The sequence below is a fragment of the Rhizobium deserti genome (genome assembly GCF_004358025.1).
Taxonomy (GTDB): domain Bacteria; phylum Pseudomonadota; class Alphaproteobacteria; order Rhizobiales; family Rhizobiaceae; genus Neorhizobium; species Neorhizobium deserti.
On record NZ_SMTL01000003.1, the window covers coordinates 228156 to 283024 of the forward strand.

General features: G+C 61.2%; 58 protein-coding genes and 1 pseudogene (2 of these 59 cut by a window edge). 22 read left to right on the plus strand and 37 right to left on the minus strand.

What is annotated here, in order from left to right; genetic code table 11:
- From E2F50_RS13130 to E2F50_RS13175, 10 genes are all read right to left on the minus strand, one after another.
- A protein-coding gene (locus tag E2F50_RS13130) for a phage tail tube protein (RefSeq protein ID WP_133316621.1) crosses the window boundary here: on the minus strand, positions 1–252 show its beginning. It extends 438 nt beyond the left edge of the window; only the first 252 of its 690 coding nucleotides appear in the window; the start codon lies at positions 250–252; its stop codon lies beyond the left edge, outside the window.
- A 12-nt stretch (positions 253–264) separates the two neighbouring features.
- Positions 265–660 (minus strand): tail completion protein gp17, encoded by a 396-nt coding sequence (gp17, locus tag E2F50_RS13135; RefSeq protein ID WP_133316622.1) that lies wholly within the window; start codon positions 658–660, stop codon positions 265–267.
- A gap of 3 nt (positions 661–663) precedes the next feature.
- Positions 664–1119 carry an HK97-gp10 family putative phage morphogenesis protein gene (locus E2F50_RS13140; RefSeq protein ID WP_133316623.1) on the minus strand — a complete coding sequence of 152 codons (456 nt, stop codon included), beginning with the start codon at positions 1117–1119 and terminating at the stop codon, positions 664–666.
- Positions 1106–1453 carry a phage head closure protein gene (locus E2F50_RS13145; protein WP_133316624.1) on the minus strand — a complete coding sequence of 116 codons (348 nt, stop codon included), beginning with the start codon at positions 1451–1453 and terminating at the stop codon, positions 1106–1108. The genes E2F50_RS13140 and E2F50_RS13145 overlap by 14 nt, the downstream gene beginning before the upstream one ends.
- A 3-nt stretch (positions 1454–1456) precedes the next feature.
- On the minus strand, positions 1457–1753 hold the full coding sequence (locus E2F50_RS13150; protein ID WP_133316625.1) for a head-tail connector protein: 297 nt from the start codon (positions 1751–1753) through the stop codon (positions 1457–1459).
- Positions 1754–1763: 10 nt separating this feature from the next.
- Positions 1764–2156 carry a hypothetical protein gene (locus tag E2F50_RS13155; protein ID WP_245515409.1) on the minus strand — a complete coding sequence of 131 codons (393 nt, stop codon included), beginning with the start codon at positions 2154–2156 and terminating at the stop codon, positions 1764–1766.
- Between the two features lie 67 nt (positions 2157–2223).
- On the minus strand, positions 2224–3471 hold the full coding sequence (locus E2F50_RS13160; RefSeq protein WP_133316626.1) for a phage major capsid protein: 1248 nt from the start codon (positions 3469–3471) through the stop codon (positions 2224–2226).
- Positions 3472–3483: 12 nt separating this feature from the next.
- Positions 3484–4431 carry a head maturation protease, ClpP-related gene (locus E2F50_RS13165; RefSeq protein WP_133316627.1) on the minus strand — a complete coding sequence of 316 codons (948 nt, stop codon included), beginning with the start codon at positions 4429–4431 and terminating at the stop codon, positions 3484–3486.
- Between the two features lie 54 nt (positions 4432–4485).
- Positions 4486–5610: a phage portal protein gene (locus E2F50_RS13170; protein ID WP_245515410.1), complete on the minus strand. Its 1125-nt coding sequence runs from the start codon at positions 5608–5610 to the stop codon at positions 4486–4488.
- Positions 5611–5746: 136 nt separating this feature from the next.
- Complete coding sequence (locus tag E2F50_RS13175) at positions 5747–6262, minus strand: hypothetical protein (RefSeq protein ID WP_202615454.1); 516 nt, start codon at positions 6260–6262, stop codon at positions 5747–5749.
- A gap of 111 nt (positions 6263–6373) precedes the next feature.
- Here E2F50_RS13175 and E2F50_RS13180 point away from each other — a divergent pair, with 111 nt between their 5' ends.
- From E2F50_RS13180 to E2F50_RS13195, 4 genes and pseudogenes are all read left to right on the plus strand, one after another.
- The gene (locus E2F50_RS13180) at positions 6374–6592 is read left to right on the plus strand and encodes a hypothetical protein (RefSeq protein WP_133316629.1); all 219 of its coding nucleotides are present in this window, start codon (positions 6374–6376) and stop codon (positions 6590–6592) included.
- A 10-nt stretch (positions 6593–6602) separates the two neighbouring features.
- Positions 6603–7532 carry a hypothetical protein gene (locus E2F50_RS13185; protein WP_202615455.1) on the plus strand — a complete coding sequence of 310 codons (930 nt, stop codon included), beginning with the start codon at positions 6603–6605 and terminating at the stop codon, positions 7530–7532.
- 166 nt (positions 7533–7698) lie between these two features.
- A complete protein-coding gene (locus E2F50_RS13190) occupies positions 7699–8853 on the plus strand; it encodes a tyrosine-type recombinase/integrase (RefSeq protein WP_133316630.1) in 1155 nt (384 codons plus the stop codon).
- A 28-nt stretch (positions 8854–8881) separates the two neighbouring features.
- Positions 8882–9046, plus strand: a pseudogene (locus tag E2F50_RS13195) (DUF5131 family protein); the annotation flags it as partial.
- 228 nt (positions 9047–9274) lie between these two features.
- On the opposite strand, the gene E2F50_RS13200 reads toward E2F50_RS13195, so the two are convergent.
- From E2F50_RS13200 to mscL, 9 genes are all read right to left on the minus strand, one after another.
- Positions 9275–9913 (minus strand): hypothetical protein, encoded by a 639-nt coding sequence (locus E2F50_RS13200; RefSeq protein WP_133316632.1) that lies wholly within the window; start codon positions 9911–9913, stop codon positions 9275–9277.
- On the minus strand, positions 9913–10479 hold the full coding sequence (locus E2F50_RS13205) for a hypothetical protein (RefSeq protein WP_133316633.1): 567 nt from the start codon (positions 10477–10479) through the stop codon (positions 9913–9915). Before E2F50_RS13205 ends, E2F50_RS13200 begins: the two co-directional genes overlap by 1 nt.
- Before the next feature lie 350 nt (positions 10480–10829).
- A complete protein-coding gene (locus tag E2F50_RS13210; protein ID WP_133316634.1) occupies positions 10830–11303 on the minus strand; it encodes a hypothetical protein in 474 nt (157 codons plus the stop codon).
- Positions 11300–11782: a helix-turn-helix domain-containing protein gene (locus tag E2F50_RS13215; RefSeq protein WP_133316635.1), complete on the minus strand. Its 483-nt coding sequence runs from the start codon at positions 11780–11782 to the stop codon at positions 11300–11302. The genes E2F50_RS13210 and E2F50_RS13215 overlap by 4 nt, the downstream gene beginning before the upstream one ends.
- 13 nt (positions 11783–11795) lie before the next feature.
- A complete protein-coding gene (locus E2F50_RS13220; RefSeq protein ID WP_133316636.1) occupies positions 11796–12167 on the minus strand; it encodes a hypothetical protein in 372 nt (123 codons plus the stop codon).
- Between the two features lie 346 nt (positions 12168–12513).
- Complete coding sequence (locus tag E2F50_RS13225; RefSeq protein WP_133316637.1) at positions 12514–13353, minus strand: polysaccharide deacetylase family protein; 840 nt, start codon at positions 13351–13353, stop codon at positions 12514–12516.
- 112 nt (positions 13354–13465) lie between these two features.
- Entirely contained in the window at positions 13466–14500 is a 1035-nt protein-coding gene (galE, locus tag E2F50_RS13230; RefSeq protein ID WP_133316638.1) for a UDP-glucose 4-epimerase GalE, read from the minus strand.
- Between the two features lie 149 nt (positions 14501–14649).
- On the minus strand, positions 14650–15819 hold the full coding sequence (locus tag E2F50_RS13235) for a pyridoxal phosphate-dependent aminotransferase (RefSeq protein ID WP_133316639.1): 1170 nt from the start codon (positions 15817–15819) through the stop codon (positions 14650–14652).
- 119 nt (positions 15820–15938) lie between these two features.
- Positions 15939–16370, minus strand: a complete 432-nt coding sequence (mscL, locus tag E2F50_RS13240; RefSeq protein ID WP_133316640.1) for a large conductance mechanosensitive channel protein MscL — start codon at positions 16368–16370, stop codon at positions 15939–15941.
- Between the two features lie 184 nt (positions 16371–16554).
- On the opposite strand from mscL, the gene E2F50_RS13245 reads away from it, so the two are divergent.
- Entirely contained in the window at positions 16555–20070 is a 3516-nt protein-coding gene (locus E2F50_RS13245; protein ID WP_133316641.1) for a hybrid sensor histidine kinase/response regulator, read from the plus strand.
- A gap of 194 nt (positions 20071–20264) precedes the next feature.
- Positions 20265–21503, plus strand: coding sequence for an OpgC family protein (locus E2F50_RS13250; protein ID WP_133316642.1), 1239 nt, complete (start codon positions 20265–20267; stop codon positions 21501–21503).
- A gap of 68 nt (positions 21504–21571) precedes the next feature.
- On the opposite strand, the gene E2F50_RS13255 is transcribed toward E2F50_RS13250, so the two are convergent.
- From E2F50_RS13255 to E2F50_RS13295, 9 genes are all read right to left on the minus strand, one after another.
- A complete protein-coding gene (locus tag E2F50_RS13255) occupies positions 21572–22210 on the minus strand; it encodes a flavin reductase family protein (protein ID WP_133316643.1) in 639 nt (212 codons plus the stop codon).
- A 142-nt stretch (positions 22211–22352) separates the two neighbouring features.
- The gene (locus E2F50_RS13260) at positions 22353–22952 is read right to left on the minus strand and encodes an SOS response-associated peptidase (RefSeq protein WP_133316644.1); all 600 of its coding nucleotides are present in this window, start codon (positions 22950–22952) and stop codon (positions 22353–22355) included.
- A 250-nt stretch (positions 22953–23202) separates the two neighbouring features.
- Positions 23203–23496: a GIY-YIG nuclease family protein gene (locus tag E2F50_RS13265; protein WP_133316645.1), complete on the minus strand. Its 294-nt coding sequence runs from the start codon at positions 23494–23496 to the stop codon at positions 23203–23205.
- Between the two features lie 303 nt (positions 23497–23799).
- Entirely contained in the window at positions 23800–26016 is a 2217-nt protein-coding gene (locus E2F50_RS13270; RefSeq protein ID WP_133316646.1) for an FAD-dependent oxidoreductase, read from the minus strand.
- A 19-nt stretch (positions 26017–26035) separates the two neighbouring features.
- Positions 26036–27244, minus strand: coding sequence for an acetyl-CoA C-acetyltransferase (locus E2F50_RS13275; protein ID WP_133316647.1), 1209 nt, complete (start codon positions 27242–27244; stop codon positions 26036–26038).
- Between the two features lie 64 nt (positions 27245–27308).
- Positions 27309–27638: a type II toxin-antitoxin system PemK/MazF family toxin gene (locus tag E2F50_RS13280; protein WP_133316648.1), complete on the minus strand. Its 330-nt coding sequence runs from the start codon at positions 27636–27638 to the stop codon at positions 27309–27311.
- A complete protein-coding gene (locus E2F50_RS13285) occupies positions 27638–27898 on the minus strand; it encodes an AbrB/MazE/SpoVT family DNA-binding domain-containing protein (protein WP_133316649.1) in 261 nt (86 codons plus the stop codon). Before E2F50_RS13285 ends, E2F50_RS13280 begins: the two co-directional genes overlap by 1 nt.
- A gap of 53 nt (positions 27899–27951) precedes the next feature.
- Positions 27952–29745: an acyl-CoA dehydrogenase C-terminal domain-containing protein gene (locus E2F50_RS13290; protein ID WP_133316650.1), complete on the minus strand. Its 1794-nt coding sequence runs from the start codon at positions 29743–29745 to the stop codon at positions 27952–27954.
- 169 nt (positions 29746–29914) lie between these two features.
- Positions 29915–30115, minus strand: coding sequence for a hypothetical protein (locus E2F50_RS13295; protein WP_133316651.1), 201 nt, complete (start codon positions 30113–30115; stop codon positions 29915–29917).
- Here E2F50_RS13295 and E2F50_RS13300 point away from each other — a divergent pair.
- From E2F50_RS13300 to E2F50_RS13315, 4 genes are all read left to right on the plus strand, one after another.
- Positions 30103–34017: a peptidoglycan-binding protein gene (locus E2F50_RS13300; protein WP_133316652.1), complete on the plus strand. Its 3915-nt coding sequence runs from the start codon at positions 30103–30105 to the stop codon at positions 34015–34017. The two genes, E2F50_RS13295 and E2F50_RS13300, sit on opposite strands and share 13 nt — an antisense overlap.
- A gap of 241 nt (positions 34018–34258) precedes the next feature.
- On the plus strand, positions 34259–35185 hold the full coding sequence (locus E2F50_RS13305) for a sulfite exporter TauE/SafE family protein (RefSeq protein ID WP_133316653.1): 927 nt from the start codon (positions 34259–34261) through the stop codon (positions 35183–35185).
- Entirely contained in the window at positions 35185–35997 is an 813-nt protein-coding gene (locus E2F50_RS13310) for a TIGR02186 family protein (protein WP_133316654.1), read from the plus strand. Before E2F50_RS13305 ends, E2F50_RS13310 begins: the two co-directional genes overlap by 1 nt.
- Before the next feature lie 121 nt (positions 35998–36118).
- Complete coding sequence (locus E2F50_RS13315) at positions 36119–37909, plus strand: chloride channel protein (RefSeq protein ID WP_133316655.1); 1791 nt, start codon at positions 36119–36121, stop codon at positions 37907–37909.
- Positions 37910–37973: 64 nt separating this feature from the next.
- On the opposite strand, the gene E2F50_RS13320 is transcribed toward E2F50_RS13315, so the two are convergent.
- Positions 37974–38762 (minus strand): DUF4394 domain-containing protein, encoded by a 789-nt coding sequence (locus tag E2F50_RS13320; RefSeq protein ID WP_133316656.1) that lies wholly within the window; start codon positions 38760–38762, stop codon positions 37974–37976.
- A gap of 206 nt (positions 38763–38968) precedes the next feature.
- On the opposite strand from E2F50_RS13320, the gene E2F50_RS13325 reads away from it, so the two are divergent.
- The 3 genes from E2F50_RS13325 (at position 38969) to E2F50_RS13335 (ending at position 41340) form a co-directional block, all read left to right on the plus strand.
- Positions 38969–39595: a sigma-70 family RNA polymerase sigma factor gene (locus tag E2F50_RS13325; RefSeq protein ID WP_133316657.1), complete on the plus strand. Its 627-nt coding sequence runs from the start codon at positions 38969–38971 to the stop codon at positions 39593–39595.
- Complete coding sequence (locus E2F50_RS13330; protein WP_133316658.1) at positions 39592–40302, plus strand: anti-sigma factor; 711 nt, start codon at positions 39592–39594, stop codon at positions 40300–40302. The genes E2F50_RS13325 and E2F50_RS13330 overlap by 4 nt, the downstream gene beginning before the upstream one ends.
- A gap of 81 nt (positions 40303–40383) precedes the next feature.
- Positions 40384–41340 (plus strand): alpha/beta hydrolase family protein, encoded by a 957-nt coding sequence (locus tag E2F50_RS13335; protein ID WP_133316659.1) that lies wholly within the window; start codon positions 40384–40386, stop codon positions 41338–41340.
- On the opposite strand, the gene pdeM is transcribed toward E2F50_RS13335, so the two are convergent.
- Both pdeM and E2F50_RS13345 read right to left on the minus strand, forming a co-directional pair.
- Positions 41319–42077: a ligase-associated DNA damage response endonuclease PdeM gene (pdeM, locus tag E2F50_RS13340; RefSeq protein WP_133316660.1), complete on the minus strand. Its 759-nt coding sequence runs from the start codon at positions 42075–42077 to the stop codon at positions 41319–41321. The genes E2F50_RS13335 and pdeM overlap by 22 nt on opposite strands.
- A complete protein-coding gene (locus E2F50_RS13345; RefSeq protein ID WP_133316661.1) occupies positions 42077–44599 on the minus strand; it encodes a ligase-associated DNA damage response DEXH box helicase in 2523 nt (840 codons plus the stop codon). The genes pdeM and E2F50_RS13345 overlap by 1 nt, the downstream gene beginning before the upstream one ends.
- Before the next feature lie 90 nt (positions 44600–44689).
- Here E2F50_RS13345 and E2F50_RS13350 point away from each other — a divergent pair, with 90 nt between their 5' ends.
- Together E2F50_RS13350 and E2F50_RS13355 are read left to right on the plus strand one after the other, a co-directional pair.
- Positions 44690–45190: an RrF2 family transcriptional regulator gene (locus E2F50_RS13350; protein ID WP_133316662.1), complete on the plus strand. Its 501-nt coding sequence runs from the start codon at positions 44690–44692 to the stop codon at positions 45188–45190.
- A 26-nt stretch (positions 45191–45216) separates the two neighbouring features.
- Entirely contained in the window at positions 45217–45678 is a 462-nt protein-coding gene (locus tag E2F50_RS13355) for a carboxymuconolactone decarboxylase family protein (RefSeq protein WP_133316663.1), read from the plus strand.
- 8 nt (positions 45679–45686) lie between these two features.
- On the opposite strand, the gene E2F50_RS13360 is transcribed toward E2F50_RS13355, so the two are convergent.
- The 3 genes from E2F50_RS13360 to E2F50_RS13370 all read right to left on the minus strand — a co-directional run bounded on the left by E2F50_RS13360 (position 45687) and on the right by E2F50_RS13370 (position 48024).
- Entirely contained in the window at positions 45687–46331 is a 645-nt protein-coding gene (locus tag E2F50_RS13360) for a YitT family protein (RefSeq protein ID WP_133316664.1), read from the minus strand.
- On the minus strand, positions 46331–46987 hold the full coding sequence (locus E2F50_RS13365; protein ID WP_133316665.1) for a YitT family protein: 657 nt from the start codon (positions 46985–46987) through the stop codon (positions 46331–46333). The genes E2F50_RS13360 and E2F50_RS13365 overlap by 1 nt, the downstream gene beginning before the upstream one ends.
- A 95-nt stretch (positions 46988–47082) precedes the next feature.
- Entirely contained in the window at positions 47083–48024 is a 942-nt protein-coding gene (locus E2F50_RS13370) for a class I SAM-dependent DNA methyltransferase (protein ID WP_133316666.1), read from the minus strand.
- 133 nt (positions 48025–48157) lie between these two features.
- Between E2F50_RS13370 and E2F50_RS13375 the strand changes: the two genes are divergently transcribed.
- Genes E2F50_RS13375 through E2F50_RS13385 form a run of 3 tightly spaced genes read left to right on the plus strand, consistent with a single transcriptional unit; the run spans position 48158 to position 50278 of the window.
- Positions 48158–48424: a DUF6460 domain-containing protein gene (locus E2F50_RS13375; protein WP_133316667.1), complete on the plus strand. Its 267-nt coding sequence runs from the start codon at positions 48158–48160 to the stop codon at positions 48422–48424.
- A gap of 1 nt (position 48425) precedes the next feature.
- Entirely contained in the window at positions 48426–48920 is a 495-nt protein-coding gene (locus E2F50_RS13380; protein WP_133316668.1) for a CAP domain-containing protein, read from the plus strand.
- A 5-nt stretch (positions 48921–48925) separates the two neighbouring features.
- Complete coding sequence (locus E2F50_RS13385) at positions 48926–50278, plus strand: MATE family efflux transporter (protein WP_133316669.1); 1353 nt, start codon at positions 48926–48928, stop codon at positions 50276–50278.
- Here E2F50_RS13385 and E2F50_RS13390 read toward each other — a convergent pair.
- Both E2F50_RS13390 and E2F50_RS13395 read right to left on the minus strand, forming a co-directional pair.
- Complete coding sequence (locus E2F50_RS13390) at positions 50254–51345, minus strand: quinone-dependent dihydroorotate dehydrogenase (RefSeq protein ID WP_133316670.1); 1092 nt, start codon at positions 51343–51345, stop codon at positions 50254–50256. The genes E2F50_RS13385 and E2F50_RS13390 overlap by 25 nt on opposite strands.
- Complete coding sequence (locus E2F50_RS13395) at positions 51342–51689, minus strand: DUF952 domain-containing protein (RefSeq protein WP_133316671.1); 348 nt, start codon at positions 51687–51689, stop codon at positions 51342–51344. The genes E2F50_RS13390 and E2F50_RS13395 overlap by 4 nt, the downstream gene beginning before the upstream one ends.
- Before the next feature lie 84 nt (positions 51690–51773).
- Between E2F50_RS13395 and E2F50_RS13400 the strand changes: the two genes are divergently transcribed.
- From E2F50_RS13400 to E2F50_RS13410, 3 genes are all read left to right on the plus strand, one after another.
- Positions 51774–52175: a hypothetical protein gene (locus tag E2F50_RS13400; RefSeq protein WP_133316672.1), complete on the plus strand. Its 402-nt coding sequence runs from the start codon at positions 51774–51776 to the stop codon at positions 52173–52175.
- A gap of 92 nt (positions 52176–52267) precedes the next feature.
- Positions 52268–52915 carry a response regulator gene (locus E2F50_RS13405; protein ID WP_133316673.1) on the plus strand — a complete coding sequence of 216 codons (648 nt, stop codon included), beginning with the start codon at positions 52268–52270 and terminating at the stop codon, positions 52913–52915.
- A 174-nt stretch (positions 52916–53089) separates the two neighbouring features.
- Complete coding sequence (locus tag E2F50_RS13410; RefSeq protein WP_133317103.1) at positions 53090–53755, plus strand: S24 family peptidase; 666 nt, start codon at positions 53090–53092, stop codon at positions 53753–53755.
- Between the two features lie 60 nt (positions 53756–53815).
- Here the strand turns inward: E2F50_RS13410 and E2F50_RS13415 are convergent, their stop codons facing one another.
- Positions 53816–54571 (minus strand): transporter substrate-binding domain-containing protein, encoded by a 756-nt coding sequence (locus tag E2F50_RS13415; protein WP_245515429.1) that lies wholly within the window; start codon positions 54569–54571, stop codon positions 53816–53818.
- Positions 54572–54804: 233 nt separating this feature from the next.
- Between E2F50_RS13415 and E2F50_RS13420 the strand changes: the two genes are divergently transcribed.
- On the plus strand, positions 54805–54869 hold the 5' end (the start) of the coding sequence (locus tag E2F50_RS13420) for a glycosyltransferase family 2 protein (RefSeq protein ID WP_245515411.1). 1828 nt of this gene lie beyond the right edge of the window; the window shows 65 of its 1893 coding nt (coding positions 1–65); it begins with the start codon at positions 54805–54807; its stop codon lies off the right edge, out of view.

The window sequence follows — 54869 nt, forward strand, 5'->3', positions numbered from 1 at the left end:
CAGAGCCTTGTCGGAAGCCGAGCCCGGAACGTAGTTTTGCTCAAACGACATCTCGCCGGGATCGGTCAGGCCGCTAATGAATTCGCGCGTCCGGTTCGGGCTCTGCATATGGGTGACGTCGACCGAATCCGTCGTGTCGGACGGCGGCGTGACGTCATAGATTTCACTGACATAGGTGAATAGGGTCGGCGTCTCGGCCGGCGCCATTTCGAATGTAATGCCGTAGCCAAGGCTGGCCTGGGTGTCGCTCATGGTTTCAGGTCCCTAGTTGGAATACCAGACGAAGATATCGGTGGAGCGCCGGTAAAGCTGATTGCCGGCGGCGCCGTCCGGCTGGAAGTCGCGGCGGTCTTCAATGAAGCCGCCCTTGAACATGATGCCGGACCGTTCGCCCCGAGCGCCTTCGATGACGGAGGTAATCGCATCGGCAATGTTTCGGGCCAGCAAGGCAGACTTGGCGTAGCCGTCGACCTGCAGGCGCACACGCTCCAGTCCGCTTCGGCCGGAATTGGTAATGTCGGGCTGGCTGCTGACAACCTGTAGAATTCCGTAGGCTGTGGACGATGCCCCTTGCGGAAGGCGCCCCCAATGGATGCGATCGCTGATCAGATGACGCACGCGGGCGTCTGCCAACAGCAGCGCAGTGATGGCTTCTTCCATGGATCACTTGCCCTTTGCGAGCTTCGCTGCCTTGCGGGCAAGTCTTGCCGCGGCCTTGGAGATCTCCACCCAAAGGCCATCCTTGATGCGCTCAAGCGTCGGCTGCTTTTCCGCGTCCCAAGCTGGCCGCAGGTGCGGCTCTGCGGCCTGGTGCTGATTGCCAAATTCGGTTTGCACAGCGGCGGGATCGTTCGGCCCAACGAAGACTTCGACCGGACTTTCCTTTTTGTTCATGCGCTTTTGGCGTTTCGTCAGCTTTGTGCCGACGCCATAGGATTTCTTGAGGTTGCCTTCACGCTCCGGAGCGTTCGCCCGACCTGCCTCGGCTATGGGTTGCGCAGCTTTCATCAGAGTGCGGCGACCGACTGATTTCGCTGTCGCACGGGGCAATTTCTTCAGTGCTTGATCAAGATCTTTCAGACCGTCAACCCGGACACTGAAACCCTTAGTTCTGGCCATCGTCCGGATCTCTTATGGCAGTGATCTCGATAAACCGATCGCGGCCATCGTCGAGATCCTTGATCCCGAAGATTTCCCAGGTTGCCCCGTCGTATGAAATGCGATCGGTGACTGCGACTGCTCTCGTGACGCTATCCTTGCGGACAACGAAGCGGCTCATCAGCACGCCGGCAACTTGATTAGAGGCGTACTTCTCGCCGTCGCTGACATCCCGCTTTCGCGCCCAGCGGCTAGCGATTTCCTGCCAAGTGTAAACCAGCTGGTTCATCCCGTCGGTCCCGCTCTGCACTTGGCGATGAAGTGCGATCCGCCGGTCTAGATCCCCTGCTTGCATCGCTTAGACCCTCAGCCACCGGTATGGATCTAGAAGCAGCATGCTCGACCTGGGCAAGCCGTCAGAGCCGCTACGGTTCTCATACAGGGCCGAGACGTACATCATGGCCGCAACCTTGAAGACGCTCTCCTTGCCGACCGGCACAAGGGCGATGTGGCAGTACTGCAAGACAGCGCTTTCGGCAGCATCCATGTAAGCCTGGATGGTGGCGTCGTCGTCGCTGGTATCGACACGCAGATGCTCTTTCACCTCTTCCAAGGTGTAAAGCGGGCCGGTAGTCAGGACGACGACGTTTCCCATTTTAGTTGCCTTACTTGCTTGCGGGATCGGTGATGACTTCGACGCCCTGAGCGCGGAGCATCTTGGCGACAGCCTCTCCGTCGCTCAGAGTGGGATCGTTGAAGTCGATCCGGTTTTGGGCAACCGTCGTTCCTTTACGAGGATCGGCATCAACAGCCGGATGAGAGAGGTCGACATCGGGCACGATCTGCGCGGGCGCGCCGGACGGGTCGATCTCGGTTGCCGGCGCGATATCAGCTGGCTTGCCTGCTTCATCGGCAGTCGCCACCGAGGTAGTGTTGCCAGAAGTATCGGCCCTCGGACGGTCGCCGCTGTTCGTCACGGTTACCGTCTCGGTGGGATGGGTTGCTCCCGCCGCCTGTTTGGCAGCAACGGGCGCGGTTGTTTCCTTCTTCGTAGCCATGATGGCCTCCTTAGAATTGAGATAAAGCGGTCGGCGAGACGGGCGGAAGAACCGCCCGTCGTATGGATCAGACGCTGATCTTCAGAGCGCGCATGGGTTCCGGGTTGTAGACGCCGCCGCCAACCCGCTTTGTCGTGTAGAAGTGCACGAACGGCTTGTTGGTGTAGGGGTCGCGCAGGACGCGAATGCCGACGCGGTCGACGACGAGGTAGGTCGCTTCCATGTCACCATAGAGAGCGGCGATATTGCCGGCCGCCACGACCGGCATATCGGGAACCTGCACGATTGGCGCTTCAAACAAGGTCGACGGCTGACCGACAGCTGGGCTTGGCTGCCAGATGTAGTTGCCATTCGAGTCCTTGATCTTGCGATACGAGGCGACCGAAAGCCGGTTCATGAAGAACTTCGCATTCTGCGAAAGCTCCTCCGGCAGGCTCGCGATCAGGTCGATCATGGCATCGAGCGTCACACCTGCAGCCGCGCCTGAGTTCTGTACCTGGATAGCGCCCCAAGGATGCTTGGCGGCATTGGCAGCACCCGTGACATAGGTCAGGATGCCATTCGGCTTGTTGACGCCGTCGCCACCGACGAAAGCAATGCCCTCCTGCCGAGAGAACTCGGTATCAACCTCATCCGAAAGCCAGACTTCGAGATCAATGGCCGCATCGTCGAGCATCTGCTGGGAGATGGCCGGGTTAGCGTAGATCTCGCCAGGAATGAAGTCGAGCTGGCCGAACTGCGGCGTGCTGGTTGCCGGACGCGAAGCCGTTTCACCAACCCAACCGGAGCCGACAGCACGATCCGTAAACAGCTTTTTGAAGCCGGCTCCGGTAATCGACTGGACTCGAGCATTGGCTCTGATCGCCGAAATCCGCTTCAGGCGGCCGGTGATTGTCCGGTCCCATTCGACCGGCGCAAGGTAACCGCCGTCTTCGGCAGTGCCCTTAGTCATGGCAGCCGAAACGTCGCCCTTGCGCATATGCGCTTTGAACGCAGCAGTGTATTCGGGGTCGCCAGGGATGTCGCCGATGATGTTGCCGGTACCGGCCGCGGCGACCTTTGCGTTCAGGTCGTCCACCGCCTTTTGGAAGTTGCCTTCCATCGTCGATAGCGCGGCATTGATGCGATCGACCTTTTCAGCGACGATCACATCGGCCTTACCTTTGAGGTTCTGCTCATTGGCAGTCTTGAATTCCTCGAAGGCTGATTTGATTTCGGCAAGCATGGCTGCCGGGTTGGATACGTCGGCGCGGGGCATCGTCAGGATGGCGCGCGGACGCGCGAGCGCGAAAGCGCCCGGTGCAATGTGCTTCATGATTTTGTCCTCTCAGGAACGAAGCGTGGAAAGGAGGCCGGACAATCCCGACCAATCAGCGCCAGCGCCGGGCGTGGCTTCAAAGGCAGCGCCAGGCGTACCCTTGATCTTGTTGAGGCGGGCGCGCGCATCGTTGCGCGTCATGCCTGCCGAGACGAGGGAAAGCTCCATCGCCCGAATTTCGTTGAGGTCGAGATCCTGCGCTTTCGCGTTCTCGTCGACCGTCATTGTATCAGCCGGCAGGAGAGCGTCGGCAAAGCCTCGATCAACGGCGATGGAGCCAGACATGAACGTCTCGGCATCCATCCATTTTGCAATCTGCTTGGGATCCTGGCCAGATCTCGCCGCATAGACCTCGACCATGGCCTGGTCAAAGGGCTCCAGCCATTCGGCCGTCTCCTTCATGTCGTGACGGTTCCCCATCGCCATGACCCAGCAGTTGTGGATCATCAGGAAAGACGCGGCTCCGACTTGGATCTGGTCTCCGGCCATGGCGATGATCGAAGCGGCCGAAGCGGCCATGCCCATGACCTTGACCGTGATCGGCTGCGGATGTTCCCGCAATACGTTGTAAACCGCGATGCCCTCGAACATGTCGCCACCAGGGCTGTTGATCTGGACCTCGACAGGCTTCGGGCCGATGGCCCGCAGCTGCGATGCAACGCGCTTCGCCGTGATGCCACCGCCCGACCAGTAATCCTCGCCAACGACATCGAACATCGTGATGACGTTGTCGCCAGGTTCTAGCGCTCGAACACCCGCAGCATCGGCCGACCAGCGATCGAACACTGAGGGCTTGGTGAAGGCAGCAACATCCCGGTTCGCAGGAAGCGGCAATGCGCCTGGGCGCGTCTTTGCCTGCGGCTTGATGAGGGCGCCACGCGGCGGCTTACGGATTGAGGATGCGGCCAGCTGGACAGCAGCCGGCTTTACCGGCTTGGGAAGCGGCTTGTTGCTCATGATCATTATCCTGTTTCGGTGCGGCTTCGGTTTCAGCTGAGCGCTGAAAGCGGGTCAATCTTGGAGGGGCGGCCCGCCGTTATGCTGCATCATCGGATTCGGCGGCATTTCGCGCTCAGGAAGGTCCATGGTGTCGCGTGCCTCGTCGTAGTGAATCCAAGGCTGGTGCCCGCCAGAACCAAGCGCCTTCGACAAATAGTCGGCCTGGTCTTTTAGGGAGCCGCGCAAGAGCGCGCCCGGATTAAACTTGGCCTCGTAGATATCGACCTCGTCATCGTCGAGGAGACATCGCTCCACGGCCTGCTGCCACGCTTCAAACCATGGGTTCAGGGCATAGGCGACGAAGAACTGGCCAAGAGCCTCGATGCCGGACCCCCAGCTGGTCTCATCCACCATCAGCAGCGGCCGAGGCACACCTGAAACGCGAGCGATTTCCTCAATTTGAAGTTTGCGCAGCTCCGTCATCTGCGAGTCTTTTGCATTCGAACCGTAGGGCTTCCACTCCATCCCCTCTTCGAGAATGAGATTCTTACCCGCGTTCTCCGCGCCCTCTTTCTCAGCCAAACTCGCCTTAAGCCGCTCAAACGCCGGATCTGACAAGGTCCCCTTATGCGATAGCGCACCGCCAACGAGCGTGCCGTTCTTGAACATGCGGCCGGCAGCAAGCTCGGCACTCAGTGCAAGGCCGATGGCCTCCTTTGCCTGTTCGATCAGCGAAAAGCCGTTCAGGCCGTCAATAGATGCACCCCGGAGGTGGAAGATGTCTTCCGCCCGATATCGAACCTTTGGCCCATTGCTCGGCTCATAGAGGTATTCCATGCGCCAGCTGGCGTTGAGGCTGACCGACATTTTCCGCGCATCGAGCGGCACCAAGCCAGACACCGTCCGCTTGCCCGTCCGGATGCTCGTCGAGCGCAGGATCAGCGCGAAGCTGTTCTTGTGCACTAGCGCACGCATCTGCATTGAGGCGCGGAAATCGAACGCGCTCTGAAAGCTATTCGGGCGACGGTGTAGCACCCGGTAAAGCGGATGATCCTTGGCCTTCTCCTTTGTCTCCTGCACGATGAGATGCAGGGGCAGCATGCCGATCGAGTTGGAGATCAGGCTGCAGGCTCGAAACATCGATGGGTTGCGGAGCGCCGTTTCCGGGTTCACGGTGAACCCGGTCGCCGTCATCATGCCGTCCCGAAGGAATTCGATCAGTCGCGGATCATCGAGCGAAACATAGCCTGCGCCGGACGCCATGACTTCTGCGCGGCCGGCTGATGAGGTGGCCGGCGCCTTGCCGCGAAACAAATCCATGATGCCCATCGGGTCAGATCATCCTTATTCCGCGGGTCTCGTAGACGGAGCGGCCGGAGGCTTCCGGGTTGAGAAACATCAGCATGGCGGCGTTGAAGAGCGCCATGAGCGGGTCGATTTTCGAAGCGCCCGCCGCTTGTTTGGTGACCAGATAGTTTGAGCCTCGAAGCTCGGTTTTCGCGTTTCCCGCAGCCCACGCCATAATCGGCTGACCGCAGTGGACCATTGTCCGATCTTTGAGCTTGCGCGGCAGCGTCGTGATTGCCGACTGCAACTTCCACCCCTGGCCGACGGCAAGAGTGAGATCGCCTTCAAGGCCGCGCTCTGCCAAGACATCAAGCAATGTTGCTATACCGTAAGAGTCGAGACCGATCCCGGCGCGCTCTGGCAGAAGCCCCGAAGCATGAATGCGTTCGCAGATGTCTGCGATTTCCTTCACGTCGTCGTCTACTTCCTTGCAGACGACCAGGTCGCCTTCCTCTTCAAACTGGCGAAGACGTGGAGCGATTTCCTGACGGCGCTGGAACACGTCCTCGTGCGCCCACGCTCGGTCCCGAGCGTGAAAGCTACGTCGGCGAAGATGGCGAGCCGCTGAAGGATGGTGAGCCTATCCCGCAACCTTTTGCCTGGAGGCCTGACAATGGTTGATCAGCTCCGAGCCAATGGTATCGGCCGTGACCCCGAAAACGACCGTGTCGTCTTTCTGTCGCTCAACCGCGCTCCCGGCGATGACGAGGTGCGGGCGATCCACGGCGCCATCCAGCGCCCGCCCGCTACCTGCCCATTCTGCAAAAGGCCGACTTACGTTCTGCCTTGCTCGCATTGCGGTGAGCCAGATGTTCCCGACGATCAATTTTGAGGACGCGAGCATGACAAATTCTGTCACCCACGACGAAGCAGTCATCGAAAACATGCGCGCGAGCGTGATCCGTAAGGCGATCGGGCCAACGATCCTACTTGGCTCCGGAACCTACTTCGATTTCGAAGATCCAGAGAGCAGCGAGATCACGATCGAGGATATCGCCTACGGTCTCGCCTTCGAAGGTCGCTGCGCCGGCCAATGCTACAGCCGCCTCCTGCAGCGCCGCGTCTTCTATTCGGTGGCACAGCATTGCGTTCTGATGAGCCTGATGGTGCCTCCGGAGCTTCAGTTGCAGGCTCTGATGCACGAGGCAGGGGAAGCCGTTTGTGGCGACATGACAGCTCCGCTCAAATCCTTGAACCCTTCGTTCAAGGCGATCGAGAAACGGTGCGAGGCGGCAATTCTCCAAAGGTTCGGCATAACCATGACCGACCTCGTCGCGCTGAAGCATCACGATATCCGGATGCTGGCAACAGAACGGCGCGATCTGCTGCTGTGGCGCGGTGAGAAATGGTCTCTGACCGACATCGAGCCTTATGATTTCCACATCACGCCATGGACGCCAGAGCAGGCAGCGGAGGCGTTCCTTGCCCGGTATGCTGAACTGACCAGCACCCCCGCCGTCGAACCGACAGCCGCGAACTCAGCGTCGAGTGCTGAAGGCGAAAAGCATCACGCCAGGGAAAGCGATAAGTACCGTCCATGCCCATCCGTAGACGAGAGCCAGAACTCCGGGATCGGAACCGTCGGGACGAGGCATGTTGTAACTGACGTACTGAAGCGCGGCGGCGGCGAAGAAAACCAAGCCAATCATGCGGAACAGCCACTTTCTCATTGTTCTCACATCGCTACCTCGACAGCGCATATCATGCCGCTGGCAGCGCCGGAAAGCAATAAGGCCGCGCCACCACCGCAAACGAGGGAGCTGGGGGTATGAGCGGACCGATCGGCAACATCCATACGCTCGACGAAGCCGCCGCTCATCTGAGGATCAATAAGCGCACCGTCGCAAAGATTGCGAAATCGCACGGCCTGTGCACTCTCTCAGGCCGGAACTACTTGTTCAGTGATGAAGACCTGCGCGCCATCTGGGAAATTCAGCGATGCCCCTCAAGCTCACCCAACGGAAAGGCTCCGACAACTGGTACGTCAGGGGCACTGTCCGCGGACAAAGCATTTTCGAATCTACTGGCACATGCGACCGGAAAATCGCGGATCAAATCCGCGTCCAGACCGAAGGCAGGCTCCTCGCTGAAAGCGTCCACGGAAAGAAAGCGCTCATCACATTCGAAGAGGCAGCTGACGCCTATATTGCTGCAGGCGGATCCTCTCGGTTCCTGATCAAGGTTTCTCCGAAAGGCAAGATTTCTGGAATTGCCGCGCACTTCCGTGGCAAGTTTCTGAAGGATTTGGGGCAGGAAGATCTGGACCGGGCGGCGCGGATCCTCTTCCCGACAGCATCGGCCGAGACAAAGAACCGCCAGTGCTACACACCCTTCATCGCGGTGTGGAACAACGCCGTGGTCAACCAATGGGCGGATCCTCGTCAATGGCGCCGGCCACGCAAGCCCAAGGGCACTAACGTTGCAACACTGAAACAGGAGCGAGCAGGTAGCAAACCTGTGAGCTATGAGCGAGCTGCTACGTTTGTCGCGGCGATGACACCCGCCACCGCCCAAATCATGACCGCGCTATTCTATACTGGGATGCGGCCCATTGAGCTCTTCACTTTGGAAGCTGAGGAAGTGAACATCGATGCGAGGTGGATCACGCTCGACAAATCCAAGACAGGCGAGCCCCGAGGTGTCCCAGTGCATGATCTGCTGGTCCCGCTGCTGACGGCTCTAGTTGCACGTGGAGGCATAATCTTCCGGTCGCACAAAGGCGAACCATATCCACCGACAGAGGAATTTGGCGGCCAGATCGCAAGCTCTATCAGTGGCGCCCGTCGCCGACTGGCAAAATGTGGCGTGATCATCAGGGATATATCGCCTTATACCGCGCGTCACACCGTCTCAACGCAACTGGTTGTCAATGGGATTCACCCTCATATAAAAGACCAGATCCTAGGACACGCCGCGGACGATATGAGCCGACACTATACGCATGTTCCACAGAAGCCGCTGATCGAGGCGATCAATACACTTCCAGTACCGCCGAGTTGGCGGGCCTTCGACTGGTGGGAGGATCCCATCTACTGGTCTCGCCGCCTCCTTACTAAACAGCAACGCCAGCCACGTGAACGCCTCAAGGCGTAGTGGCATCCGCGAACTGGAAGGACAGGCCATGGCAGACACATCCTTCGAGTGGACCGACGCAACTTGGAACACTGTCGCCAGCTGCACCATCATGAGCGCCGGCTGCACTAACTGCTATGCTATACGAGTGGCGGCTCGCCTAGATCCCATCTGCATGGAGATATACCTGGGACTCACGCGGAAACGTGACGGGCTGGGGATGATATAGCGGCAATAAGCCGTAATTTGGCACCTGGACCTGTTGAGGGTACATCGGCTCTATCAGTAGCGATTTTAGTTGCGACCTGAGCATCGAGTTGATCGTATAGAACCCATGCGCAGAAAAGTATAACCGGCTCTATATGCCATTCTGCTCTTGATCTGCACCCCGATGTGATTAGACGTAATTCTTAAAGAGCCGGCAACATGGAGACTGCGCCGGTCATTTAAAACGTCCTATTTTAGGGGGGACAGGCTGCTCCGTTGCTTGTCGAAGCTCTACAAAAGTTTTTCCGTCCACAATTATCACGGCGGTCCCGTCCTTCAGGATCGCTTTTTTGATTTTCCCCTTAAATCCTCTAGTATGGTGCCTGAACTTAAACATAAGCTGCCGGACGCGAGCTGACCTTGCCTCGTCTTCTGCAACCGCCTTGTCAAGACGCGCCTTATAACCTACCGCTACATTCTCGGCACCTGAACCATATCTACTCAAAACCAATGGGACTTGCTCGTTTGCCCCTTTGGCGCCCTGCCCCTCTCTTCTAGTCGACGACAATTGGTGTAACGCTTTTAATTTGTAGGCGATATCAGCGGAATCCAAGAATATGCTCAAAGCTCCAGGCGCGACATGGCCGCTTAGCTCTCTTGCTAGAGCTTCTGCCGGTATGTCCTCCCATACCGCAGCATGTGCCAGTAGCAACCCGGTGGTGTAGATGAGATCGCTGTCTGCGCCGCCATCTAACTTAACACTTTCTAGAAACCTCCGAACTGCTTGGAGGAAAGTCTTCCTATTCGCCTCATTCGTTAAGCTTGCTTTCAAAGCAGGCATATCATCGGGCTCAAGGTTCCACATAGGGATCATTAGGATGCTTTCAGTGGCCAGAAGCTGGGAACTAAATGGATTTGATACTGAGCGAAAAGTTCTGCTGCAGCTAAGAGATGCGCTTCGACTTGATGATCCCTCATCCCATACCTACCTGATCGATTGGAGATCCTCCAAGTAGATGTCGGTGCGTGGAACTTGATTTCTCCGCCGATCCTGGCGCGCTTGTCTGTGGTAGACATCAGGAGCGACGGATGACCCAGCTTATAGTGACCCTTAGGCAATTCCGTCCCGCGGCCCATCGTGTAGATGAAGTCGCTATCTTCATTGATCACTTCTTCAACAGCAAACCACACATGGCCAACAAAATCGATTAGCCATAGGATCGGATGCACCCTATGAATGGCGCCAGGAATGAGGAGGCCATTTGTAGCGGTAGCTAAGTACTGCTTAATTTCGCCCGCAGTCTCGTTGCTCAACATCTGTAAGCTGGCAGGACGACAATGATACTCCTGCGCGAGAATGGGGCGTCCAGCCTCTAAGCAGGGACCATACTTCAGATCCAATTCATCACTTCCGGGAGAGACTGCTGCATCCGTCGTCATCACACCACAATTGCATAAATAACTGCCGCTTTCAATAGATCTAACCGCACCACTGCTGCCTTGGTCCCGCTGTGGACGATTGAGCCGCCACTACACGCATCTTCCCCAGTATCCCATTCTCAGGCGATCTATACACTTCCGGTGTAGGGCCAGCATGACGCCTTCGATTGGCGGTAAGATCCTTTTTTGTTGGTCCAGGCGCCTGTTCACGAAGCTGCAGCGTCAGCCACAAAACGGCTCGAGGCGTAGCTACGTTCAATCTCGAGGGTTCTTCCTGCGGCAGAAGGATCAGTCGAGTTAGAGGAACAGTCGCCGGCTTAATGCCGGCGCCATGCAGAGCGGCCAACCGTTTACTTGAGGACAGGCATGATGGGCAATTCCGCCTTGGCCTCCCACGAGATTTGGGAAACCAGCGAGCGGAAGTAAGGGTACGTGGCGAATTTACCGACCCGCTGAATATAACGCTCCTTGGCTTCGTCAGAAACTTCCGGAACGTTGCCATAAACGACCAAGTACCTGGCTTCTATCTTTAGGAGCCGCTTTTTGGCGACCTTCACCTCGGTTACCCAATCGAACTGACCGCCCAGAGTACCGACCTCAGCTTCGTGGAAGAGGTCGCTCATGAAGCCCTCAAACCCCCTCACGAGCCTCTTTTTCCCTTCAGCCTCATCTCTCAGCGCCGAAAAGTATTGTGGCTTCACGTTGAACTTAAAATCAACGAGGCGTATATCGATCAACTCAGCGTCACGCACCAAGCCGTTATACTCGACGACGTCATCCGCCACTTCAGGTGCAGTGTCCTTGACTTCTTCGTCCTGGGTCATGCCGCCACGCGCGGCTGCCGAGGCGCAGGCTTACCGCCATTGTCGTTCTGCATCATTACTGGTCGCCGATCCCTGCAGCTGGAATTGATCGCGCGCATTAGCATTGCAGTAGTCGTTTCACGATCGGCACTACGTGCGACTGCCGACACAGAATCCATTGCCGGACGGGTCCATGCGCTTTCGTCCAGCTTCACCGCCATGCCAGCTTGAGCGTAGTGGGGCTGAACAGACTGCGACGAAAAGTGGCACTGAAGGCCAAGCCCAAGAAAAATCTTTGCAATCGTATCAATGGTCAGGTTTGCATCGTCGCTCAATGCCTGCGACACCCAAGCCTGGCTCACACCCAGCTTGCGAGCAAGGTCCGCCTGGGACATGCCAGCATTGGCAAGCGCACGGAGGATTTCATATTGTGTATCGGCTTTCAGTTCCTCAGTTGCGAAGACCAGCGCCTCTTCGGCATTGGAAGGACCAAATTTCATTCATGACCTCCAGTCAAATATAATCTGCCATTTTACGAGCGGCAGCCTCTAGCTTGTCGCGGTCGGCTTCGTTTTGTTTTTTCGCGATATCAACCTCGGTGACTACAAAGCGGTTCCCGATGACGCATCCATACGCGCGCAACTGCCACGCTTTGAAGGCGTAAACAGAAAGCTGGGTCCCACGTTTGTCACCCGTGGAAAACTTTCCTTCAAATTTGAGTTGTTCATTTGTGAGAAATTCAAACCCGTCATCGCAAAACTTTTGCATCCACTTTTGACAACGTGCGAGTTGCTGCCGGTCAGCTTTCTTGAGATGCCGTTCAACCTGCCCCGTCATCATGACGTCGAACTTTCTGCCGGAGCAAACTTTTATTAGATCGGTCATTCAATCCAGCCGGAGCCTTAAGTTATAACTTAATCCTTGACAATGGGTGAATCAAGGAACTTCGTCGATTGCATGCGGGAGTACGGCGGAAGAATCGTAATTTGGATCGGCATATAACTAAGGACGAAATTGCATTATTGCAAATCCATCTCGTGCATAATCAGAGCAGAGACGAAATGTTTATTTGGAAACGTCAGGTCTATCTGAAGCTTACATTCTCCTACCTTCATCCTTGGTAAGGGAGAGGCCGAGAGTTCAAATCTCTCTAGCAGCACCATTTCCTCATCATTTTGCTTGAAACCGAGTGCCGGTTTTCTTCGGCTGCCGCGATGACTTTGCAATCGCCCTACAGCGCCGGAGATCGCTCGTTGGTCGTATCGTCGTCCCCGGCTGCATTCGCATCGGCGAGCTTCACGAACTCGACGCCTCTCGCCTTCAAAGCCAGAATGGCACGGGCAATGCCCTCGCCGGCTGCGTGGCTCGGCTGGTTGATGTGGGAAATCACCACATCGCCGTCCTTGGCCGAAGCTATGCGTCTTTCCGTCGCCTGTGCTCCCAGCAGGGAGCCGTCGTCGCCATTCAACGAATAGCCGGCGATCCTGTAGCCCATAGCGCGGATTTCATGGATGGCCGACAGGTCGTACCTCGCCGTGGCGCCGCGGAACCACCGGGGCGCCGGCAGGCCCGCAGCCAGCATGGCCTCGGCTCCCCGCGCCACTTCCCGGCCGACAGCTTCCGGCGATCCCGCCGCAGCAATGCCATAGATTGCCACCGGCAGATCCACAGCGGGAACATGGTTTTCGCCGTGATTTTCCACCTCGAACAGATCCGGATTTTGCAGGAAGATTGCCACCGCCTGCGGATTGCTGCGCAGCCACCGCGCAGTGACGAAGATGGTCGCCGGCACGCTTTCGTGCACCAGGGTCGTCAGGATGCGCTCGTCGGCCTTGCCCATGCAGGCATCGAAGGTCAGCGCGATCCGCGGCGCCTTGGCATTGCCGGAGCGGGAAACATGCAAATGCGGCTCGACCAGCTTCTGCGGCTGTGACGGCCGCTTGGGCGACGGCGCGGAGCCCGCATCGGCGACAGGCGCCGCGGGCGTGCCATGGATGTCAGCGGCGGCCTCGGCGGCAACCGCAAACGGCGATAAGGTCAACAGGCCGAAAACGGCAAGGGCGCAGCGCATGAAATACTCGTCGAGTGCAAAGACACGCCTGCTTTAGCGTCAGAGGCTGCACGGCGCCATGCGTCCACCAACACTGCCGCCTTGCAATAACATGTTGGCTAGAGCGCTGCAGCTAGAAGCGGACCGAAGCCAAACGGGTCTGAAGCGATTTCAAGTCTTCCGCCTTGCGCGCCGCCAGCCCCTTTTCCCAGCGGATCGCCGTATCGACAATCAGGTCGAGATCGTCGTGGCGGGGCGTCCATTCGAGCAGACGCCTGGCCAGCGTGGAATTCGCGACGACGCTTGCGGCGTCACCCGGCCTGCGCGGTCCATAGCGAATATCGAATTTGCGGCCGCCGATCCTTTTCACCGCTTCCAGCACTTCGAGCACGGAATAGCCCTGTCCATAGCCGCAATTGGCGATCAGCGGCTCGCCGCCACGCCGCAGGTAGCTCAAGGCCCGCAAATGCGCGTCGACCAGATCGCTCACGTGGATATAGTCGCGGATGCCCGTGCCGTCGGCGGTGGGGTAGTCGGTGCCGTAGACATCGACGCCGCGGCGCTTGCCCAGCGCTGCTTCGCAGGCGATCTTGAGCAGATGCGTGGCGCCTTCCGTGGAAAGTCCGGTCCGACCAAGCGGATCGGCACCGGCGACGTTGAAATACCGCAGGGCCACGAAGCGGAAGTCATAGGCCGCGGCCGCATCCCGCAGCATCAGCTCCGACATCAGCTTCGATTGGCCATAAGGATTTTTGGGGCAAAGCGGCGCCGTTTCCAGGACCGGAGTTTCGTCCTTCTGCTCGCCATAGACGGCGGCGGTGGACGAAAAAACGAAATGGCGGATGCCGGCGTCGACGGCGGCCGCCGCCAGAAAGCGTGTATTGCCGGTGTTGTTTTCATAATAGTCGAGCGGTCGGGCCACGGACTGGGGCACGACGATGGAGCCTGCAAAATGCAGGATGGCGTCGATACGGTTTTCGGCAAAGACTTGTTTCAGGGCAATCGGGTCGCCGACATCGCCGAGATAGAATTTTGCTTCCGTCGGCACCGCCCAGCGAAACCCCGTCGACAGACGATCGAGGACCACGACATCCTCGCCGGCATCGAGCAGAGCCCATGCCATGTGGCTACCAATATAACCTGCACCCCCGGTGACGAGAACCGCCATATCGATACTTCCCTGCGCTTGTTGTTGTGCGCAGGGAAACACAGGCGATCTTCATCATTGCTTACCTTGGAAAGCGACGACGAAGTATATCGGCAAATACAGCTAAGGGCGCGCTGACAAGATCAGTCAAATTTTAGCCAACCGGCACCTCATAGGCGGGTGATATAGCCGGCCAGCCGCTCTGCGGCCTCCTCCATCTGCTTCGGATCGCGCAGGAAGCAGGCCCGCAGGAAGAGCTCGCCGCCCGGACCAAAGGCAGAGCCGGGAGCCAGGGCGACGCCGATCTTGTCGACGATATCCAGCGCCGCGCGCCGGCTGTCGGTCACGCCATCCACCTTCAGGAAGGCGTAGAGCGCGCCATCCGGCTTCAGCGTCTGCACACGGTTGGTGGCGATCAATGCGTCGCATAGTATGTCACGCGATTTGCGGGCACGGTCGATATTTGCTTCTACGAACTCATCCCCATCGTTTAGGGCGGTCACGGCGCCGCGCTGCATGAATTGGGCGACACCGGAATTGGAATACTGGATCAGGTTCTCGATCACCTGGCCGATTTCCGGCGGAGCGACAAGCCAGCCGACGCGCCAGCCGGTCATTGACCAGTTCTTCGAGAAGGAATTTGCGAAGATGACGCGGTCGCCTTCCTCCATGACATCCAGGAAGGAGGGAGCACGAATGCCTTCCCCGTAATAGTAGCGGGCATAGATCTCGTCGGCGACGATCCAGATGCCGTGCTTGCGCGTCAGCGCCAATATGCTCCTGAGGTCGTCAAGCGTGGCTGTCCAGCCGGTCGGGTTGGACGGCGTATTGATGAACAGCGCCTTGGTCTTCGGCGTGATGACCGCTTCCAGCTTGCCGATGTCGAGCGCCCAGCGGCCGCCGGTGAATTCGAGCGGCAGGCCAATGGCGTGAGCGCCCGATATCTCGATTGCCGAAACGATGTTGGGCCAGGTGGGCGACAGGTAGACCATTTCGTCGCCCGGAGACGTGACCGCCTGCACCGCAAGCATGATGGCGTGCATGCCGGAGCCGGTTACATAGAAATGCTCCTGGGAGAGCGACACCGAGAAGTGGCGGGCGTAATAATCCGAAAGAGCCTGCCTTAGTTCGGGAATGCCGCGCTGCCAGGTATAGAAGGTTTCCCCACCCAGCAATGCCTCCGTTGCGGCCCGGTTAACAAAATCCGGGCTCGGCAGGTCCCCCTCGCCGGCCCAAAGGGGAATGAGCCCTTTGCGACCGCGAGCATAGTTGATCACTTCAACAATTCCGCTTTCAGGAGCGGAAATGGCGCGGGGGCTGAGGCTGGCGAGGATCGACATGGAAATTTCCTGTTGTGCTGCCCCTGTTTAGCCCAAAAACAGCGGAAGATCCCATGACATTCCGTGAGACGCACATCGATTTCCTTGATCGATGAGCTTCTTGTGCCTTGCTCGCACCGCTATCTCGTCTTGAGGATGTCGCGGATTTCGCTCAGCAACTGGATGTCGGCCGGGGGCGGAGCTGGCTTTGCTTCCGGCGGCTTCTTTTCCTCCATGCTGCGGAGCTTGTTGACGCCCTTGACCATCAGGAAAATGATGAAGGCGAGGATCACGAAATTGATGAAGACGGTGATGAAACTCCCATATGCGAAGACCGCACCCTGCTCGCGAGCCTGCGCAAGGGTCGGAGCGGTCACAGCGCTCGACAGGGGAATGAAATAGTCCGAGAAATCGAAACCGCCGCCGGTGATGGCCCCGACGACCGGCATGACGATATCCTTTACCAGCGAATTGACGATTCCGGTAAAGGCGCCGCCGATGATGATCCCGACTGCAAGGTCGATGACGTTTCCTTTGGCGATGAAGGAGCGGAACTCACCGATAACGGACATGAAAAGCCTTCCACATGATTGGATCCGGATTGGAACAATATTAGCGCAGCTTGCTCATCTGGAAAGGCCGGATCGATAGCTGAAGTCGTAAGGATATTGAACCTTTTGCTGATAGCGCCAGCGATTTCCAAGCCGCCGCTTTTCCCCTAGTGTCGCCGTGCCGCATTGTTTGCGGGGAGGAGCAATGCTTCCAGGCTGGATCATTTTCGTTTCTGCCTTCGGGTATGTCCTGTTGCTGTTTGTAGTGGCAAGTTATGGCGACAGGCGAAGCCGGATCTTCGGCGTGCCGAAGGCCGGACGTCCGATCGTCTATGCCCTGAGCCTTGCCGTATACTGCACCTCATGGACCTATTTCGGCGGCGTGGGTTTGGCCTCACAGCGAGGGCTGGAATTTACCGGCATCTATATCGGACCCATCCTGGCCTTCACCCTCGGCATGCCGGTGATCCGCCGCATCGTCGATCTTGCCAAGGCGGAAAAGATCACTTCGGCGGCCGATCTCGTGGCGGCGCGCTATGGCAAGAATTCTACCGTCGCCATGATTGTCGCACTGATCGCGCTGGTCGGTGCCATTCCTTATATCGCGCTTCAGCTGAAGGCGGTGTCTAGTTCCGTCGCCGCCATGGTCAACCCCTCCGACTACGGGATCGGCAGCGGCAATCTCTACTTCGTAGACCTGGCGCTGATCGTGACCCTGCTGATGGCCTGTTTTGCTGTGATGTTCGGCACGCGCCATACGGATGCCACCGAACATCAGGACGGGCTCATTCTTGCCGTGGCGATGGAATCGGTCGTCAAGCTCATCGCCTTCGCCACAGTCGGCCTGTCGGTTCTCTTCATCTTCTTCGACGGGCCGGCCGATCTCGTTACGAAGGCTTCTGAAAGCCCGCTGGTGACGTCGGCGCTGTCCTACGAAACGCCGCTCAGCCGCTGGCTCACGCTGATCCTGCTTTCCGCCTTTGCCATCGTCATGCTGCCGCGCCAGTTCCACGTCACCGTCGTGGAGAATCGCACGGCGCGCGAAAGAAAGGTCGCGGGCCTCCTCCTGCCGCTTTACCTCATCGCCATCAACATATTCGTCCTTCCCGTCGCCATTGCCGGTTTGATTACCTTCGGCGGCACAGGCGATGCGGATCTTTATGTCCTGACGCTGCCGCTTGTCGGGCAACAGCCGGTGGTGACGCTGATTACCTTCATTGGCGGGTTTTCGGCCGCCACGGCCATGGTCATCGTCGAATCCGTCGCCCTGTCGATCATGGTCTCCAACGACATCATCATCCCGATCTTCCTGCGCCAGAAGCTGATGACGACCCGGTTCGGGCAGCGGAGTGACTTCACCCACAGCCTGTTGAACATCCGCCGGATGTCGATCTTCGCCGTGCTGCTGCTCGGCTACGGCTATTACCGCATGGCCGACAGCCAGTCCGGCCTGGCTTCCATCGGGCTCTTGGCATTCGCCGCCATAGCGCAGGTTGCCCCAGCGCTTTTCGGCGGCCTGGTTTGGCGGCGCGCCAATGCGCGCGGCGCCATCCTCGGCATGTCCTTCGGCTTCCTGGTCTGGGCGTACCTGCTTTTCCTTCCAAGCCTCGGCGGTCCTGACAATTCCTATGTTGCGGCAGCCGTGCTCAATTTCGTCTTTCCCGGCACGACAATATTTGCCGGGCCCGAAACGGACCCGCTCGTCAACGCGACGATCTTCAGCCTCACCCTCAATACGCTCGCCTTCGTGCTTGGCTCGCTGTCACGCAATCCGCGGCCTCTGGAAAGGCTGCAGGCGGGCATTTTCGTCAAGCGGCAGCTGCGGTCGCAATTTGCCACCCGCGGCTGGAAAACCCGCGTCAGCGTCGGCGACCTGAAGACCGCGATCGCCCGCTACCTCGGGGAGGAGCGGATGCAGCGCTCCTTTTCCAATTACGAGAAGACCGCCGGACGGCGGTTCAGCGACGAACAGCCTGCCGATATGGCCATGGTGCATTTTGCCGAGCAGCTTCTGGGAAGCGCCATCGGCTCATCCTCCGCCCGCCTGGTGTTGTCGCTCATTCTTCAGAAGGCCGAAGATGCCAGCGCCGATACGGCCTGGCTCCTCGATCAGGCCAGCGAGGCGCTGCAATATAATCAGGACATGCTGCAAACGGCGCTGTCGCAGATGGATCAGGGCATTGCCGTCTTCGACAACTCCGAACGGCTGACAATCTGGAACCGCCGCTTCCGCCATTTGCTCGATCTGCCCGAACATGTAGGACAGGTCGGCTTTCCGCTTGCGGACATGCTCGCCATCCTCGCCGAACGCGGTGATATTGCAGTGGGCGGACAGGCGGCCGTGATCCAGCAGTTCAAGACGCTCGATGCCCCCTTCTCGCTTGTGCTGCAACAAGGCAGCCGGATCATCGAAGTCCGCTCTAATGCCATGCCGGACCAGGGCATCGTCGCCACATTCACCGATATCTCGGATCGGGTAGCGGCGGACAAGGCGCTGAAACAGGCCAATGAAACGCTGGAGCAGCGCGTCGGTGAGCGCACCGGGGAGTTGATGCGCGTCAACCATGCGCTGGCCGAAGCCCGCGCAGCGGCCGATGAGGCCAATCTCAGCAAGACCCGATTCTTTGCAGCCGCCGGCCATGACATCCTGCAGCCGCTCAACGCCGCCCGCCTGTATTCTTCCGCGCTCGTTGAACGTATGGGGAATGCGGATCCGAATGCCGGTCTCGTGCGCAATGTCGATTCGGCGCTGGAATCGGTGGAAGCCATTCTCGGTGCGGTTCTCGATATTTCCCGTCTCGATACCGGCGCCATGCAGCCGCGTATCGCTTCCGTGGCGCTGGACGATCTGCTGAAGCGCATCGAAACCGATTACGCGCCGATGGCACGCGAGAAGAACCTCAAATTCGTGGTGATGCCGACCTCCCTGCGCGTTCATTCGGACGTCAACCTGCTGCGCCGGCTGATCCAGAACCTGGTGTCCAATGCCATCAAATATACGATCAGCGGCAAGGTCCTGGTCGGCGCCAGGCGGCGCGGCAGCCGGGTGGTGATCGAAGTCTTCGATTCCGGCATCGGCATTCCGTCCTCCAAGTTCCGCACCGTCTTCAAGGAATTTGCAAGGCTCGACGAGGGCGCAAGGACGGCGGCCGGCCTCGGCCTCGGCCTTTCCATCGTCGACCGGATTTCGAAGGTTCTCGAGCATCCGGTCGAGCTCCAGTCGCTGCCGGGGCGCGGCACGATATTCCGTGTCGACATGCCGCGAGACCGCACCGTCCAGAAGCCGCTCGGACGGGCCGACGGCCCGCAAAGGCGCCGGCGTTCGCAGCCGCTCAGCGGGCTGCGCGTGCTGTGCATCGACAACGAGCCGCAGATCCTCGAAGGCATGGCGCTGCTTCTGACCGGCTGGGGCTGTACGGTCGGGCAAGCGGGCTCGCTGACCGCGCTTGAACAGATGATCGCCAATCGCGAGCCGCCGCCCGATATCATCATCGGCGACTACCATCTCGGCGACGGCACCGGCATCGACGCCATACTCGAACTGCGGGCGGCCTATGGAGTTGAAATCCCCGCCCTCCTCGTGACTGCCGACCGAAGCCCCGAAGTGCGGGCGGAGGCGGAGCGGCACGATATCGGCGTCCAGCACAAGCCGCTGCGCCCCGCCGCCCTGCGGGCGCATCTCACACAGGTTGCAGGCGTCAAGCGCATCGCTGCCGAATAGTTGCCGCAGATCTCCTACCTCAAGCGTTGCCTGCGCGTCATCACGGACAGTTTACGCCGGAAGTGGGCTTCGGCGTATTAGCCGGGAACCCTCCGGCTTTTTGCTGCGTTAAGCGCCTGAATCCTGGCCCGCAGAGGCCTTACAGGGACCGAGCGGCGGCAGCTTCCGGGACCGGCAGACGGAGAGAGCAGCCGATGAAACGCTTTGAAATCATTGACGGAATGCGGGGCTATTTCCTCGTGTTCATGGTCCTGAACCACCTCATCTTCGCCGGTGGCTATCTGCTCGTCAAAATCAACCACAACCAGCTGGCCTTTGTCGAGGACGCCCAGGGCTTCGTGTTTCTGTCCGGCCTGATGATCGGCATGGTCTATGCCCGCAAGATGATGAAGAGCGGCTATGCCGCCGGCCGCTCGGCGATCTACAGCCGGGCGTTCGAACTTTATCGTTATGCCATGGGCATCGTTCTGGTTGTGCTGGCCGCCCAGATGCTGCTGCCGGGCGCCTATTCCATCTGGTTCAACTGGCTCGGCTACACGACCTTCGACGACCCGCTGCGTTTGGCCGCCATAGCCACCTTCCTTTACCAGCCGACCTTCATGGACATCCTGCCGCAGTATATCGTCTACATGCTGTTTGCGCCCATGCTGGTGAAGCTCGTTCTCGACGACAAATGGCATTACGTGCTGGCCGGCTCGCTAGTTCTGTGGATGGCGGGACAGCTCGGCCTGCAGCAGATCGTCACGACGCCGCTCCACGAGATGATCATGGGCCCCGACAACCAGGGTATCCGCGTCTCGTTCAACCTGCTCGGCTGGCAGATCGTCTTCTATTCCGGCCTGGTTCTCGGCGCCCTGACCTCGTCCGGCAAGATCAACTGGAGCCGCATCCTGTCACCCGACAATACCTTCATCCCGAAAATGGCGCTGTTGATGGTTGCCTTCTTCCTGCCCCTGCGGCTGATCACCGCCCACGAACTGATGCCGCCGCACATGATCGGTAAGTTCGCGTCAATGGAAATCCGTGCCGATTTCGGTCCGGTCTATCTCCTGAACTTCGCAGCCGTCGCCATGCTGATCACCTGGCTGATCGTTGCAGGCCCCAAGCACAAGGCGCTCTGGGTCCAGAAGATTTCGACAGCCATCACTTGGGTCTTCTCGCTGCGCTACCTGCAACTGCTCGGCCGCCACTCGCTTTACGTCTATGTCTGGCATGTCGGCATCGTTTACTTCGTTTATTATTTCGACGGCCGCTCGCCGGAACTCAACGAGCTGACCAAGACAGCCATTGCCCTCGTCGCCGTCGGTCTTCTGTCGGTCCCCGCTCTCTGGCGCGAACGCGACAAGCTGTTCGGCAATGCGCCTGCGAATGCACAGGCGGCCAAGGCGCCGCAGCCGAAGCCTGCCGGCCCTCAGCAGATGGTGGTGCGCTGATCCCAATCACCTGGCCATGCAATCGAGAATCAAAGGCGGTGGATTTTCACCGCCTTTTCTTTTCCCTCTTACAATTTCGGCGTCACCATTTCGAAGCGGTCGCGAATGGTCGAGCAGAAATCGCCACCGAGCCGGGCAATCGCATCGATGCGCGCCGGATCGACATGCAGCCGGTCATCCACCACGCCTGGCTGATAATGCGCATAAACGATCTCCCCCATGATGATCTGCCGCGACCGGCCAAGCTCCAGCGTCACATGGCGGCGGCATTCGAAGGCGGCAGGCGCCTCGGCAATATAGGGTGAGGTCACCTTGACGCCGGGCAACGCGGTGAGGCCCGCCTGCTGCAATTCGTCGACGCCTTGCGGATATTTGGCGGCACAGACATGCATGGCCTCGGCAATCGCAAAGGACACGATGTTGACGGTGAACACTTCTGTCATGCGGATATTGTGGCCGGTATGCTTGAAGGACATGTCGGGATTGTTTTCCACTCCGAGCGCCAGGATGGGCGGATCGGCGGAAAGGCAGTTGAAGAAGGAAAAGGGCGCGGCATTGATGCGGCCCTCCTCGTCAACCGTGGTCACCAGCGCGATCGGCCGCGGAATGATCGTGCCGATCATCAGCTTATAACGCTCCCGCTCCGTCAGCGTCGTGAAATCGAAGCCCGTCTTGCTGCTGCCGGCCGGCTCTGCTTGTCCCCTCATGTCCGTCACATCTGCCCCTTTCATAATGTCTTGCCGCATTGCAGCATAGCCTCAAGGGGTAAAGGCTTGGCCACTGGCTGGCAACAGGTGCCGGTCCGAAGGCGGCACGGTCTGTCGCTTCACCTGGTTCAATTGCCCGGGTTTAATCGCTGGCCGGACGCACCTGCTCGACCGACAGGGAACCGGCCGGCAATGGCTGCAGGAGTTCGGTCTCCGGCCTGGAATGATGGAGCCAGTGGGGCCAGTCATGCGGGCGCAGCACGACCACCTGGCGGTTGTGGATGGGCGCCACATCCGGCCCCGGCGCCGTGGTGAGCATGGTGAAGGCCGGCGGCTGGTTGCCCTGGCCCTCGCGCCAAAGCCCGGCAATGCAGAGAAAGGGTGCGTGGTTTAGCGTGAAGCGGTGCTTGGCCTTCGGATATTTGGTGCCGGTGAACTCGAAAAAGGCGGAGGCCGGGATGAGGCAGCGGCGGCTGTCCGAAAACGAGCGGCCCTCGGAGCGGAAGTTGAACACCGGTCCGGCTTTCTTGCCGGGCGGGGCCGGAAATCCGAAACGCATGGGTGAGAGCGTGACCTCACCGCCTTCGTCCAGGCGCATCACCGGGCCAAGATCGCCGATGCGAATATCGTCGGCTTGCGGCAAATCCGCCTCGCCCTGATGCGCGGCAGCAGCGAGCTCCACCTCCCCCAGCGCCTGACGGTATTCCGCATAGCGGATATGTTGTTCGTAGTCATTGCACATGGGGGAGGATGTAGGGCGGGAGGGGTGGGTGGGGGAGAGGTCGACTAACTGCTTCCGCCACAAGGATGAGGACGCATGCCCCCCCTTTTTCATCCCGGCCTTGAGCCGGAATCCAGCCGCCGTGCGTCTGCACGGCGAGATTACCTTTGCGGGGCTGGAAGAGAGTCTATCGCGCCGCCGGCGCGGCGCTGCTGGATTCCTGTGACGAGCACAGGAATGACGGAGGAGAGGCAGTGGGGTGCGCTTTCCGTCAAAGTCCGTGCAGGTAGTGTGCGATGTCGCTCCATTCCGGATTCATGGTCTCGATCAGGTTGAGCTTCCAGGCCCTCGGCCACTTCTTGATCGTCTTCTCCCTCCTGATTGCATCAACAATCAGATCATGCTCTTCGAACCAGACAAGGGTTTTTACGCCGTAGCGGCTGGTGAAGCCCGGCGTGAGCTCGTTCTGATGCTCGTATAAGCGCCCCGGCAAGTCGCTCGTCACGCCAGTGTAGAGCGTGCCGTTCCGCCTCGATGCCAGAATGTAGACATAGCCCTTGCGCATATCAGGATGATGCCACGGCGCGCTGCCAAGACAAGAGACTGACGTTGCGGCATGTGTCTCCGGCACGACATAGGAGTGCGACCTTCTCCTCCGTCATCCCGGCCTTGAGCCGGGATCCAGCCGCCGTGCGTCTGCACGGCGAGAGAACCCACCGCAGGGACTAGAAGAGAGTCTTCTGCGCAGCCGACGAGGCGCTGCTGGATTCCTGTGACAAGCACAGGAATGACGAAGGAGAGGGAGTGCGGCTCAATCATTGTTCGAGTCCCTTCTCCTTGATCCCCCAAAGACACCTCAGAAGCTAGCCTAAGCCGCCTTCCCCACCTCACCATACGGGTCAAACCGTGTGTAGAACGTCTGGCCCTTTTCCGCCATTTCCTTGAGTAGCGGTGTCGGCTTGAAATGGTCGCCATATGTGGCCGCCAGCTTTTCCGCCAGCGCCACGAAGGCCTTCACGCCCATGCCGTCGATATAGCTGAGGGTTCCGCCGGTATAGGGCGCAAAGCCGAAGCCGAGGATGGAGCCGACATCGGCTTCGCGCGGATCGGTGACGATGCCTTCTTCCATCGTGCGGGCGGCTTCCAGCGCGATCGTCACCAGCAGGCGCTGCTTGAGGACGGCGACGTCCACGTCGGCAGCGGGTTTTTGCGGGTAGAGCTCCTTCAAGCCCGGCCAGAGCGACTTCTTGGCGGGCTTGGCCGGGTAATCATAAAAGCCTTTGCCGTTCTTGCGGCCGCGCCGGTCGAGTTCGTCGACCATTTTGTCGATCAGCTTCATATGCTGCGGCTTGACGGACGCCCCGCCCAGATCGGCGATCGAAGCGCGCATGATCTTCTGGGACAGATCGACGGCGACCTCGTCGTTGAGCGACAGCGGGCCGACCGGCATGCCGGCCATCTTGGCGGCATTCTCAATCATCGCCGGCGGCACGCCCTCGATCAGCATGTCATAGGCTTCGTTGATATAGCGGAAGACGCAGCGGTTGACATAAAAGCCGCGCGTGTCGTTGACGACGATCGGCGTCTTCTTGATGGCAGCGACGAAATCCAGCGCCACGGCAATCGCCCTGTCGCCCGACTGCTTGCCGAGGATGACCTCGGTCAGCATCATCTTTTCCACCGGCGAAAAGAAATGCACGCCGATGAACTGGTCCGGACGCCTGGAATTTTCGGCGAGGCCGGTGATCGGCAGGGTCGAGGTATTGGATGCGAAGATGGTGGTTTGCGGGATGACGGCTTCGACCGCCTCGATAACCGCCTTCTTGACATTGCGATCCTCGAACACCGCCTCGACAACGAATGACGCATCGGAAAGCGCCGCATAATCGACTGTCGGGGTGATCAGCGACAGGAGCTTTTCTCCGTCCTCCTTGGTCATCCGGCCTTTGCCGATCTGCTCGGCGACCAGCTTTTCGGAATGGGCCTTGCCCTTATCCGCAGCTTCCTGGTCGCGGTCGATCAGGATGACGGGAATGCCGGCGGCGGCCGTCACATAAGCGATCGAGGCGCCCATGAAGCCGGCGCCGACGACGCCCACCTTCTTGAACTCGGTTTTCGGCTGGCCGGCCGGGCGGCGCGCGCCCTTGCCCAGCTCCTGCATGGAGATGAACAGCGAGCGGATCATCGAAAAGGCTTCGGTGGTCTGCAGGATCTGCGTGAAATAACGCTGCTCGACCTTGAGCGCGGTGTCGAAGGGCAGTTGCAGGCCCTCGTAGACGCATTTGAGGATAGCGAGCGCGCCGGGATAATTGCCGGCCGATTCACGCCGCAGGATGGCGGGTGCTGCTGGGAAAAGCTGGGCTGCCGCCGGCGTCCAGACGCCGCCGCCGGGTACCTTGAAGCCCTTCTCGTCCCAGGGAGCGACAGGCTTCAGGCCGTCCTTGATCATCTGCCTGGCGGCATTGACCAGCTCGGCGGGCTCAACGACCTGGTGCAGGAGGTTCATGGCCTTGGCGCGCTGCGGGGTCAGCGACGAGCCGGTGGTCATCATCTGCAGGGCGTCCTGGGCATTGGCCAGGCGCGACACGCGCTGGGTGCCGCCGGCGCCGGGGAAAATGCCGACCTTCACTTCCGGAAGCGCGATCTTCACCGACTTGGAATTGGAAGCGACGCGGCCGTGGCAGGCAAGCGACAGCTCGAAGGCACCGCCCATGCAGGTGCCGTTGATGGCGGAAACCCAGGGCTTGCCATTCGTCTCGATCTTGCGGAACAGCCAGGTCATGCGGCCCGCGACATCGAACAGTTTCTGGGCAGCGCTGGCCGGATCCCTGGCCTTCTCCTCGGCCAGCATGGAGAACATGCCGCGGATCATGGTGAGATCGGCACCGCCGGAAAAGGAGGACTTGCCAGAGGTGAAGACGACGCCCTTGACCGCCTCATCGGCGACCGTCTGGGCGAGGATGGCTTCCAGCTCATCCATCACCTCGACGGTGAAGACATTCATGGATTTGTCGGGCATGTCCCAGGTGACGAGGGCAATGCCGTCAGCATCGGTTTCGACGGTGAAATTGGTATAGGTGGTCATGATGGTTCTCCTCCCGATCTCAGACGCGTTCGATGATCGTTGCCGTGCCCATGCCGGCGCCGATGCAGAGCGTGACCAGCGCCGTGTTCAGGTCACGGCGTTCGAGTTCGTCGAGCACGGTGCCGAGGATCATCGCGCCGGTTGCGCCGAGCGGATGACCCATGGCGATGGCGCCGCCATTGACGTTGATCTTGTCGTGGGGAATGTCGAAGGCCTGGCAATAGCGCAGCACCACGGCGGCAAAGGCTTCGTTGAGCTCGAAGAGGTCGATGTCGGAAATCTTCATGCCGGAACGCTTCAGCAGCTTTTCCGTGACGTCGACCGGGCCGGTCAGCATCAGCGCCGGATCGGAACCGATATTGGCAAAAGCGCGGATGCGGGCACGCGGCTTCAACCCCATCGACACGCCGCCATCCTTGGAGCCGAGCAGCACGACGCTGGCGCCATCGACGATGCCCGACGAATTGCCCGCATGGTGGACATAAGTGATGCGCTCGACTTCCGGATGGGCCTGGATGCCGACGGCCTCGAAGCCGCCCATCTCGCCCGGCATCTGGAAGGAGGGGTTGAGCGAGGCCAGCGACTGCATGTCGGTGGTCGGGCGCATATGCTCGTCGCGGTCGAGAATGGTCAGGCCGTTCTGGTCCTTGACCGGGATAACCGACTTATCGAAATAGCCGTTTTCCCAGGCCTTGGCAGCGCGCTTCTGGCTTTCGACGGCATAGGTGTCGACGTCGTCGCGGGAAAAGCCGTATTTGGTGGCGATCAAGTCGGCCGAGACGCCCTGCGGCATGAAATAGGCCGGGAAGTTGACGGACGGATCCATGTACCAGGCACCGCCGGACATGCCCATGCCGACGCGCGACATGCTTTCGACGCCGCCGGCGATGACGATATCGTCGGAACCGGCCATGACCTTGCCGGCCGCGAAGTTGACGGCGTCGAGGCCCGAAGCGCAGAAGCGCGAGATCTGCATGCCGGGCGCCCGGTTGGAATAGCCGGCCTCGAAGGCGGCGGCCTTGGGGATGACGGCGCCGGCATCCATGACCGGATCGACGCAGCCCATGATGATGTCGTCGACGGTGGATGTGTCGAGCCCGTTGCGGTCGCGGATGGCTTCCAGCGTCTTCGCCGCGAGGCGGACGGAGGGAACCTCATGCAGCGATCCATCCTTCTTGCCACGGCCGCGCGGGGTGCGCACGTGGTCATAAATGAAGACTTCGGTCATGGTGTCATCTCCCATATTGGCTTGACCCCTCTTCGGGGGGTGGCGCTGCGGCGCCTGAATTTACCTACTCAAACAGCGACGAAACGCGCGCCAGGACGTCATCGGTGATGAAATCAGGAGCCTTTTCGACAAAACGACCGGCGCGGGCCTTTATGTCCACGGCGCGTATCTGGTGGCAAAGGACAACGCCGGTTGCCTGGGTCCCCGCTCCGGATAGAGAAACTGCATACCCGGCGGTTCGCGCAAAATGGCCCCCTGAAGTAATCGGCGCGACGATCTGAGTCCCATGCTGATTGACGATCCGTGGCGAAAGAACTAACGCATACCGAGCCTTTGCCTGCTCCCGCCCCCGCGTCGGTTCCAGATCAACAAACCAGATGTCGCCTCGCTCCATCAGTCTATTACCTCGTTACCGACGGACGGCATGTCCAGCCACTCCTGCTCCTCGGGAGTACGCTCCGGCCACGGAGTCCACTCCGCTACAAGCTCCTCGACAGAGTATCGAGGTCGAGCGCGCGGCGTTGCGACCAATTTGCCGTCCTGTACGGAAACGTCGAGCTTGGCATTGGCTGAAAGGCCAAGCTCTTCCAAGACCGGCTTCGGGATCGTCATGATCACCGAGCCCCCCACATTCCGCAAAGTCGACGTCGCCATGTCTGCCTCCGTAAAAGTTATATAGATGTATAACTTTTCAGCTCATCCAGCAATCAAAACGCTTCGGCGGCCAGTTCCATTACCGTGTCGGCGCCGGCCTCGATGCGCGCCTTGCGCACCACCGTCTCGGGCATGATCTTCTCCATGAAGAACTTTGCCGTGATCAGCTTGTTCTTCAGGTAGTCCTCGCGGGCATCGCCGGCGGCCAGACGATCCTGGGCTGCCTTGGCGATCTTCGCCCACATGTAGCCGAGCGTCACGAGGCCGAAGAGATGCATATAGTCGGTGGAACCTGCCCCAGCATTGTCGGGCTTGGCCATGGCGTTCTGCATGAACCACATGGTGGCCGCCTGCAGGTCGTTCAAGCCCTTCTTGAGGCCCTTGGTATAGAAGGCCATATTTTCATCGGCACGATTTTCCTCGCAGAAATCGCCGATTTCCTTGAACATGGCCATGACGGCACGGCCACCGTTGAGGGCCAGCTTGCGGCCGACGAGATCGAGTGCCTGAATGCCGTTGGCGCCTTCGTAGATCATCGCAATGCGGGCATCGCGGACATACTGGCTCATGCCCCATTCCTCGATATAGCCATGGCCGCCATAAACCTGCTGGGCCATGACTGCATGGTCGAAACCCTTGTCGGTCAGCACGCCCTTCAAGATCGGCGTCGCAAGGCCAAGCAGATCGTCCGCATTCTGACGTTCTGCCGGATCCTCCGAGCGGTGGGCAATGTCGGACTTCAGCGCTGTCCAGAGGAGAAAGGCGCGGCCGGCTTCGTTGAAGGCCTTGATGGTCATCAACGTGCGGCGGATGTCCGGATGGACGATGATCGGATCGGCCTTCTTGTCCGGCGCCTTGACGCCCGACAAGGAGCGGCCCTGGATGCGTTCGCGGGCATAGGCAACGGCGTTCTGATAGGCGACTTCGGCAATCGACAGTCCCTGCAGGCCGACGCCGAGGCGAGCCTCGTTCATCATCACGAACATGGCAGACAAGCCCTTGTTCTCGGCGCCAATCAGGTAGCCGGTCGCCTCGTCATAATTCATGACGCAAGTAGAATTGCCGTGAATGCCCATCTTTTCTTCGATCGCGCCGCAGGTGACGGCATTGCGGGCACCGACCGAGCCGTCGGCCTGAACCAGCAGCTTCGGCACGATGAACAGCGAAATGCCTTTTGTGCCTTCCGGCGCACCTTCGATGCGCGCTAGCACGAGGTGGATGATATTGTCGGTCATGCCGTGCTCGCCGGCAGAGATGAAGATCTTCTGGCCGGAAATCTTGTAGCTGCCGTCGCCCTGCGGCACGGCCTTTGTGCGGAGCAGGCCAAGATCGGTGCCGCAATGGGGCTCCGTCAGGTTCATGGTGCCCGACCAGGTTCCCTCGACCATTTTCGGCAGATAGGCCTGCTTCTGTTCCTCGGTGCCGTGCACCAGAATGGCGGCGATGGCGCCCTGGGTCAGGCCGGGATACATCATCAACGACATGTTGGCGGACGACATGTATTCGCCGACAGCGGCATGCAGCGTATAGGGCAGGCCCTGGCCGCCGAATTCTTCCGGCACGGCCAGACCGATCCAGCCGCCCTGACAATATTGGTCATAGGCCTGCTTGAAGCCCTTCGGCACGGAGACGGTGCCATCGTCGTGGCGAGTACAGCCTTCCTGATCACCGGAAAGGTTGAGCGGAAACAATGCTTCCTCGGCGACTTTGGCGGCTTCCCCGACAATCGCTTCGAGCATGTCCGGCGTCGCATCGGCGAAGCCTGCGAGATTGCCGTAGCGCTCAAGGCCGAGCACGTCGTTCAAGATGAAAAGCGTATCGTTTACGGGCGCCTTGTACACTGGCATGCTCGTGCTTCCTCCATATCCTCATCCCGGGCGCAAGCCCGTCTCTTCTCCCATCAATAATTGACGTGCGCGTAAACGTCAATTGCGCAGACGTATCCCTGCGCCTGCTGTGGATGCTGGCTTGCCGGGACGGAGATTGCGTCGGCAGAATACAGGCAGAAGCAGTCTTCTATGCGGAAAGGTTAAAAAATCCGGCCGTGGTTAACGGCTTGTTTACCACGTTTGGCAAAATAGTGGGGATGTTGGAGCTGTGCGCCGTGTTCGCCTCATCGGCGGTATGGCGCATCATCCAGATCAGCACGGCCTGCCGGCCCAGCACGATGCTTGAGCCGGTACAACGTCGAAACGAGCTAGACCATGAACCGATCACGATCGACTTCCCAACGCCTGGGCGAAACGTCTTCCATCGATGCGCTGAGCCGCACGATCGAGGGCCTTGAAGCCCGCATCGAGGGGTTGATGGGCGGATCCGGTCGCGAGCCGCAGCACGATCCGCGAGACGCTCGCAACAGTCGCGATGTACGGCCGCAGGCCATCATGCGTCAGCCGGAGGCCGTGGTAAGCCAGGAACAGAAATCTGCGCGCGATCCTCTTGCTGCTATCCGCGAACGCCAGCGGATCCTCGATGCCGGGCGCCTGGAGCGCTCCTTGCCTGTGCGGGCGACCCCCGCAGAAACGCGACAGGACGAGAGCCGCGCACCGCGATTTGCCGAGAGCCGCCGTCCCGACATTCGTCCGCCGGAAGCATTCCGCCCGGCTGGTCAGCACGACACCGCTTTCGTTGCGCCTCCCCGCGCCGCTCGCCCTGCGCCACGCATGACGATGGGCGGTGCGACAGCGACGGCAGCACAATCCGATTCCAGCATGCGCGACATCGCCGATGCCCTCGTCGGCCTGCGCCAGCAGCTCAAGCAGGATATTTCCGAAGGCGTGGCGCGCGAAATGAGCGCTCTGCGTGCGGAAATCAGGTCGATCAAATCGGTTGCCGAGGAGCAGGATTTCGCTGCCGACCTGCGCAGCGATCTGTCCCGGCTGGCCGACAGCATCAACCAGCTCGGCCATCAGGCCGCTCCTGAAGCTGCCGAACTGCGCAGCGAGTTTGAGGAATTGCGCTCCGCGATGAGCGGACTTGCCCGCGAAGACTCGGTTTTGCGGATGGAATCCCGCTGGCAGGACATGGAAAACCGTATCCAGGATACAGACACCAACGTGTTGCGCGAAGAGCTCGTCGCCCTCGCCTACCGGATCGAAGACATCAAGAACCAGCTCGGCGCCATGGCGGACAATCCCGTTATCCATGCGCTTGAACAGAAGCTGATTACTGTCGCAGGCGCCATGGAGCAGCTGGGGTCGCGCATGCAGCCGACCGATGCCACGGCGGCCGAACAATTTGCGCTGCTCGACGAACGGCTCGACGAAATCAGCCGGGCGATCGCCGCCGGCAGCCGCGCTTCCGCGGCAGCATCCATGGATCAGTCGGTCCTGCAGCGCCTCGATGGCCGTATTGGCGCGATCGCCGAACAAATCGATGCCATGAGCCATGCGGCACAGTCGCCGGCGCCCACCGACGCGCTTTCCTACCGGATCGAAGCGCTGACGAGCCGCATCGAGGAACTCGCGGACGAACAGGCAGCCATGCGGCTCGAGGAGCGACTGGACCAGCTTTCGGCGGTTCTCCAGCAGACCCAGAAGCCCGTGCAGATGCCGGACCTCAGCGTCTACCTGGCAGATATTTCCCGCAAGATTGACAGCCTCGACCAGGGCGCCGTCAGCGACGTGCTGGCCGAGCGCCTGGACTATCTTGCGAGCCGGATCGACGAGATCGAATTGCAGCCGCGCCAGCCATCGGCCGTGGACGAGCGTGCCTTCGGGCGCATCGAAGACCGGCTGAGCGACATTGCGACGAGGCTCGACGAAGCGGCAGCGGCTCCGCGCGGCGATGACGACGCCCTGCGCAATCTGGAAGACCAGATCGCCCATCTCTCGACCCTGATCACCCAGCCGTCGTCCGGCATGGGCGGAATGCCGGCAGAATTCGAACACCGCATGACGGCGATCGAAGGACATCTCGCCACCAATGACGAATACATCATCGAAGCAGCCCGCCAAGCGGCCGAGGCGGTCGTCGAAGCCTATTCCCGCAATACGGCTGCAGGTGCTTCGGTCGGCGCTTCCGACATGGCCGCCCTTGCAGCCCTGGCCGATGACCTGCGCCACCTTGAAGACCTCACACGCAGCTCCGAAGAACGCACCCATCAAACATTCGAAGCATTGCACGGCACGCTCGTACAGATCGCCGACAGGCTGGATGGCATGGAGCACCGGCTGACGGCAGCCCCGGTCATCGCGCAGATGGACCAGGGCCGCGGGCAGGCCCAGCGTTCCGAGACACGCCGTCCGGAGCCGATCCAGGCTGCACCGTCCATGCCGCTGGCCGCTCAGCTTTCCGTTGCCCAGGCATCGGGTCTGCTGGAGCGCGAAATGACGGTCGACGCACCGGCGCGTGCGCGATCGCAATCGGCCACATCTGGCGACAACGACGGGCGCTATGCGCTGGCGCAGCCGGAGGCCGCTGCCACGGCACGGGCTCCAGACGAGATCAAGGCGCCGAAGCCGAGCCTGCTTCAGGAACTGTCGCGCCGGTTCCTGCCGAGCGGCAAGGGCGACGCTGCCGATCAGAAGCCCGTCCGCGCCCTGGTTGAACCGACGCCGCCACTCGATCCATCGGAATCCCTGCCGTCCGGCCGCGAGAACGACCTTCTCGAACCAGGCTCGGGCGCTCCGGACGTGAAGAAAATCCTGGAGCGCGTTCGCGCCAGCCAGGCAGCCGGCGAGTTCGAAGGTGACCGGGCTTCGAGCAGCGAGCGCGCCGATTATATCGCGGCCGCCCGCCGCGCCGCAAAGGCCGCGGCCCAGGAAACCGATCCACAGGCGAACCCGCTCAAGGCTTCTCGCCGAAGCGCCAAAGCTTCCGGCGGCACCGGGCTTGGGGCGAAGTTCGCCCAGCATCGCCGCCCGATCATGATGGCGGTCGGTGCCGTCCTCCTGGTGCTGATGGCCATGCCGCTCGTCAAGACGCTGACATCGGGCGAAACCGCACCGGCAGCCACGATCGAGGCTCCGGCCAAGCGTGAAGCACCCGCCGACATGACCGGCAACGCGGCCACTGCGCCTTCCGTTTCAGCTCCGGCTTTGCCGGCTGAGACTGCGCAAGCACCGGCCCCGCAGCCTGCCGAGCCAAGCGCCCAGGAATTGGCGCCGGAACCGGCGCCGGCTCAGGACAGTCTTACGAACGAGCGCCTGACGGACCCGCAGCCGGCGGATGGCCAGGCCGCATCCATGGCGCCCGCCGGCGCCGTGCCGCAGGCACAAGAGGCCTTCGTTGCCGCACCGAAGGCGCAAGCCCAGCCTCAGATCACCGTGCCGGCCGGCACAGAGCCGAAGTCGCTGGCGGATGCCGCGACGGCCGGCGATGCCAATGCGCTGTTTGAGATCGGCGCCCGCTTCACCGATGGCCGCGGCGTCAAGTCGGATCTGACCGAGGCTGCCAAATGGTACAAGCTTTCGGCCGAAAAGGGCCTTGCAACGGCGCAGTACCGGCTCGCCAACCTCCTCGAAAAGGGCACCGGCGTCCAGCGCGATCTCGGCCAGGCCGTCACCTATTATAAACTGGCTGCCGAAGCCGGAAATGCCAGCGCCATGCATAACCTTGCCGTGCTTTACGCCTCGGGCGCTGCCGGTCAGCCGGATTATGCGGCTGCCGTCAACTGGTTCTCGCGTGCCGCCGATCTTGGTGTCGCCGACAGCCAGTTCAACCTCGCCATTCTTTATGCGCGCGGCAACGGCGTGCGCCAGGATCTGGAAGAATCCTACAAATGGTTCGACGTCGCTGCCAAGGGCGGCGACAAGGACGCAGCCCAGAAGCGCGACGAAGTGGCCAATGCCATGCGCAAGGAACAGCTGGAAAGTGCCCGCGCCAAGGCCGACGGCTGGAAGGCCAAGACGCTCGATCCGAAGGCGAATGCGGTAAACCTTCCCGAGGAGTGGGCTTCTGGCAAGACGCTTACCACTGCTTCCGTCGACATGGACAAGGCGATCCGCAACATCCAGGCCATCCTCAACAAGAGCGGGTTCGATGCCGGAACCGCGGACGGCAAGCTTGGCCAGAAGACCGTGACGGCGATCAAGGCGTTCCAGACTTCCGTCGGCCAGGAGCCGACCGGCAAGATCAATGATGCGCTGGTGAAGGAACTGCTGGCCCGCAACAAGTAAGACGACTGAACCGACCGGGAATGCGGGGGTGAGGATTTAAAGCCACGCCCTTGCGGAAATGGCCGATCAAGCTTGTCGTTCGGCACTTGCGAATTGACTGAAACCTCCCGCAGACGCATGACGGATAGGCTTTCATCCGCCGTTCATGCGGTATGTGAGATCACCATTCCATTGCCGCAGCGGCCGGAGAATTGAACGCCACCGCCTGCGACGCGCCCGCTTTCGCTTGTCGAGGTTTGCCGTGACTGTCTACCTGCCGATCGCAGAGCTGTCGGTCAATATCCTGATCATTCTCGGCATGGGCGCGGCCGTGGGCTTTCTTTCGGGCATGTTCGGCGTGGGCGGCGGCTTTCTCATCACGCCGCTGCTGATCTTCTACAATATTCCTCCCGTCGTGGCCGTCGCGACCGGCGCCAATCAGGTGGTCGCATCGTCGATTTCCGGCGCCATTACCCATTTCCGACGCGGCACGCTCGACATGAAGCTCGGCAGCGTCCTGCTGGTCGGCGGCCTTGCGGGGGCGACGGTGGGCGTATGGATCTTCTCCTGGCTGCGGCGGCTCGGGCAACTCGACCTGTTCATCTCCCTGCTTTACGTCGTGCTGCTCGGAACGATCGGCATCCTGATGCTGCAGGAAAGCCTGCGCGCCATGCGGCGGGCAAAGACCAATCAGGCGCTGCCGCTGAAGCGGCCGGGTCAGCACAATTGGGTGCACCGGCTGCCCCTGAAAATGCGCTTCAAGAAGTCGAAGATCTACCTGTCCGCCATTCCGGTCGTGGCGCTCGGCTTCGGGATCGGCATCCTGACCTCGATCATGGGGGTCGGCGGCGGCTTCATCATGGTGCCGGCGATGATCTATCTCCTGCGCATCCCGACCAGCGTCGTCGTCGGCACCTCGCTTTTCCAGATCATCTTCGTGACCGCCTATACGACCATGGTGCAGGCAGCCACCAACTATTCCGTCGATATCGTGCTCGCCACGATCCTGATGGTCGCCGGCGTCATCGGCGCGCAATACGGCGTGCGGGTCGGCCAGAAGCTGCGCGGCGAACAGTTGCGTGCCCTTCTGGCGCTGCTGGTGCTGGCCGTCGGCATCCGCCTGGCGATCGGCCTGGTGGTGACGCCGGATGATATCTATTCCGTATCGGTCGGGGGGCTTTCCTACTGATGCGCCGCTTGAGCCTTGCCGCCCTTGCCATTGTCTCCATGGCCTTCTCCTTGATGGCCGCGCCGGTAGCGGCGCAGGTGCCGTTCGGCGAAGCTTCGGCGGTCAAGGAAAGGCTGGAGATCGGCGCATCCTCGAGCGAAATCGCGATTACCTCGGATTTCAGAGGCGCCGACCTGACGATCTTTGGGGCGCTCAGCAATGCCGACGAGCTTTTCCTGGCGATCGGCCAGTATGATGTGGTCGTGACCCTGGAGGGTCCCCGTGACTATGCGACGGTCCGCAAAAAGGAACGCGTCCTCGGCATCTGGATGAATACCGAGTCGCTGACCTTCGAACAGGTGCCGGAAAGCTATTCCATCGCCAGTACGCGGCAGATCGACAGCCTGGAGCAGGGCGTCAGCTTCAACAGTGTCGGCGTTGGCCTGGAGCATCTGCCGCTCAATCCGGTCGGCTATATCCCCAATACCGGCTTTATTAGCGAGTTCCGCGACGCCTACCGACGGCTGAAGCTCGGCAGCGGCCTGTACCAGCGCGATACGAGCGGCGTCCGCTTCGTGTCATCCAGCCTGTTTCGCGCGTCGTTGCGGCTACCCGCCAATGTTCCCGACGGCATGCACATGGTGCGCGCCTATCTGTTCAAGAGCGGCGTCCTGATCTTCCAGCGGGAAATGCCGCTGCGGGTGGTCAAGACGGGCCTGGAGCAAGCGATCACGGACGCGGCGCATGAGCGGCCATTTGCCTATGGTTTCCTGTGCGTGCTGATTGCCGTGGTCACCGGCTGGGGCGCAAGCATCATCTTCCGCAAGGACTAAGGCCGAAGCCATGTCGGCGTGCCTGCCGCCTCCATACAAGGAAATGAGCGGCGCCTCCCGGGTGGTTTCCTCAACCGCATGCCCTAGATAGGGCCGCATCTTCTCACGCCTGCCGCATCGCATGTTTACCTATCTCTCATCACTGCCGTCTCGCGCCCGCATCCTGCTCGACCCGGGACAGATGCGCCTCCTCATCCGGCGCAGCGAGTTCGGCTTGATCGCCGTTGCGGCGGTGGTCGGGGCTCTGGCCGGTCTCGCTGTCGCCGTCATGAGCTGGATCTCGCAGGCGCTTCACGAGGCGATCTTCGACATAGGAAGCGGCGAACGACTGAGTTCGGCGACCGGGCTCGACCGCGGCACTGTTCTGCTGGCACCGATTGCCGGCGGCATCCTGCTCGGCCTGCTCTTCCTCGTCCTGCGCAAATGGCGGAAGAAGCCAATGGTTGACCCGATCGAGGCAAATGCCTTGCATGGCGGACGTCTGTCTTTGACCGACAGTATCGTGGTGGCAGTTCAGAACCTCATCTCCAACGGCTTCGGTGCATCGGTCGGGCTGGAGGCCGGCTATACGCAGCTGTCTTCCGGTATCGCGTCGAAGCTCGGATTCTTGCTGCAATTGCGCCGCGCCGATCTTCGCATCCTGGTTGGCTGCGGTGCAGCCGGCGCGATTGCGGCGGCCTTCAACGCGCCGCTCACCGGCGCCTTCTACGCCTTCGAGCTGATCATCGGCACCTATACGATCTTGAGCCTTGCACCGGTCGTCGTGTCGGCGCTCGCGGCGACCATCGTGACGCGGCTGTTCGTCGGGGATGCCTTTCTTCTGGATGTCGGCGATTTCGGTGTCGTCATGCCGGCGGACTACCTTCCGGCGATCGTGCTCGGCATCTTCTGCGCCGGCGGCGGCATCCTGATCATGCAGGGTGTGACATTCATCGAGGAGATGGCCCGCAAGAGTTCGATTTCGCCTGCCTTCAGGCCGGCGCTGGGCGGCATTGCCGTCGGCCTGCTGGCGCTGATCGATCATCAAGTTCTGTCGGCCGGACACGGCGCGCTGCATCTCAACCTCAACCAGAACATGACCATCCCGGCGCTCCTGGCGCTGCTCGCCATGAAATCACTGGCTTCCGCCGTCTCTATCGGATCGGGCTTCCGCGGCGGCCTCTTCTTCGCCTCGCTGTTCATGGGCGCTCTGCTCGGCAAGCTATTTGCTTATTCGGCGCCCTATATCTTCGTTCACGCGACGCTGACGCCGGTCATCTATGCCGTGGTGGGCATGAGCGCGCTTTCCGTTGCCATAATAGGCGGCCCCCTGACCATGACCTTTTTGGCGCTGGAAATCACCGGCGACTTTGCGATCACCGTTCTGGCGCTTGCGGCGGTGATTACCTCCTCTGTGACCGTGCGCTCGACCTTCGGCTATTCCTTTGCCACCTGGCGCTTCCATCTGCGCGGTGAAAGCATCCGCAGCGCCCATGATGTCGGCTGGATCCGCAACCTGACCGTCGGCCGGTTGATGCGGTCCGATGTCCGCACGGCGCCGGTCGGCATGTCCCTGGACGAGTTCCGCAAGGAATTTCGTCTCGGGGCAACGCAGCGGGTGGTTCTGGTGGACGAGGAGCGAAGATATGCGGGCATGATCCTGCTGTCCGACATCTATGCCGCGCCGCGTGAAGACAGCGACGAGACGCGAACGCTTGCCTCCTTTGCCCGCTACCAGAACGACGTGCTGCTTCCTACAATGAATGCCAAGCAGGCAGCCGCGATTTTCGACAATCTGGAGGCCGAAGCGCTCGCCGTGGTCAACAACCAGACGGAGCGCAAGGTGGTCGGCCAGCTTAGCGAGAGCCATACATTGCGCCGCTACAGCGAGGAGCTCGACCGGCGCCGTCGGGAAATCTCGGGCGAGATTTGAGCCGGCAAAGAGGAAGGGCCGAGCTTCAATGCCCGGCCTTTCCTTTGTTTGGATCAGGCGTCTTTTACATCGCCGGCAGAACGGTGATGTCGCGTAGATCGCTGGCCGTGCCCGTGATCGCGCCGACTTCGGTAGCCACACCGGTCTCCAGGCTGACGGTATAAAGCTTCTTGGCCGCCACCAGGAAAGCCGTGTTCTTGCCGTCCTCGGTTGCCTGGATGTCGAAGGCGTAGGCGGCCGGCATATCCTTGATGCCGAGCTTTCCGATCGCCTTCAGCGTGCCGTCGTTCGGCTTGGTCTGCTGGATCAAGGCGCCGATCGTGGCGTCGATATTGTACATGGCGGTCTTTTCCGGCTTGCCCCAGGAATTGGTATAGGCGGCGGAAACAATGTTGGGCTTTTCACCCTTGTGCATGTCGCCGTCTTCATAGGCGAGCGTACCGTCGACCGTCACGGCACCGGTATCGGGATGAACGCGGTGATTGGTCGTGCCGGTCATGTAGCGCAGGCGGTCAGCCATCGGGTTGAAGTCAACAACGACGGGAGCAGCCGTCATGGAGAGCGGCTTGTCCATCTTGGCCACTTCGGTTGCGGCGCCGGTCTTGAGGTCGATCGAGACGATCGTGTTTTCCGCGGTCACGCCGATCACCGCCTTGGTGCCGGGGCGAAAGTCGATGCCGACGAGTTTGGTGACGCCGGTGACGTCCATGGTCTTGGTCACGGCAGGCTTTGCCGTGTCGAACATGACCAGCGTCTTGTCGCCGGTAAGGCCGAGGACCGGAGCAGCCGTGGCGGCCGCTGCCGAAGCGATGAGGGCCGTGGATGCGATGAAAGCGAAGCGAATGGTTTTCATATCTTTTCTCCCGTGCGTTGAAATCCGTCGAGAGCCGCATGGCATTGCGCCTTTCACCTGCTCTCAGATAAAGGACACCCGGGAGACGGGCTCTGGATGCAGCCGCCGAAAATAATTTTTAGCCGCGCATCTATTTGTGCGTCCCACGTGTCCTTATCATAAGGCCTAGATCAAGGCTGCGCCGAAGCTGAAGACTGGACGAGACCATGTCCTTCGTGACAATTGCAGATGCAGGATTTGCGCCTGAGAACGACGCTCCAACGAGAGAAACCCGCTTGGCCCCGGTTGCAAACGCATCCACAGACCTTGAGTCAGCACTTGCCGCCTGTGCAAGCGGAGACCGGAACGGGCTGCGCCTGATCTTCGACAGCGAGGCCGGGCGCCTCGTGGCCGTTGCCGAGCGGATCGTCCGGCGGCGCGACCTAGCCGAGGAAGTGGTGCAGGAAGCCTTTATCCGCGTCTGGACCCATGCCCGCCAATATGCACCGGAGCGCGGCTCGGCCCGCGGCTGGGTCACCGCCATCGTGCGAAACCGGGCGCTCAACATGCTGCGCGACGGGCGGGAGGACCTTATCGGCGAGGATCGTCTCGAAACCCTGCAGGAAACCGACCAGATCGATCAGATTCTGGCCGCCTGGAACAAGCTCGACCGGAACAGCCGGCTGCGCGAATGCCTTGGCACGCTCGATGAGACCAAGCGGAACGGCATCCTGATGGCCTATGTCGGCGGCTATACCCATGGCGAAATTGCCGGCCGCCTGCGCATTCCGCTTGGCACTACGAAATCCTGGATCCGCCGCGGGCTGGCGGCACTTCGGGAGTGCATGGCATGAAATATGCGCGCCAGGACATTGCCGAGATTGCGGACGAATATGTGCTCGGACTGCTGGAGCCGGGCGAACAGGCCGAGATGGAAGCGGAGATGGAAAGCGACCCGGATCTGCGGGCTGCCGTGGCGATGAGCCGCGAGCGGTTTCTGCCGCTCGACGTCGGCGCCGAGCCAGCAGGCATAGACAAGGCTTTATGGGAACGAATTGAGGCGGCACTGCCGGTGCTGGGCGGAAGTGTTGACGAAAAGTCCGCAAGGGGTCGCCCGTCCAACGACAACCGGCAGACCGCCTGGCGGCATGCAGCACTTTCGGCCATTGCCGCTTCGCTATTGCTCGCGGTCGGCCTCGGGGTCAGCCTCACCCGCAGCGTCGAGCCGCTGGTGATCGCCGTGCTGTTGAACGACAGGGGCGAGGTGCAGGCGGTGGTCGAGGATTTCGGCAACGAGAATGCCAGCGTGCGGCTGCTCACCGATTACCAAGTGCCTTCGGACAAGACCATCCAGGTCTGGACGCTGCCGTCGCGGGATATGGGTCCCATGTCGCTCGGCCTGCTGGAAGGAGCCCGGTCCGCCTCGCTGAAAGCGCCCGAACTTCCGCAGCCGAAAGACGCACAGCTTTACGAACTGACGCTGGAACAGGCCGGGGGCTCGCCGACGGGCCGACCGACAGGCCCGATCCTCGCCAAGGGTTTCGCAAAGCTGACACGCTGAGGGAGAAGGCCGCGCCTACATCCTTCGGAGAATTGTGCGGTCGCGGCAGGGGTCTATACTCCTCGCCGAGGAGGATCAGCCATGGCCGAGATCGGACCCGCAGCTTCGCCTGTTCCACCGGCTCGACCTGCCGGCGAGCCGGTGGATTTTGCTTGCCGCGACGGACTGATCCTGAAGGGCCATTTCTGGCCCGCGCGTGGCGACGCGGTTGCGAGCGTCGTCATCAATCCGGCCACCGGCGTGCTTGGCCGCTATTACCATTATTACGCGGCCTTCCTTTCAGAGGAAGGTTTCGACGTCCTGACCTACGACTATCGCGGCATCGGGCTTTCAAGGCCTCCTAGCCTCAAGGGCTGCGGATATCGCTGGCGCGACTGGGGCGGGCAGGATTTCGACGCGGCGCTGCGGTTCGTGGACGCGCTGCGGCCGAGGCAGCCGCTGCATGTGGTCGGGCACAGCATTGGCGGCTATCTGCCGGGACTTTCCCCACAGGCATCACGCATCGACCGGATGCTGACCATGGGGGCGCAATATGCCTATTGGCGCGACTATGCGGCCAGGCACCGGATGCGGCTGTTCCTCAAATGGCATGTGGCCATGCCGGCGCTGACGGCGATCTACGGCTACTTTCCCGGCAAACGGTTGGGCTGGCTGGAGGACCTCCCCGCCGGCGTCGCTCATGAATGGAGCTTTCGCCGCGCGCGAATGGAGCTGACGCATCCGGTGACGGAGAGGGACGAGGTCCTGCGGCGTTTCGCGGCGGTGAAGGCGCCGATCCTGGCGGTGACCATGGCCGATGACGAGATCGGCACGCCGGCTGCCATCCGCCGGACGCTGGATTATTATCGCGGTGCCGATATTACCCAGGTTCTGCTGGAGCCTTCGGTCTATGGGCTCGAAACGATTGGCCATTTCAGCCTGTTTCATTCGCGTCATGCGGCAGGCTTCTGGCGCGATACCGTCCGATGGCTGCGCGACGGGATCAACCCGTGGCCGGACCGGGTGCTTGCAGAGGATCAGCCGAGCAGATTGCCGTAGCGCACCGAATAGATGCGGTCGCGGCCGAGCAGATGGGCAACCAGCGTTTCGCGCTCGAAAAGGCCGTGCATGGCCTTGTGGTTGAGGTCGAGACCGCCGGCCAGCACCCCGAAGGCGGGCATCAGCAGGCGGGTGCCGTCGCAGGCAAAGCAGGCGCGGCGCACGTATTTGTCACGGCGGCGAACGGTCGCCGAAGGATGCAGATGACCGGCGATCTCGCCGCGTCCCGAGATCAGGCTCGGCTCGTGACGGAAGATCAAACCCCCATAGAGCAGCTCATCCGTGGATGTGCCGGGAAGATCGGTGGTCCCATCCGGATCATGGTTGCCGTTGATCCAGATCCAGTCGCGGCCGCGCGCCAAGTCCTTGATCATCGTGCGAAGATTGTCCGGCAAAAAGGCCGATCCCTTCCGGTCATGAAAGTTGTCGCCAAGCGAAACCACGACTTTCGGATCGTACCGGGCGATGACGGCGGACAGGATGTTCAAGGTTGCGATGGTGTCATAGGGCGGCAGCATCATGCCCCTGCGGGCAAAGGCCGCGCCTTTCTCCAGATGCAGGTCGGAAACGACCAGCACGCCGTGTTCCGGCAGATAAAGGCCGCCCAGCGGATCGCAAACCCCGGTCACGCCGTGGACAATGATTTCTTCGGTGCCGGCGGCCGGGCCGTTCGATGAATTGCGCGCCAGGGCGAGGCGGTTCAGCAAGTCGACGTCTTCCAAAAATGCGGATCGCATCAGCCGAGCGCCTCCGCAATCAGTTCCTCGGCGGCCTCTTCCAGCACCGCGTCATGAGCCTCGCCCGGCACCGTTTCCTTGCCGATCTCCAGCATGATGGGAACGGCAAGCGGTGAAACCCGGTCGAGATCGCGGTGGGTAATATGACCCTTGATTCGCGCCAGCATATCGCCAAGTCGGCCAATATCCAAAAGCCCAGATGCCGCATCCCGCCGCGTCGCTTCGAGCAGGATATGATCCGGTTCGTGGGTGCGCAGCACGTCATAGATGAGGTCGGTGGAGACGGTGACCTGCCGTCCGGTCTTTTCCTTGCCCGGATGTCGGCGCTCGATCAGGCCGGAAATCACCGCACAATTGCGGAAGGTGCGCTTCAAAAGATAGCTTTCGTCGAGCCACGCCTCGAGATCGTCGCCCAGCATATCCTCGTCGAAGAGGTCGGGCAGGCTTAAGACGCCGGAAGCGATCATCCCGCCCATGTCGTTCAAGCCCCAGACCGCCAGCGAATAATCGGTGGCGACAAACCCCAGCGGGCGGGCACCGGCGCGTTCCAGGCGGCGGGTCAGCAACATGCCCAGCGTCTGGTGCGCCAGCCGTCCCTCGAAGCAATAGGCGATCAAAAAGAAGCGTTGACCGCGCGGAAAAGTCTCGATCAGCAATTCATCCTGTTTCGGCAGCATGGAGCGGTCGCGCTGGATATTCAGCCAGTCGCGCACCTGGTCGGGCAGGACATGCCAGCGATCGGGATCGGCGAGCATGCCGCGCACCTGGTCTGCCAAATAAGTGGAAAGCGGGAATTTGCCGCCGGCATAGGCGGGGATGCGCGGGTCGAGCGAAAAAGCGTTGGAGACGTGGCATTCGTTTTCGCGGATGCCTTCGAAGCGCAGCACCTTGCCGGCAAACAGGAAGGTGTCGCCCTGCACGAGCTGTTCGAGAAAATATTCCTCCACCTTCCCGAGCGACAAGCCGCCGCGGCCGATCGTGCCCTTGGCGTTGCGCCGGACGAGCCGGACGTTGAGCTCGCTCGCCTCGACGATGGTGCCGAGGTTCATGCGGTACTGCTGGGCGATGGCCGGGTTCGAGACCCGCCAGCGGCCTTCCTCCGTCTTGCGGATCTTGGCATAGCGTTCGTAAGCCCTCAGCGCATAGCCGCCGGTCGCGACAAAATCTACCGTGCGCTCGAACATTTCCCAGGACAGGGCGGCATAGGGAGAAGCCGAGATGATCTCGTCGTAAAGCTCGAGCGGATCGAAGGGCTCGGCGCAGGCCATGCCGAGCACATGCTGGGCCAGCACGTCGAGCGCCCCTTCGCCCACCGGTGGCGTGTCCTGGGCACCGATATAATTGGCATCCAGCGCCGCCTGGCATTCCATCACCTCGAAGCGGTTGGCGGGCACGAGGATCGCCTTGGAGGGCTCGTCCATGCGGTGATTGGCACGGCCGATGCGTTGGGCGAGACGCGAGGCGCCTTTCGGCGCGCCGATATGGACGACAAGATCCACATCCCCCCAATCCATGCCGAGATCGAGCGTCGAGGTGGCGACGACGGCGCGCAGCCGGTTGTCGGCCATGGCGGCCTCCACCTTGCGGCGCTGGCCGGCATCGAGCGACCCGTGATGCAGCGCGATCGGCAGGCTGTCTTCGTTGACCGTCCACAGCGCCTGGAACAGGAGCTCCGCCTGGAAGCGGGTATTGACGAAAATCAGCGTCGTCTTGTGCCGCTTGATGATCTCGTAGACTTCCGGAATGGCATAGGTGGAGACATGGCCAGACCAGGGAATGCGCTCCTCGGTCTTGAGGATTGCAATGTCGGGCGCGGCACCGCCGGTGACATGCACGAGACCGGCCGGCGGATCAGGGTACTCGCCCTGCGGCACCAGCCATTTCTGCAGGTCCATTGGGTCGGCGACCGTCGCCGACAGGCCGATCGTGCGCATGTCCGGCGCATGCCGGCGAATGCGGGCGAGGCCGAGCGACAGAAGATGGCCGCGCTTGGAGGTGACCAGCGAATGCAGCTCGTCGAGGACGACATATTTCAGGTCCTTGAAGAAGCGTTCGGCCTCCTTGTTGGCGAGCAGCAACGCCACCTGCTCCGGCGTCGTCAGGAGAATGTCCGGAGGCGACAGCTTCTGGCGCTGGCGCTTGGCCTGCGGCGTGTCGCCGGTGCGGTTCTCGATCGTGACCGCCAGGCCCATTTCGGACACGGGCTTCATCAGGTTGCGCTCGATATCGACGGCAAGCGCCTTCAAGGGCGAGATGTAGAGCGTGTGGACGCCCTTGAAGCCTGAACCTGGCGGGATCTTGCCGCGGCGCGTCAGATCGGTCAGCGAGGGCAGGAAGCCCGCCAGCGTCTTGCCGGCGCCGGTCGGCGCGATCAGCAGCATGTTTTCGCCGCCGGCGGCGCGCGACAGCAATTCGAGCTGGTGGACACGCGGCTGCCAGCCCTTCTCGGTGAACCATTTCAGGAACGGCCGGGGCAGCAAAGCGGCGTCGCGGCCGGGAGATTGGGTTTCGACAAGATCCACGCGGTGAAGATAAGCATCGAAACCAGGAAGAGAAGAGGCTTGACACTATGCCGAATCGTAGATATTTTTTATCCACGATTGGAGCAGGATATGAAACTGAGCGACGGCGTCGAACAAGCAATCCACAGCGTTGCAATGCTCGCGGCCCTGACTGACAAGAGCGTGCTTTCGGCGGCTGCGCTGGCGGAGTTCCACGGAGTCTCAACGAGTTACCTCCTGAAGCACCTGCAGGCACTTTCGGGCGCCGGTATCGTGGCAACGGTATCCGGTCCCAAGGGCGGTTATAGGCTTGCCAGGACAGCGGAAGAGATCAGTCTGCTCGCCATCGTGCTGGCTGTCGAGGGGGCAGCGCCAGCCTTCCGTTGCGCCGAGATCCGCCAACGCGGGCCGAACCCGCTGCCGGGCCGGTACTTCACCAGACCCTGCGGCATCAATGCCGCAATGCTGAGGGCGGAAAAGGCCTATCGTGCTGAACTCGGAAAAGTCTCGATTGCCGATGTGCTGGCCGACCTTGCGCAGTCGGATGACGGCGGGATTGCCGCGCGCGGCTGTGCCTTCCTGGAGATCAACGAACGCAAAACGGTCCGCTGAGGCGGCCTCAACACAGGAGAAAGACCATGCATCCGCGTCTCAACATCTTCAAAACTGCCCCGGAAGCCGTCAAGGCGGTCACTGCGCTGGAAAGCTACGTGCAGAACTGCGGGCTGGAACGCCGGTTCATCCACCTGATCAAGCTCAGGGCGTCGATCATCAACGGCTGCGCCTTCTGCGTCGACATGCATGTCAAGGAGTCCCGCCACGACGGCCTGTCGGAGCATTGGATCAACCTGATGAGCGTCTGGTGGGAATCGCCTGTGTATGACGACAAGGAACGCGCCCTGCTCGGCTGGGTGGATGCGGTCACGAAAATCTCCGAGACGGGAATTCCGGATGCGGCCTTCGACGCGCTCAAGCTGCATTTCTCGGACGACGAGATCATGAAGATCACTGTTGCGATCGGCACGATCAATACCTGGAACCGACTTGCCGTCGGCTTCCGCTCGCAGCATCCCGTGGATCAGCCGGCCAAGGCAGCCTGATCGGCCGATCAGCGGACGATATAGCGATCCGTGCGGTGGTTGATGGCGAGTGTCAGGTTCAAGGTCACCGCCGCAAGGATCGAGCTGACGATGACAAGCGGGCTTGCGACGAAGAAGGACAGCGCCAGCACGACACAATCCAACCCGAGCTGCACGAAGCCGGCCCGCCATCCGAAGCGGTCCTGCAGGTAGAGGGCGAGGATGCCGAAACCGCCGAGCGACGCACGGTGGCGAAACAGGATCAGCATGCCGCAGCCGATCAACAGACCGCCGAACATGGCAGCCGCAATCGGGTCGATGCGGTCGATGACGATGAGCTGCGGCAGCAGGCCGGTCAGCAGCGAGGTGGTCCCCACTGCGGCAAAGGTCTTGACCGTGAAGGCGAGCCCGAGCCGCTTGTAGGCGAGCCAGTAGAAGGGCAGGTTGAGGATGAAGAAGGCCGTGCCGAAGCTGACGCCCATGGAATAGCGCAGCAGGAAGCCGAGGCCGGCCGTGCCGCCGATCAGCAGATGGGCGGCGGACAGCATGGTGACGCCGAGCGCCGCCAGCATGGAACCGGCGACAACGGCCTGGACATCCTCGATCAGCGAATGCTTCTCCGCGCTGGAGGCCCAGATGCCGACAGGGCTCTTGCTCTGCACCGGATCAGCCATCAGCGCACCGCAATATAGCGATCGGAGCGGTGGTTGATGGTCAACAGCAGGTTCAACACCACCGCGCTCAGGAGAGACCAAAGCACCGTCATCGGGCTGACAACAAAAAAGGCTGCCGCCATGACGCAAAGGTCGAAGGCGAGCTGCACAAGGCCCGCGGGGATCTTGAAACGGTCCTGGATATAAATCGCCAGAATGCCGATGCCGCCCAGCGAAGCACGATGCCGATAAAGGCCGAGCAGGCCGAAGCCGATCAGGATGCCGCCGAGAAGCGCTGCCCAGAAGGGATCGAGATACTGGATGACGAGAAAGCGCCGTTCCAGTTCCGCGATGGCCGAGACCATGGCGATTGCGATGAAGGTCTTGAAGGAGAAGCCGACCCCGAGACGCTTGAAGGACAGATAATAGAACGGCAGGTTGACAACGAAAAACAGAATGCCGAACGGGATATCGAAGGCATAGTGCAGCAGAAAGGCGACGCCGGCCGTGCCGCTGGTCAGCAGGCCCACCTGGTTGAGTAGATAAAGTCCCAGCGCGGCTACCATGGCGCTGATGAAAAGGCCCTGCGCATCCTCGAGCGGCGTGTGGCGGGCCGGGTCCGTGCTATAGAACCCGATCATGCGGTTTTGCGCCTGCTCCTGATCCGCCAATGACATCCCCTTTTTTCTTATAGTGCACAGCAATATCGGCTTCATCAAGCGACATCAATGCGCGGTGCGGGCGGTCTTGGAAGACGCAAGAAAGAAGCGGGTCAGGCGCTGCGGCGCGACAGAAAAAGAATGCCCTCGATCGGTTTGCCGGCATCCATGCGAATGACGCTCTTCGTCGCCTCGACGACATCCAGGCCGAAGCGACCGAGCAGAGCCCGCAGATAAGCCTCCGAATGGGCGTAACGCAGCGAATCCCGCAGCGTAAAACCCTCCCCCTCTCCCAGATCCTCGACGGAAAAAGCGAACAGACCTGACGGCGCCAGGAGATCCAGCACGAGCGGGAAAACGGTCTCCAGAGAACCGAGATACATCAGCACGTCGGCCGCCGAGACCAGATCGGCCCGATGCTGCAGCAGGTTTTCCGAAAACAGGCCGGACCGGTCGGCGGGGCGACTGAGATCGGCCTGGCCGAGGTGGTCGTAGAGCTGCTTGGCCTGCGCCTTGGAAAGCATGTTGGCAGAAAGGTCGAAGCCTTCGAGCCTTCCCGCCCGCCCACGGATTTCGGCACCGAACAGGCCGGTGCCGCAGCCGAGATCGACCACGCAGCCAAATGGTGCATGGGAAGCGACGAGGGCTGCCAGTTTGCCCGGAACGGAATAGGCCAGCTTTTCGACCAGCGCCGCGTCGAAGCGATCGGCGTAATCGTCGAATAGGCTCTCGACATAACGGCTCGGCGGCTGATTCGGGATCTCTTCGTCACCAAGAAGCGCCAGTCTGAGCCGCGCACCGAACAGGTCGTCCGGCTGCAGCGCAAGCGTCCGGCGATAGGCGTCGGCAGCCGTCGGTAATGCCGCCTTGTCGCGATAGTCGCCGAGCCGGAACCAACCGGCTGCCCAGCCGGGCACGATGTCCAGCGCCTGTTCCATCAGCTCCGCGGCGGCGGCATGGTCTCCGCCCTCGGCCAGCATGCGGCCGTAGTCGGCGCGGCGGTCGGCGATGGCGTCGCCGGACGAGAATTGGGTGGAATTGGGTCTGGGCGGCATGGGCGGTCCTAAAGGATGAGGGGTCTTTGCCCAAGCCACAAAAAAACTCAAGTTCTATCTGACGAGACGGTAGACGCTTGCAGCGCAGCAAAGCCGAAGCTATGCCTTGCCTGCAATTTGGAGATGAACAAGCATGGCCGATGGGGTCAACAAATTCCTGGGCGACACGCCGGGCCGGACGATCGTCAAGCTGATCGTCGTGTGCCTGATCGTCGGATTCGTACTGGCCTTTTTCGGCTTCACGCCCGACAATATCATCGATTCCATCCGCTACTGGTTCCTGGACATCTGGTATAACGGCTTCCGGGCGTTGGGCCGTGTCGGCGATTATCTTGTGCTGGGCGCGATTATCGTCATTCCGGTCTTCATCATCCTTCGCCTGATGAGCTCTCGCCGCTGACATGACCTCCTTGCTTCCGAAGCCGTCGCGGCGCCATTTCCTGGCTCTTTCCGGAACCGCATTGTTGCTGGCCGGCTGTTCCACCACCTCCGTTCTGGCGCCGACGCCGACACCTGGTTCGCGGGACGAAACCGCCGCGGCGCTGGCGCTGGTCAACAAGCTGCGCCAAAGCAAGGGCCTTTCTGCGCTGAGCCTCGATGCACCGGCGCGCAAGGCGGCCGCAGCGCAATCGGTCCGCATGGCCAAGGCCCGGCAGATGAGCCACCTGATCGGCTTAGGCGACAGTTTCGGTGGCCGCATGGCCAAGAGCGAGGTCAGCCTTCCGGCAGCCGAGAACATTGCTAGCGGCCAGGACAGCGTGGACGCTGCCGTGCAGGCCTGGATCGATTCGCCCAAGCACCTGAAGAACATGCTCGGCGCCTATAAGGGCCTCGGCGTCGCCGTGGCGCGCAGCAGCGACGGCCGCAATTACTGGGCCATGGTGCTGTCGGGCTAGACGTCATGGAGACTGAGAAACAGGGAGCGCAGCCGGTCCGTCCCTTCGAAGTGACGCATCGGCTGGTGCTAGGCATATCCATTCCCATGACGCTCGGCTTTCTGACGACGCCCTTGCTCGGGCTGACCGATACGGCTGTCGTGGGGCACCTGGGCAAGCCGGAAGCGCTGGCCGGCCTTGCCATCGGCGCCATCCTTTTCGACCTCATCTATGGAAGCCTGAGCTTCCTGCGCACCTCGACCACCGGTCTTGTGGCGCAGGCTTTCGGCCGCGGCGACAGGCGCGAACAGCAGGCGGTGTTCTGGCGGGCGCTGCTCAGTGCCATCGGCCTCGGGCTGCTGATGCTCGCCGTTTCGCCGGTGATCCTCGCCTTCGGTCCGGACCTGATGACCACCGATCCGGCCGTTGCCGAGGTGACGCGCATCTATTTCGGCATACGCGTGCTCACCAGCCCTGCGACATTCGGCAATTTCGCCATACTCGGTTTCGTGCTCGGGCGCGGCCAGGGGATGCTCGGCCTCGTGCTGCAGATCATTCTCAACGGCACCAATATTGCGCTGGCCGTGCTGTTCGGCCTGGTGTTCGACTGGGGCGTGGCCGGCGTCGCCTGGGCCACGGCTACCGCCGAGGTCTTAGCAGTGCTGCTGGGTCTGTTCATCATCAGCCGGCAATTTTCTTTAGCCGACCGGCCTGCCAGAGCCGACATCCTCGACCCTGCCAAGCTGAAACAGCTCTTCCAGCTGAACGCAGACATCCTGATCCGCTCGCTCGTCCTCAACGGCGCCTTCGCCATCCTGACCCGCGTCGGTTCAGGCTTCGGCGCGGTCACGCTTGCCGCCAATGCCGTGCTGATGAACGTGTTCATGCTGTCGGCCTTCTTCCTTGACGGCCTGGCGGGTGCAGCCGAACAGCTGGCCGGGCGGGCTGTCGGCGCGCAGTTCCGGCCGGCTTTCGACCGGACATTGAAGCTGACCGGGCTCTGGTCCTTTGCCATGGCGGGCGCGGTAGGGCTGTTCTTCCTGGTCTTCGGCCAATCGATGATCAACCTCCTGACGACCTCGCAGGAGGTTCGGGAGGCGGCTGCCATCTATCTGCCCTGGGCTGCCTTGACGGGCCTGACCGGTGTGCTGGCCTTCCAGATGGATGGGGTGTTTATCGGCGCCACCTGGTCGCGCGAGATGCGCAACATGATGCTGGCATCCTTCGTGGTTTATTGCGCCAGCCTGTTCCTGCTGGTTCCGCTTATGGGCAATCACGGCCTGTGGCTGTCGCTCAACCTGTTTCTGCTGATGCGCGGCTTCTTCCTGGCGGCCATGGTGCCGCGCAAGGTGCGTCAGAGCTTCATCGCCGCCCATTGATCCAGCCTGCTGTCGCGCAGATCGCGGACCGAGGAGACTTTCTCCCGGTCGAGCAGGGCCGACAGGCCCCTGACGATCTCGCACGGCAGACCTGGCCCCGCATAGACCATGCAGGAATAAAGCTGCACGAGATCGGCGCCGGCACGGATCTTTTCCAGCGCATCCTGGGCACTGCCGACGCCGCCGACGCCGATCACGGGCAGATCCGGACCGACACGCTTGCGGACCTTGGCAAGCACGGCTGTCGAACGGTGGAAGAGTGGCGCGCCGGAAAGCCCGCCCATCTGCTGCGCCGTCACCTGGTCCTTCAGCCCATCGCGGGCAAGCGTCGTATTAGAAACGATCAGCCCATCAAGCGGATGGGACAGCGCTTCGGCGGCAATGTCGTCCAGCCCTTCTTCCGTCAGATCCGGGGCCACCTTCAGGAAGACCGGCACCGAACGCCCATGCCGCAAAGCCTCTTCGGCGCGCGCGGCAAGCACCGCTTCCAGCAGCGCCTTCAAGCTGTCGCGCGCTTGCAGGTCGCGCAATCCCGGGGTATTCGGAGAAGAAATGTTGACGGTGAAATAGCTGGCTAGCCCATAGAATTTGCGGATGCCGGCGACATAATCCGCGACCCGGTCCGCTGCATCCTTGTTGGCGCCGATATTGACGCCGACAATGCCGGAAACCCGCCCCCGCGCCGACAGCCGCGCGAAAACCGCCTCATGACCTTCATTGTTGAAGCCGAGCCGGTTGATGACCGCCCGATCCTCCACCAGGCGGAAGATGCGCGGCTTGTCATTGCCGGCCTGCGGCTTCGGCGTCACCGTGCCGACTTCCGTGAAGCCGAAGCCGAGCTCCAGCATGGCGTCCGGCACGTCGGCATTCTTGTCGTAGCCGGCGGCAAGACCGAGCGGATTGGCGAAGCGGATGCCGGCCATCGTCTGCACCAGCCGCGCATCCTCGGCCAGGCGGCAGGCGGGCGCGAGCCCCGCCTTCAAGGCCGCGATCGACAGGCCATGGGCGGTTTCCGGATCGAAGGCGAAGAGGCTTCTGGAGGCAAGCGCGGAGAAGCGGCCGATCATGGCATGATTTCCGGAAAGGCATGCTGCCCGTCAACGCCGATCAGCAGCGGCATTTCCCAAAGCACGGTGGAAAGCGATAGGATGCCGTAAAGATGCGGAAAAAGATCCCCGCCGCGTGACGGCTCATATTTCAGCGCATCGCCGAGCAGGGTCGCATCGACCGCAACCAGCAACAGGCCGACCATGCCGGCGAAATACAGTCTCGCTGTCTCGCGTGCCTGGCTGCCGGTGGAAAAATGGATGTAGCCGTCCTTCAGGTCAATTTCGGCACCTTCGAAGACGCCTTTCTGTTTTGCCTGCCGCCACAGCGTTTCCGGCACGATCTTGTACACTATATCCGTCATCACACACTCTTGAAGCAGCGCTATTCCCGGACCGTTAGCCGCAAAGCGCGGCTCTTGTCCACCGTTACATGAGGAGGCGACGACATGAGAAAATCCGCATTGGCTATGGCGGCCGTATTTCTCGCCTGCGGTGCCGCGCAGGCACAAACCGAACGGTTCCAGATCGAACGGACCGAGGGCGGCGTGGTGAGGCTCGACAAGCAGACCGGCGCCATGACGCTGTGCCGCGAAGAAGGCGGCAATCTCGTCTGCCGCATGGCGCCCGATGAGCGGGCCGCCTATGACGACGAACTCGACCGGCTCGCAAAGCGGGTGGCGGCGCTGGAGGAACGGATCAGCATCGCCCCACGCAAGGTGCTGCCTAGCGAAGACGAGGTGGAGCAGTCACTGTCCATCATGGAAAGGGTGCTCCGACGCTTCATGGGCATCATCAACGAATTCACCATGGATCGCGATGCGGGCGAGCCGCAGCCCAACCGTACGTAGTTTCGGCTTGTGTCTGCAAGCGCGCAGGGTTACAAATCCGTCATAGGGAGACTTCATCCAGCACGACTATGTCCTTGGGAGGGGACGTGGAAATGCAGACACTGACCATCATCATCGCAGACGACCATCCGCTTTTCCGCGGCGCCCTCAGCCAAGCCGTGCAGGGCATTGCAGAGAAACTAACCATTATCGAAGCCGGCGATTTCGAGGCTGCAGTCAAGGCCTGCGAGGATTATCCCGATGCCGACCTCATGCTGCTCGACCTCAACATGCCCGGCGTCAGCGGCTTTTCCGGCCTGAGGAGCCTGAGGACGGAATTTGCAGGCCTGCCGATCGTGGTGGTTTCGGCCAGCGACGACTGCGCCACCATCAGGCGGGCGCTGGAGCTTGGCGCGTCCGGCTTTATCTCCAAGTCTTCAGGGCTCAGCGACATGCGCATCGGCATCCGGGCCGTGCTGGAAGGCGACATCTGGGCTCCGGCCGGCAGCCTTTCGGGCGCAGAAGAAGATCCAGGCTTGGCCGATCTCATGGATCGCCTGAAGAGCCTGACGCCTCAGCAGAGCCGCGTGCTCGCCATGCTGGGCCAGGGCCTCCTCAACAAGCAGATCGCCTATGAGCTGAAGGTTTCCGAGGCCACCATCAAGGCGCATGTTTCGGCGATCCTTCTGAAACTGAATGTCGACAGCCGCACCCAGGCGGTGATCAAGCTCGGCAAGATCAATATGGCCATGGTTGCCTGACGGCAGGATTTTATTCCTCATATCCCTTTACGAGAGCGGCGGATTTGACTAGATTTCCTCCGCCGGATGTTCCGGCACGATGACCTGTAGGCACGCTTGCCGGATTGCCTGACGTCTCATGATGAGCGGATGGAGCGGCGGTTGCGCCGGCCGCAGGCCGAGGCTTGGACGACGATGCTGTCACACGATACCATATGGAGTGCGCTGGACACGCTTGCTGAACGTCACCAGTTGACGCCTTCCGGCCTGGCGCGTCGTGCAGGCCTTGATCCGACTTCCTTCAACAAGTCCAAACGCCTTGGGCCGGACGGACGGCTGCGGTGGCCTTCCACGGAATCCATCGCCAAGGTTCTCGAAGCGACGGGTGCGACAGTCGATCAGTTCATGAGCTATCTTCCGGCCACGCAGGGGCGATCACAGATTCCGGAAGGCAATTTTCCGCCACAGACGGGCACGATCCCGCTTCTCGGCTTTGCCCAGGCGGGTGCGGGCGGTTTCTTCGACGACGGCGGTTTTCCGGCCGGACAGGGCTGGGACGTGGTGGAGTTCCCGGTCGATCCGGCCCGCAAGCCGGGTGTCTACGCACTCGAAGTGCAGGGCGATTCGATGATGCCGCTTTATCGCGATGGCGACGTGCTGATCGTCGAACCCGGTGCGCAGGTGCGGCGCGGCGATCGCGTGGTTTTGAAAACCCGCGAGGGCGAAGTCATGGCCAAGGTGCTGGCCCGCCAGAGCGCCCGCACGATAGAACTCATGTCGCTCAATCCCGAACATGCCAATCGCAGCTTCGATCTGGCGGATGTCGAATGGATGGCCCGGATCATCTGGGCGAGCCAATAGCGGCGATATCGGGCAAGCCCGATAGGAAAGAATTCAAACCTACGGCAGACTGCGGTTGCTTCAGTAAAGTCCGTTCGGAAAATAGCGCAGGTAGATATCCTGCAGGCGCCCGTTACGGGAGAGTTCGGCCAGAGCCTGATCGAAGGCAGCCACAAGCACCGGATCGCCCTTGCGGATCATCACCGACAGACCTTCGCCGAGATACTTCTGGGAAAGATAGGGGCCGTCGAAGAGCGCGCAGCAGTTCTGGGATGCTTCCCCCGCCACCCAGAACGGCAAGCGCAGGCCATCGGCAAAGACTGCCTTAACCTTGCCCGACTTCAGCGCATCCAGCATCGCCTCATAGCTGTCGAAGGGCGTGGCGGCAAGATCGGGGAAGAAGGCCTTCAGCATGGCCTGATGGGCTGTTCCCTTGACGACGCCGACCGAGTTCCCACCAAGGGCCGCCGCCGTGTCTCCATTGATCGTGGCGGCGGAACGGTTTCGGGCGAAGCGAGCCGGGATGCCGAGATAGGGCCGCGAAAACAGGAAGCGTTTGCGCAGGTCGGGCGTCACGGCTACCCCGGCCATCACCGCCTCGCCGGCACCGCTTTCCAGCGCCTTTTCCAATTCGTCGAAAGGCAGAGCCTGGATCTGGCACTTTGCTTCCAGCTTCAGTTCCGCGCAGATTTCCCGCGCCAGATCGACATTGAAACCCGAAAGCCGGCCGGTCTGGTCGGCGAAATTGAAAGGCGGGAAATCCGCTGTCGTCAGGATCCTCACCCGCACGACAGCGGAGATGTCGGGGCGGGGCAGACGCTCGCGTGCATCGAACATCAAGGGCAGGCGCGCGGCATCATCCGCAGCCGGCGCCGGGAACGATGCCAGCACGAGCACGAAAACCGCCAGGAGGGGATGAAAAAGGTTCAAAAAGCCCCGGCTTTTAGGGGATGTAATAACCCGACGCATCTTTATGATCCATCTTGATGATCCCTGAGGGACAGGTTGGGGCGGCCGTTGGCGGGTGGTGTAACAGACTCATGCGCATCGGGGAATATCCACCATCAAGCATGGTCGAGGAGAGCTCGGAGGCCTCCGCAGCATTGTCCGGCAACAGCGGGGAAGACGAGCTACC

What these genes read in the sequence shown, in the direction of transcription:
- gp17 (WP_133316622.1), bottom strand. Translation starts at nt 660, where the DNA reads ATGGAAGAAGCCATCACTGCGCTGCTGTTGGCAGACGCCCGCGTGCGT.
- E2F50_RS13140 (WP_133316623.1), bottom strand. Translation starts at nt 1,119, where the DNA reads ATGGCCAGAACTAAGGGTTTCAGTGTCCGGGTTGACGGTCTGAAAGAT.
- E2F50_RS13145 (WP_133316624.1), bottom strand. Translation starts at nt 1,453, where the DNA reads ATGCAAGCAGGGGATCTAGACCGGCGGATCGCACTTCATCGCCAAGTG.
- E2F50_RS13150 (WP_133316625.1), bottom strand. Translation starts at nt 1,753, where the DNA reads ATGGGAAACGTCGTCGTCCTGACTACCGGCCCGCTTTACACCTTGGAA.
- E2F50_RS13155 (WP_245515409.1), bottom strand. Translation starts at nt 2,156, where the DNA reads ATGGCTACGAAGAAGGAAACAACCGCGCCCGTTGCTGCCAAACAGGCG.
- E2F50_RS13160 (WP_133316626.1), bottom strand. Translation starts at nt 3,471, where the DNA reads ATGAAGCACATTGCACCGGGCGCTTTCGCGCTCGCGCGTCCGCGCGCC.
- E2F50_RS13165 (WP_133316627.1), bottom strand. Translation starts at nt 4,431, where the DNA reads ATGAGCAACAAGCCGCTTCCCAAGCCGGTAAAGCCGGCTGCTGTCCAG.
- E2F50_RS13170 (WP_245515410.1), bottom strand. Translation starts at nt 5,610, where the DNA reads ATGATGACGGCGACCGGGTTCACCGTGAACCCGGAAACGGCGCTCCGC.
- E2F50_RS13180 (WP_133316629.1), top strand. Translation starts at nt 6,374, where the DNA reads ATGGTTGATCAGCTCCGAGCCAATGGTATCGGCCGTGACCCCGAAAAC.
- E2F50_RS13185 (WP_202615455.1), top strand. Translation starts at nt 6,603, where the DNA reads ATGACAAATTCTGTCACCCACGACGAAGCAGTCATCGAAAACATGCGC.
- E2F50_RS13190 (WP_133316630.1), top strand. Translation starts at nt 7,699, where the DNA reads ATGCCCCTCAAGCTCACCCAACGGAAAGGCTCCGACAACTGGTACGTC.
- E2F50_RS13200 (WP_133316632.1), bottom strand. Translation starts at nt 9,913, where the DNA reads ATGATCCCTATGTGGAACCTTGAGCCCGATGATATGCCTGCTTTGAAA.
- E2F50_RS13205 (WP_133316633.1), bottom strand. Translation starts at nt 10,479, where the DNA reads ATGACGACGGATGCAGCAGTCTCTCCCGGAAGTGATGAATTGGATCTG.
- E2F50_RS13210 (WP_133316634.1), bottom strand. Translation starts at nt 11,303, where the DNA reads ATGACCCAGGACGAAGAAGTCAAGGACACTGCACCTGAAGTGGCGGAT.
- E2F50_RS13215 (WP_133316635.1), bottom strand. Translation starts at nt 11,782, where the DNA reads ATGAAATTTGGTCCTTCCAATGCCGAAGAGGCGCTGGTCTTCGCAACT.
- E2F50_RS13220 (WP_133316636.1), bottom strand. Translation starts at nt 12,167, where the DNA reads ATGACCGATCTAATAAAAGTTTGCTCCGGCAGAAAGTTCGACGTCATG.
- E2F50_RS13225 (WP_133316637.1), bottom strand. Translation starts at nt 13,353, where the DNA reads ATGCGCTGCGCCCTTGCCGTTTTCGGCCTGTTGACCTTATCGCCGTTT.
- galE (WP_133316638.1), bottom strand. Translation starts at nt 14,500, where the DNA reads ATGGCGGTTCTCGTCACCGGGGGTGCAGGTTATATTGGTAGCCACATG.
- E2F50_RS13235 (WP_133316639.1), bottom strand. Translation starts at nt 15,819, where the DNA reads ATGTCGATCCTCGCCAGCCTCAGCCCCCGCGCCATTTCCGCTCCTGAA.
- mscL (WP_133316640.1), bottom strand. Translation starts at nt 16,370, where the DNA reads ATGTCCGTTATCGGTGAGTTCCGCTCCTTCATCGCCAAAGGAAACGTC.
- E2F50_RS13245 (WP_133316641.1), top strand. Translation starts at nt 16,555, where the DNA reads ATGCTTCCAGGCTGGATCATTTTCGTTTCTGCCTTCGGGTATGTCCTG.
- E2F50_RS13250 (WP_133316642.1), top strand. Translation starts at nt 20,265, where the DNA reads ATGAAACGCTTTGAAATCATTGACGGAATGCGGGGCTATTTCCTCGTG.
- E2F50_RS13255 (WP_133316643.1), bottom strand. Translation starts at nt 22,210, where the DNA reads ATGAGGGGACAAGCAGAGCCGGCCGGCAGCAGCAAGACGGGCTTCGAT.
- E2F50_RS13260 (WP_133316644.1), bottom strand. Translation starts at nt 22,952, where the DNA reads ATGTGCAATGACTACGAACAACATATCCGCTATGCGGAATACCGTCAG.
- E2F50_RS13265 (WP_133316645.1), bottom strand. Translation starts at nt 23,496, where the DNA reads ATGCGCAAGGGCTATGTCTACATTCTGGCATCGAGGCGGAACGGCACG.
- E2F50_RS13270 (WP_133316646.1), bottom strand. Translation starts at nt 26,016, where the DNA reads ATGACCACCTATACCAATTTCACCGTCGAAACCGATGCTGACGGCATT.
- E2F50_RS13275 (WP_133316647.1), bottom strand. Translation starts at nt 27,244, where the DNA reads ATGACCGAAGTCTTCATTTATGACCACGTGCGCACCCCGCGCGGCCGT.
- E2F50_RS13280 (WP_133316648.1), bottom strand. Translation starts at nt 27,638, where the DNA reads ATGGAGCGAGGCGACATCTGGTTTGTTGATCTGGAACCGACGCGGGGG.
- E2F50_RS13285 (WP_133316649.1), bottom strand. Translation starts at nt 27,898, where the DNA reads ATGGCGACGTCGACTTTGCGGAATGTGGGGGGCTCGGTGATCATGACG.
- E2F50_RS13290 (WP_133316650.1), bottom strand. Translation starts at nt 29,745, where the DNA reads ATGCCAGTGTACAAGGCGCCCGTAAACGATACGCTTTTCATCTTGAAC.
- E2F50_RS13300 (WP_133316652.1), top strand. Translation starts at nt 30,103, where the DNA reads ATGAACCGATCACGATCGACTTCCCAACGCCTGGGCGAAACGTCTTCC.
- E2F50_RS13310 (WP_133316654.1), top strand. Translation starts at nt 35,185, where the DNA reads ATGCGCCGCTTGAGCCTTGCCGCCCTTGCCATTGTCTCCATGGCCTTC.
- E2F50_RS13315 (WP_133316655.1), top strand. Translation starts at nt 36,119, where the DNA reads ATGTTTACCTATCTCTCATCACTGCCGTCTCGCGCCCGCATCCTGCTC.
- E2F50_RS13320 (WP_133316656.1), bottom strand. Translation starts at nt 38,762, where the DNA reads ATGAAAACCATTCGCTTCGCTTTCATCGCATCCACGGCCCTCATCGCT.
- E2F50_RS13325 (WP_133316657.1), top strand. Translation starts at nt 38,969, where the DNA reads ATGTCCTTCGTGACAATTGCAGATGCAGGATTTGCGCCTGAGAACGAC.
- E2F50_RS13330 (WP_133316658.1), top strand. Translation starts at nt 39,592, where the DNA reads ATGAAATATGCGCGCCAGGACATTGCCGAGATTGCGGACGAATATGTG.
- E2F50_RS13335 (WP_133316659.1), top strand. Translation starts at nt 40,384, where the DNA reads ATGGCCGAGATCGGACCCGCAGCTTCGCCTGTTCCACCGGCTCGACCT.
- pdeM (WP_133316660.1), bottom strand. Translation starts at nt 42,077, where the DNA reads ATGCGATCCGCATTTTTGGAAGACGTCGACTTGCTGAACCGCCTCGCC.
- E2F50_RS13350 (WP_133316662.1), top strand. Translation starts at nt 44,690, where the DNA reads ATGAAACTGAGCGACGGCGTCGAACAAGCAATCCACAGCGTTGCAATG.
- E2F50_RS13355 (WP_133316663.1), top strand. Translation starts at nt 45,217, where the DNA reads ATGCATCCGCGTCTCAACATCTTCAAAACTGCCCCGGAAGCCGTCAAG.
- E2F50_RS13360 (WP_133316664.1), bottom strand. Translation starts at nt 46,331, where the DNA reads ATGGCTGATCCGGTGCAGAGCAAGAGCCCTGTCGGCATCTGGGCCTCC.
- E2F50_RS13365 (WP_133316665.1), bottom strand. Translation starts at nt 46,987, where the DNA reads ATGTCATTGGCGGATCAGGAGCAGGCGCAAAACCGCATGATCGGGTTC.
- E2F50_RS13370 (WP_133316666.1), bottom strand. Translation starts at nt 48,024, where the DNA reads ATGCCGCCCAGACCCAATTCCACCCAATTCTCGTCCGGCGACGCCATC.
- E2F50_RS13375 (WP_133316667.1), top strand. Translation starts at nt 48,158, where the DNA reads ATGGCCGATGGGGTCAACAAATTCCTGGGCGACACGCCGGGCCGGACG.
- E2F50_RS13380 (WP_133316668.1), top strand. Translation starts at nt 48,426, where the DNA reads ATGACCTCCTTGCTTCCGAAGCCGTCGCGGCGCCATTTCCTGGCTCTT.
- E2F50_RS13385 (WP_133316669.1), top strand. Translation starts at nt 48,926, where the DNA reads ATGGAGACTGAGAAACAGGGAGCGCAGCCGGTCCGTCCCTTCGAAGTG.
- E2F50_RS13390 (WP_133316670.1), bottom strand. Translation starts at nt 51,345, where the DNA reads ATGATCGGCCGCTTCTCCGCGCTTGCCTCCAGAAGCCTCTTCGCCTTC.
- E2F50_RS13395 (WP_133316671.1), bottom strand. Translation starts at nt 51,689, where the DNA reads ATGACGGATATAGTGTACAAGATCGTGCCGGAAACGCTGTGGCGGCAG.
- E2F50_RS13400 (WP_133316672.1), top strand. Translation starts at nt 51,774, where the DNA reads ATGAGAAAATCCGCATTGGCTATGGCGGCCGTATTTCTCGCCTGCGGT.
- E2F50_RS13405 (WP_133316673.1), top strand. Translation starts at nt 52,268, where the DNA reads ATGCAGACACTGACCATCATCATCGCAGACGACCATCCGCTTTTCCGC.
- E2F50_RS13410 (WP_133317103.1), top strand. Translation starts at nt 53,090, where the DNA reads ATGCTGTCACACGATACCATATGGAGTGCGCTGGACACGCTTGCTGAA.
- E2F50_RS13415 (WP_245515429.1), bottom strand. Translation starts at nt 54,571, where the DNA reads ATGTTCGATGCACGCGAGCGTCTGCCCCGCCCCGACATCTCCGCTGTC.